Consider the following 57,305-nt stretch of genomic DNA (forward strand, 5'->3'; position numbering starts at 1 on the left):
TGGCTGCGCTGCCCATCGGCACAAAATCAGCCGCCGCGTAGAATTGAGATTCTTCACGGTCGACGAACTTCTCGAACAGAATGGTGGCCAAGAGGTTCGGTCCGGCCCATCCGCGCGGCGTGGCATGAAACGGCGCCGGCGGCTGCGAGATCGTCTCGCAATCGCGGCGGGTGAACTTCTCGCGCACCGTCTGGATCACCTTCCACCGGCGCGGGATCACCTCCAGCGTCTCGGTGATATCTTCACCCATCTTGCTTATGCGGGCCGAACCGCAGCAGCCGCAGGCCACTGGCGCCTCGACGCCGGGGTCGAGCGTCGCCGGGATCGTCACCCGGCGGCCATTGGCAAGCGCGATCTCGATATGCATGTCGACGCCTGAGGCAGCGGGGCCGGCATGCAAGCTTCGACCGCCTCGGACGAAACCGAAACCGGCACGAAGCCTTGCTGCGCCGCGGCGACAAAGATGCCGCTCCGGTATTCCTTGCGCCAGCGCGTCAGTAGCGACCGCGACAGCCCGTAACGCCGCGCCGTCGCGCAGCCCTGATGGAAGCCTTGCAGACTTTCCTCGACGATCCGGATCTTCTCTTCATCCGTCCAATCCCGCCGGCGGCCTTCGCCACCAGACGGAAGAACATCAATAGCGGTAACAACGCGAGACCATGTCATAAGGCATGACCTTAAGCCATGCTCTACAAATTGAGCCAGACGGCCCCCAGCGGAGGCATACGATGCAAAGCACCGTCCTTCTTCCCTTGTGGGAGAAGGTGGCCGCGCGACAGCGCGGACGGATGAGGGGTTGGCCCTCCGTTTAAAAGTGAAATCCACTAGAAACTCAACCCATGACGGGCTTCAAGCAAGGAGACCGTCATCTCGATCTCCTGCCGGCGTTTTTCGTCGGTCCAGCCCAGAGCGGCTCCGGTTATTGCTGCAATTTCTTCCAAACCGGATCGCGATAAAAGCCCTTCGATTGCCATCGTTGTCCGGCGCATCGCGATATCGGGGAGATGGGTGATCATCTCCGATCGCGCAATCCAGTCGATCTCGCCCTTGGTGTAGCCGGGGACATGCTCAAGCGACGCTTCGCCTTTGAAATTCCGGATGTGAGCCAGAACGCGCTCGGTCGTCGTTCCATAGCGCGCCAGCAGCCGGTCGACGAATTCCGCACTTAATCCGCTGGTGTTACTCTGTGTCTCGATCCAGTTCTTTCGGCTTGTTTCATCTGTCGGGAATGCGCGTCCGCCTCCAATCGGTTGCATCTGCGTGCTTTGGCGGCGCGGCGCGTCGAGCTGTTTGAGGAGCGTATCGGCGACTTCTTCCGCAAATCCGCGAAAGGTCGTCCATTTGCCGCCAACGAGGGAGACGATGGAAAAAGGCCGCTCTACCGTTGGAGGGAGAATGGGAGCGGAATGATCCCGGCTGATTAGCCCGGGCTGGGTGGCATCGGATGCCGGCAGGGGGCGGATGCCGCTATAGGTATAGACGATCTGACTGCGATCAAAATGCATGCGCGGCAGCAGCGATTTCAAGCTTGCGAGGAAATAATCGACTTCGTTTTCCTCGCATTTGATGTCGTCTGGATCATTCGCCTTGATATCGGTGGAGCCGACGAGGGCGAGGCCCAGATATTCGTAAACTAGGCAGATGCGGCCATCGTCTGCTTCGAAATAGATCATCCTTCCTTTCAGGCTCTCGGCCAGATCGGGATGCCTGAGGAGGATATGCGAGCCCTTCGTCCCGCCAATCAGCTTTGTCGGCTCGCCAAGGCTGGCGTTGATCCTGTCGATCCAGGGGCCACCGGCATTGACGACGATCTTTGGCCGGGCGGTAAAGCGGCGGCCCTGATCGTCCTTGAAGGTGAGCACGCCGCCATCGCGGCTTTCGAGTTCGGTATAGTTCCGGGCGTGGGACTCGGGGCTTGCTTGCAGCCCGTCGCTAATGAGTTCCCAGACCAGCCGCTCGGGCCGGGTGATCCTGGCGTCATAATAGATACCGCCTGCAACGATGCGCGGTGTTATTTCCGGCATCTCCTTGAGCGCGGCCTTGCGGAACAGGAACCGATGCTTCGGCATGACACGGTGGCGCGCGCCGTAGACATCATAGAGCCAGAGGCCGACCTTTATGAGGAGCGCGCCACGGCTGCGGGGCGCGGTGGTCGATCCGGCGAGGGTGCGCAGTGCCGCGAGCGCGCCCTTGGCATAGGAGAAAGATGGGAGGAACGTCGGAAGAGGCTCTACACAATGGGGCGCATTGCGCAGGAGCAGGTTACGTTCGAGTGTCGATTGGGCAACGAGCCCCAGCTCGCCGGTTTCGATATATTTGATCCCGCCATGGATCAGCCGGGACGGCGCGGCGCTGGTTCCGGAGCCGAAATCCGCTTTGTCGACAACAAGGCATTTGACGCCTTGCAGGCAGAGCTCCCGGAAAAGACCGGCGCCATTGATGCCGGCACCGATGATCACCACGTCATAATCGCCGGAGAAATCGGCGTCCGCGCTTTGCGCAATCTGATCGGTCATGATTTCATTCCATAGGCGGCAGGCGACGCCAGCTTCTGAAGCTTCGGCCAGACAGGCTTCATCGCTTCCGTCAGTTCAAGAAACACCTGGTATTTCGCTTCAAAAGCTGCGCGGCGCTCCGGGTCGGGTTGGTAAACCGTTTCGATTTCGCTGATATCCCGGGGATCGTCCGTAGGCGTGGCATAAACGCCGATGCCCGCGCCGGCGCACAGCGCCGCACCCCAAGCCGCTGCCTCCTCGGTTTTCGTAGCCGCGACCGGCATTCCCAGCACATCGGCAAAAAGACCGGCAACCCTAGGATTTCTGGAAATGCCACCGGTCAGCCGGGCCGTTTTGGGCGAGAAACCATCGCGCAATGCATCGACATGAATCCGGTGATTGAAGGCGATGCCCTCGATGATGGCCCTGACGATATCGCCTCGATCATGCCACGCGCTGAGGCCGAAGAGCCCGGCGCTCGACGCGCCCGCGAATGGCGAGCCGAACAGGTAGGGATGGAAGATGACGCTGGACGCTTTGTCCGCCAAGGCTGCGAGTTCCTGTGCCATCAGCGCATGGATGCTTTCGCCAGCCTCTTCGGCGGCCTTTGCCTCCTGCGCGCAGAGCCGCTCGATGAACCAGTCATAATTGGCGGTGGAGGCCGGGGATATGGACATATTGTTCCACTCACCGGGCAAAATCCCGTTCCGGCAGAACCAGCGGGCATCGATTTCAGGCTTGTTCGAAACCGTCTCGTTGATCGAATATGTTCCGGCGACAACAGCCACTACGCCTTCGCCGTAACCACCGATACCCAGGGCGGAAGCGGTGACGTCATGCAGTCCCGCGACGACCGGAGTGCCCGCGATGAGCCCTGTCTCCTGCGCCGTCGAAGCCGTCACGTGACCGACGACGTCCACCGACGATGCGATAGGAGGGCGTTTGTCCCACAACGCTTCCAGGCCGAAGAGCCCAAAGGCTGCCTCGCTATAGTCCTGCGACCGGACATCGGTGAAAGAGGTGCTCGCTTCGGTGCGGTCGGTGCCGATGGTTCCGCAAAGGCGATAGCGTAGCCAGTCCTTGGCCGCCATGAAATGGGCTATGCCTGCAAAACGGTCCGGCTCATTGTCCTTGATCCAGCGAATGATCGCCGAAGGGGCGGAAGCATGGGGGCGTTGTCCGGTCAGGGAAAGGGAATAGCCGGCGACGCCGCCGCTATTCCACCGGTCCGCGACATCGACAGCCCTGGTATCCAGCGACAGGATTGCCGGCCCGAGCGGCTGGCTTTCCCGGTCGAGAAGATAGATGCCGTCGCCATGGGCGGTTGCGGCGATTGCAATGATGTCGTCTGCGGGCCGTCCCATCGCGTCCACCGCTTCCCGGATCGCTTCGGCTGTCGCCCTCCACATGAGCTCCATGTCGCGCTCCACATGGCGCGGCCGGGGAATGATCTGCGGAATGCGGCGGCGGGCAACCGAGAGGACGCGCCCGTCAATATCGAAAATGACCGCCTTGGTGACCGTCAAGCCGCTGTCTATGCCGAGAATGCTCGCCATTCTATCTTCCTGTGTTTTGGAACCGGGCATCCGTCGGCTTATGCGCCGACTATCGGGTCAGTCCGGCTGCTTGCCGCCCGCGACGACCACATTGATCCCCTTCGAGCGCATCCGGGACAGATGCTCGATAGGCGTGTCCTCGTCGACGATGACGGCGTCAAACTCCTCGAGCGCGGCAAACCGGTGCAGCGCGCGGCGTTCGAACTTGGTGTGATCGGCAAGCAGGATCCGCTTCGCCGCGGACTCGAACATGGCCCGCTTCGTCTCGATGGTTTCCGGAGATTGGTGAAAGGCGATATCGTCGATGATCGCCGCCAGAGACAGGAAAACCGTGTCCGCGCGCAGGCGGCGAACTTCGTTGATGGTGATATGACCCATGAAGGCATTGCACCAATTATAGAACTGTCCGCCGAGACTGATCAGGTTGAGGTCACGGATACCCTTGAGTTCGTTGATAAGGATCAGCGAATTCGTGATGACCGTAAGAGGAACCTTTGAAGGCAGCAAAGCCGTCATCTGCTGGACGGTGGTGGAATCATCGAGGATTAATGCCTGCCCGGTCTCGACAAACCGCACCGCGGTCTGCGCAATCGATTTTTTCTCGTTGGCCTGCCGGGTGGCGCGGTAGAGATCGCTCGATTCGATGAGGCTGGTAGGGGTGGCCGTGACGATGCCGCGGGTTTTGCGGATGATGCCGCGGCTCACCAGGTCATCGACATCGCGATGGGCTGTCATGAGGCTGACGCCGAAGCGCTCAGTCAGGTCTTCTATTCGGATCGACCCTTCGGCAATTACCGTCTCGGCAATCAGCTGACGCCGGGTCAACTGCCTTGCATGCCTGCTGTCGCTTGGCATTTCGTCCGACAGCATTTCTTTGACGTCGACTTGCTCTTTCACGATCGCCCTCTCCACGAAAATCTGCCTGTCGGGCTTCGTAACCGGTATCTCGCAGCGGCGCAAAGGTCTCAATCGCCAATCCGGCAACCAGGAGGCGCAGGATTACGCCTCCTGGTTACCCGCATTATTTGCTCATAACGAACGGAGCGGTGTACTTGTCGACATTATCCTTGGTGATCAGGATGCAATCGAACAGCTGCTTTTCGCGGTCCACACCGGTTTTGCCGGTCTTGAGGAAGTTGTCCGCCTGCTTGACGGCGGCTTCCGAGAACACCGCCACGGGCTGAAGCACGGTATACTGAAGTTCTCCGGCCTTGATCGCCGCGACGGCGTCGGGCGAACCGTCAAACCCGCCGACCTTGACCTGGTTGAGCTTGCCGGCTTCCTTCAGCGCGGCGATTGCACCGAGAGCCATTTCGTCATTGCCGCTGATCACTCCGATGATGTCGGGGTGCGCCTGCAGCATGGACTGCATCTTGTCGTGCCCCTGGGTGCGGTCCCAGTTCGCCACTTCCTTGGCAACCTTCTCGAGGTCGGGATATTGCGTCAGTATGCTCTCGTAGCCGTTCGAGCGGGTGGCCGCATTATTGTCGGAGGGGCTGCCGAAGAGTTCGGCATATTTGCCCTTCTCGCCTACGACTTCCACCCACTTCTGTGCGCCGAGCGCCGCGCCCTGCGCATTATTCGACACGAGTTGCGCCTTGGCGAGGCCTTCCTGGTTGATTTCTGCATTGACCAGGAAAACCGGAATACCGGCTGCTACCGCCTTTTTGACCGCGCCGATCGAGCCATCGGCGTTGGCCGGGTCAAGAATGATCGCGGCGGACTTGTTAGTGATCGCCGTATCGATCAGGTTGCTTTCCGTGTTTGTGTCGCCTTTGTGTGCGCTGACGACGGCCTTGTAGCCGAGCTTTTCGGCCGTTGCCTTGGCGACCTGGCCTTCCGTGTACCAGTACGGGTTGGACGGATCATTGACGATGATCGTCATCAGCCCATCAGCCCAGGCTGCGCTGGTGAGCAATGGGACGGCGGCGATTGCCGCCAGAAGTATGCGCTTGCCTTTGTTGAACATAGTCTCACTCCCTTTCAATGAGTTGAGGTTGCGCCGGTTTCCGGCATTGTTCCCCGCGATCAGTCCCTTAAGTCGCCTCCTTGCCTCCCGCGGAAGAGCTTGGGTTCGCCGCCACATGATCAGCGGCGGCCGTATTTGATGCTGTTGAGAAGCACGGCCATGACGATCACTGCGCCGGTGAAGACGGTCTGCCAATAGGCGGAGACGCCGATGATCACGAGGCCGTCGGAGAGAAAGCCGATCACGAACGCGCCGAGCATGGTGCCGATGACAGTGCCGCGCCCGCCCGTAAGAGCCGCGCCGCCAATCACGACCGCCGCAATGGCCGTCAGCTCATATGTCGTGCCGGCTGTCGGGCCCGCCGAGGTGAGCTGCGACGACAACACGAGACCGGCGACCGCCGCGCAGATGCCCGAAAGCATATAGACGGCGATTTTTACACGCTTGACGGGCACGCCGGAGAGTTCGGCCGCGCGCTCATTGCCGCCCGAAGAATACAGCCAGCGGCCGAAGGCGGTGCGGGAGAGAAGAATGCCGCACGCGATGGCGAAAATCGCAAGCACCAGCACGCCGATGGGGACGCCGGCAAGGCGATTGAAGCCGAGCCAGTCGAAACCGGTATTGCCAAGTTCCGGGCGCCCGCTCAGATTGTTGTAGGTAAGGCCGTTGGTCATCAGCAGTGCAATACCGCGGGCGACATAGAGGACCCCGAGCGTCGCGACGAATGCGGGAACGCGCAAATAGGCGATGAGCACGCCATTGACCGCGCCGACAACAGCGCCGAGCAGGCAGGTCAGAATTACGACCACCCAGACCGGCGGATAGAGGATGACGCCGAAATGGGGCAGGGTGACGCCCTGCATGAGAAACCCGGCCACGACACCGGCTAACCCCAGGGTGGAGCCGACCGACAGGTCAATGCCGCCATTGAGGATGACCAGCAGCATCCCGATCGCCAACAGCCCGAAAATGGCGACATGGGATGCCATAATCAGGAAATTGTTGACGGTGAAGTAGTTCGGCGACATCGACGAGAAGACGACAATGATGGCGATCAGCGCGAAGAAGGCGCGGCCTTCGAACAGCAGCTCTACCAGACTCTTCTTGCGCTTACCCTTCGCACTGGGTTTGCTTGTTTCCACGGAAGTGGTGACCGACATTTCCGGCGCTCCTTCACTGGCGCTTGTTTTTACGCATGTCTTTATCCCAAAACCGATTCCCACTTTTGGGAGACATGCTTTAGTGCGTGACTACAGCCTCACCCGAGGCAGCCATGATTTGTTCTTTGGTGACGTTCGGGCCGAACTCGGCTGAAATGCGCCCGCGGCGCATGACGACGATGCGATGAGCGATGCTCAGGCATTCGCCGACTTCGGATGTCGTGTAGATGACGGCAAGTCCTTGCCTGGCGCGCTCGGCGAGCAGCTTGAAGACTTCGGCCTTGGCCCCAATGTCGATGCCGCGGCTGGGTTCGTCGAGCAAAATCACCTCCGGATCGGTCGCGAGCATCTTGCCGATGACGACCTTTTGCTGGTTGCCGCCCGACAGCGAGCCGATGGCAGCAGCGCCGCCGTCGGTCTTGATGTGGACCCGCTGGATAGCATCGCTGACAAGCTGCGCTTCCCTGGCAAAGGAGGTGAAGAAAGCGCGCGTTATCGCCCCGATGCTTGCAAGCGAAAGATTGCGGCCAACGGTCATCGTCTGGACAAGCCCGTCGCGCTGCCTGTCTTCGGGCACCAGAACGAGGCCGTCCCGAATGCATTGCGCAATGGATTGCCCTGTTACGTCCCGTCCCTTGAGGATCACTTTCCCGGATGAAGGGGGAAGCCGGCCCGCGACAGCTTCGAGCAACTCCGTCCGTCCGGCGCCCATCAGGCCATAGATGCAGACGATCTCGCCTTCACGGACAGACAGGCTCAAATCGTCAACGAGATTATACTCCGCCCCGGTAGGATCAGGCACCGTCAACCCATCGATGGATAGGGCGACATCGCCGATGGTATAGCCGGTGGGAGGAGAGCCGAGATTGAAATTCTCGCCGACCATATGGCGCACGATCCATTCCAAATCAATGTCCTTGCGCTCCGCATAGGCGGTCATCGTCCCGTCGCGCAGCACCACGGCATGATTGGTTATCTGCAGCGCCTCCTCGAGATGATGCGAGATGTAGACGATCGCCACGCCTTTGCTCGTGAGGTCGCGGATGACCTTGAACAGCACTTCGACTTCAGAGGCGCTGAGCGCCGAGGTCGGCTCGTCCATGATAAGGATGCGCGAGTTGACGGAGAGCGCCCGCGCGATTTCGACGATCTGCTGCTGCCCGAGACGCAGTTCTTCGACCGGCGTGAGCGGATCTATGTCCTCCTCAAGCTCGGCCATCAGCGCGCGGGCCTGGCGCTCTTCTTCCGCGAAATCCACGCCCGTTGCCGTCCGGATCTCGCGTCCCATGAAGATGTTGTCGCGCACATTCATGTTCGGCGCGAGACTAAGCTCCTGATGGATAATGGAAATGCCCCGTTCCCGCGCATCCGTGGAAGAGGAAAAGGTGACAGGCTGCCCATCGAGCACGATCTCGCCCGATGTTGGTTTGACGACGCCGGAAAGGATTTTCATCAGCGTGGATTTGCCCGCGCCGTTCTCGCCGAAAAGCGTGGTTACCTGACCACTGCGAATCTCGAAGTTCACGCCTTTCAGCGCGTGGATATTGCCATAGGATTTCGCGATGTTGCGCGCGGCGAGCACGACCTCGCCCGCCTGTCCGGGGGGTTGGTTGCCGCTCATTTTACCTCAAGCCTCACCGGAGTAACGATCCAGTTCTTGGGATTGACCAGCTTGAAGACCCCCACCACGGAGATCGTCTTGCCGGAAAGGGCATTGGGATCGATGTTTGCGAGAACGGTCTTCTTGACCTGGTTGTTGATGGCCGTGCCGGCGTCCTGATACTCGATCTGGTTGGTGAACTGATCGAAATGAATTTCGCCGGTCGAATCCCTCAAATCCGTTCCCGTCAGGGCCGGGCCGGTCTGCACGCGCACGGTGATCTCCGGCGGCAGGCCTTCAATCGCGACGGTGCTGAAGTTGGATTTGCGTTCGCCCGCAACGCCGGTGAACGACACGGGAAGCACCGGGCCGGTGGAGGTCGCCACGCCGTATTTCTGGCCGGCTGCCTGCTTGTCCGACTGGATTGCCTTTGCCAGCTCGACGGCATCGACAGCGCGCTTCTCGACGCTTTCCTGGATTTTCGGGAATTCCTGCGCGCCGAAAGCTTCCGGAGAGAATTTCTGCTCACGCACGTCATGCTGGGAGCCGATCACGACGACTTTGGTGTTGAAGGCCATGGCGCCCACCAAGGCAATAGCGGCTACGCCTAATATCCACATATGCCGTTTCGACGGTTTGGCGGTATTTCGTCTGGTGCGTTCGGTCATGGGTGTGCCTCGGCAATTCCCCGAAGGGAGCGCTGGTGTCTGTCTGGTGTCAAGGATTGGAGCGTCGGTTTTCCGTGGCGGCGTGAGCATGAACTAGCAGCGGTTCCAACCAGAAAAGCCGATTACGGGCTTCCGCCTCATGGCGGTAAATTGTGTTTGCCACGATTTCCTCCCATCGAAATGCCCGGTGGAGGTCTCCCTACTCCGCCCGGCCCAGCGCTCTCCACGATCACTGCGTTATGGTCGTGTTAATTAATGCAATTGGTATGTTAAGTTTATGGGCGCTGTCAACGGGTCATGTTTCACATTGTGGGTGAAACGATTCCGATCTTATCGGAGCTTCACGCCGCAATCCGTCCTCAATCCTTCTTTATCCGGCGTGCTGTGCATCTTCTGAAAGCACAAAATAATTGGGCGCGGCAAGACATGGTCTCTAGATAAGTCTCTGATATATTTGCACAAATAGCACGAGCGTGCACGGGCGGCCCCGCGCGGCAGGATATTTTCGGTTTGTCGTTGCACGCGCAGGCTTTGTCCGGCAACGAGGACTCCGGCTATCGGCGAGAGTGAGCGTCTCGGATTATTGTATATGAAAAAAAATTCTTGTAGAGAAAAAAAATACAAAGCCTATGTTATGTTTGTGGTATATATGCCTTAAGTGGTCATTGTCGGCTTTGCAGCGTGGTTCGTATTCCGGGCGGAGTGGATGCCTGAAGCGCCTTTGTGCGGCTGTGCAGGGAGGAGTGAGATGGATTTGATCGGTTTAGCGCCTCCGTCGGGCGCAAATGTGATGCACCGCGAGGCTGGTCATGGCTGAAACGCAGGATCTCATCATCGGGATCGATGCAGGCACTTCGGTCATGAAGGCGGTTGCCTTCACGCTTGCCGGGCAGCAGATCGCGTCCGCAACCGTCCGTAACACCTATAGCGCCAAAGCCGATGGCTCGGTGACGCAGTCGCTTTCCAGCACATGGGCGGATTGTGTGAAGGCGCTGCGCGGCCTTTCCGAGAAAGTCGAACATCTTTCCCAAAGGGTGGCGGTCATTGCCGTCACCGGACAGGGGGACGGCACCTGGCTGGTGGGCAAGGACAATCGGCCTGTTGCCGATGCGTGGTTATGGCTCGATGCGCGCGCTGCGCCGACAGTGGTGCGCCTTTCGGCGCTTGAAGCCGATCGTGCCCGCTTCGAGGCGACGGGAACCGGCCTCAATACATGCCAGCAGGGCAGCCAGATGGCGCATATGGACCGCCATAATCCGGAATTGCTCGATCATGCCGAAGCCGCCATGCATTGCAAGGACTGGCTTTATCTCAACCTGACGGGCGTACGGGCGACCGATCCGTCCGAAGTGAGCTTCACCTTCGGCAATTTCAGAACCCGTAATTATGATCCGGTGGTTCTCGAAGCTCTCGGTCTCAGCCATCGGCGCAATCTCTTGCCCGATGTTCTGGAGGGAACGCAGACGACCCATCCGCTGAGCGCCGAAGCTGCGTCGGCCTGCGGCCTGGCGGCGGGTACGCCCGTATGTCTTGGCTATGTGGATATGGTGATGACGGCGCTTGGTGCCGGGGTGCGAAGCGGTGGCCAAAATGCCGCCTGTTCCGCCATCGGCTCCACCGGAGTCCACTTGCGCGCCAAGGCGGTTGCCGATGTCACCCTGAACCAGGAGAAGACGGGCTATGTGATCGCCTTGCCGATCCCCGGCATCGTGACGCAGGTGCAGACGAATATGGGCGCAACCATCAATCTCGACTGGTTGCTGCAGGTGGGCGCAGACCTGTTGGCGGATTTCGGGATCGAGGTGACGCTGGAGAATCTCATCGCTCGGGTGGATCATTGGTTCGCCTCGAGTAACCCGGGCGACATCGTCTATCATCCTTATATATCCGAGGCGGGCGAGCGCGGCCCCTTCGTCAATGCTGAGGCTCGCGCCAATTTCAGCGGGCTCTCCAGCCGGCATCGCTATCCCGATCTGGTTCGCGCTGTGATTGAAGGACTGGGGATGGCGACCCGCGACTGTTACGCGGCAATGGGCACCTTGCCGCCGGAAATCCGCATCAGCGGGGGCGCAGCCCGCTCCAACGCCCTGCGCCAAACGCTTGCCGCCGCTCTCGATGCGCCCGTGCGCGTCAGTTCGCGGGAGGAGGCCGGCGCTGCGGGCGCGGCCATGATGGGGGCGGTCGCCATTGGCGCCTACCGGAACATGGACGATTGCATCGCCGATTGGGTGGCGCCGTATCTGGGAAAGGCGGAGACCGCAGACAAGGCGGCCACAGAGCGGATGCAGCGGCTCTTCGCGGCCTACCAGACCATTCGAATGGGCGTGACCCCTGCCTGGAGCATCCTGGCGGGCCATTGAAGTTAACCGAGTGTGCAATATGCGGCGCGAAGTGATCGTGTCTACGGCGCGCCGAGGGAGTTGGCAGGAATGACGGAACCCGAAACATACGACCTCTTCGTGATCGGTGGAGGCATCAATGGTGCCGGCATTGCCCGGGATGCCGCAGGGCGCGGATTGTCGGTCCTCATGTGCGAGAAGGACGATCTTGCCGAAGGCACCTCTTCACGTTCCGGCAAGCTCGTCCATGGCGGATTGAGATATCTCGAATATTATGAATTCCGCCTCGTCCGCGAAGCGCTAATCGAGCGGGAAGTGCTGCTGAACTCCGCCAGCCACATCATCTGGCCGATGCGCTTCGTCTTGCCCCACAGCCCGAATGACCGCCCGGCATGGCTGGTCCGTCTCGGCCTTTTCCTTTACGACCATCTGGGCGGACGCAAGAAGCTGCCCGGCACCCGCACCATCGACCTGCGCCGCGATCCCGAGGGCGCCGCGATAGAGGATCAATATACCAAGGCGTTCGAATATTCCGACTGCTGGGTGGATGATGCCCGCCTCGTTATCCTCAACGCCATGGATGCCGCCGGAAAAGGCGCGAAGATATTGACGCGCACGGCGTGCGCCAGCATTCGCCGCGAAAAGGGAATGTGGATTGCGCAGCTTCGCGACATCAATAGCGGCGCTGTCACCAGCATTCGCGCCCGCGCCGTCGTCAACGCCGCCGGTCCCTGGGTCAACGATGTGATCGGCAGGATCGCCGGCGCCAACAGCCGCCGTTCGGTACGCCTCGTCAAGGGAAGCCATATCATCGTGCCGAAGTTCTGGAGCGGGCAGAATGCCTATCTGGTTCAGAACAGCGACAAGCGTGTGATCTTCATCAATCCTTACGAGGGCGACAAGGCCCTGATCGGCACCACCGACATCCCCTATGAAGGGGCACCTGAAACGGTCGCTGCCGACGAGGCGGAAATCGATTATCTGATCAAGGTGGTTAATCGCTATTTCAAGGAGAAGCTGCGCCGGTCCGATGTGATCGAAAGCTTCTCCGGCGTGCGCCCGCTTTTCGACGATGGCCAGGGCAATCCTTCAGCCGTCACCCGGGACTATGTCTTCGATCTCGACGAGACGGATGGCGCGCCGCTACTCAACGTGTTCGGCGGTAAGATCACGACATTCCGCAAGCTCTCCGAGCATGCTTTGCAAAAATTGGAGAAATATTTCCCGAAAATGGGAGGGGACTGGACAGCCAAGGCCACACTGCCGGGCGGCGATATCCCCAACGCCGATTACGTAGCGTTCTTCGAGACCTTGCGTGCGGATTATCCGTGGATGCCGCGCCATCTCATCGATCATTATGGCCGGCTTTATGGAACGCGGTTGCGTGAAATCATCGGCCATGCGGCCTCGCTGGATGGGCTTGGGCGTCATTTCGGCGGCAATCTCTATGAGGCGGAGGTTCGTTATCTGGTTAAAAAGGAATGGGCACAGACCGCTGAGGATGTGGTGTGGCGGCGGACCAAGGAGAGCCTGCGCATGACGCCGCAGCAGAAGGCTGATTTTGCCGCGTGGTTCCGGTCGGAATTGGCGAACGCCGCGTGACTTCATCCCGAATTTATCGAGATCCAGATATGCCCCTCACTCTGTCGCTGAACACAAATCCGCTCGTCAACCGCTTCGCTGACCCAGACGATCTTATCGATACGGTCGCGCAGCAGTTGAAGATCAGGGACTTGCAGCTGACCCACGAATTCATCAATCCGAGCTGGCACGCACCGGTAATCAGCCGGCTAATCCGCCAGATGAGGGGAGCCTTGCAGCGCACGGGTGTCCGCATCACCTCAGGCATGACGGGTCCCTATGGCCGCCTCAATCATTTCGGCCACCCGGACCGGGATGTGCGCTGCTATTATGTCGACTGGTTCAAGACATTTTCCGATATCACAGGGGAACTTGGCGGCACGTCCGTCGGCACGCAGTTCGCCATTTTCACCTATCGCGATTACGACGATCCCGCTCGCCGGGAAGAGCTCATCGACATAGCAATCGATTGCTGGGCTGAAGTTGCCGAGCATGCCCGTGCGGCGGGCCTCTCCTATGTGTTCTGGGAGCCGATGAGCATCGGGCGTGAGTTCGGTGAGACGATCGAGGCCTGCATGGCGTTGCAGGATCGAATCGCCGCGGCGAAAATGGCTATCCCCATGTGGATGATGGCCGATATCGACCATGGCGACGTCACCTCCGATAATCCTGATGATTACGATCCCTATGCATGGGCGCGCGCGGTGCCGCCTGTCTCGCCGATCATCCACATCAAGCAGAGCCTTATGGATAAGGGTGGGCACCGTCCGTTCACCGCGGAGTTCAACGCCAAAGGTCGGATACAGCCCGAACCGCTGCTTGAAGCTTTTCGCCAGGGCGGTGCGGCGGATAATGAAATCTGCCTTGAATTGTCCTTCAAGGAACGGGAGCCGAACGACCGGCTGGTCATTCCGCAGATTGCCGAAAGCATTGCATTCTGGGCGCCGTATATCGACACCGGCGCATCGGAGCTTAATATCGGCTGAAGCCCTATGGGGCGGGAGTCGCGGAGACAGTAGCATTCGTCATGTCGGATTATGAAAACTCGCTGGCTGTAAGGGCTGCCTGGCTGCATTATGTCGGCGGGTTGACGCAAGCTGCCGTGGCGAAAAGGCTCGGCATTCCATCCGTGAAGGCCCACCGGCTGATTGCGCGCGCTGTTGCCGAAGGCGTGGTCAAGGTGAGCATTGACGGCGAGATTGCCGAATGCGCCGATCTGGAAACGAGACTGTGTCAGCGTTTCGGCCTCGATTACTGCGAGGTCGCGCCTGACATTGACGGAGACGATGGCCTCGCTCTCACAACGCTCAGCCATGCCGGCAGCCGTTTCCTGAGGCAGGAGATCGAAATGGGAGAGAGCAAGGTCATCGGTTTCGGCCATGGCCGGACCCTTTCCGCTGCGGTAAGCCAGATGCCGCGCATATCGGCCAGCGGCAAGACGTTCGTCTCCCTCTTGGGTGGCCTCACCCGCAACTACGCCGCCAATCCGCACGATGTCATGCATCGGCTGGCTGAGAAGACCGGGACGCAGGCCTATGTCATGCCCGTGCCCTTCTTCGCCAATTCCGAGGAGGACAGGGACGTCTTCCTTGCCCAGCGGGGGGTGCGGGAGATTTTTCAGCTGGCAAGCAGCGCCGATCTCAAGATCGTCGGTATCGGTACCGTGGATGCCGACGCGCATCTCTTCAAGTCCGGGATGCTGGAAAAGCAGGAGATTGAGGAAATTGCCGCTCTAGGCGGTGTCGGCGAACTGTTGGGGCATTTTTTCGACAACAGAGGCCGGATCCTGCAGACCTCCGTCACGGCTCGCACATTGGCGGCGCCGCTCCCCGATACCGGCAAAGACCGGCTCGTGGCGATTGCGGGCGGATCCATGAAGATTGCCGCGATCAACGCTGTTCTACATAGCAACAAGCTTCACGGTCTTATCACGGATGAGGCGACGGCCACGGCGCTGCTCGGATAAGGCAATCGAAATCACAAAAATTATGTGACTTTGTTAAAGTACGGTGTTATTTCTAAAACGAGCGCTCCCACGGTAGAAAGCTGGTTAATGAAACGCGAAGAACGCAGGCAGGAAATCATAAACCTTCTGGTTGAAAACCGGGCGGTCGACCTTGATAACCTGGCCGAGCGCTTTGCGGTATCGAAAATGACCATTCACCGGGATCTCGACGATCTCGAATCTGCGGGCGTCCTTCGCAAGATTCGTGGCGGCGCGACCATCGATGCCGGTACGCAATTCGAAAGCGATTTCCGCATCCGGCAGATGCAGGAGGCCGAAGTCAAGCAGGCGATCGTCCGTGTCGCGGTCGATCTCGTGGAGCCGGGGATGACTGTCATCGTCAATGATGGGTCGATGGCCGCGGTCTTCGGTGAACTGCTTCTGGAAAAACGCCCGCTGACCATCATGACGAACAATGCGGCGATCATGGAAAGGGTCAAGGGCGAAAGCGGCATCCGCTTGATTGCCCTCGGCGGCGTCTATTCGCCGAAGTTCAATGCTTATCTCGGAATTATGACGGAAGAATCCCTGTCACGGCTGCGCGCGGACATTGCCTTCGTGTCCACGCCGGCGGCGTCGGGCCGGTTTGCCTATCACATGGATGAAGATGTCGTGCGGACGAAGCGTGCGATGATGAAATCCAGCCGGCAGACCTGCCTGCTCATCAACAGCAGGCGTTTTGGCCACACGGCGCTGCATGTGCTGGGCGAGCTTTCCGAATTCAACACAATCATATCGGACAAGCCGCTGCCGGAAGATATTTCCGCTGAGCTTGTCCGTGCCGGTACGACAATCAAGATCGCGAGACGGGAGGAAGACAATTGAGCCAGGAACGGCGCTATTGGGTCGGCACCAGCTGGAAGATGAACAAGACGCTGGCGGAGGCCTTGGCTTTTGCGGCGGGCTTGAAGGAGGCCGACGCTAATCGGCACCCCCGGATACAGCAATTTGTCATCCCGCCTTTCACCGCGGTGCGGCAGGTAAAGGAGGCCTTGGGCGATACATCCGTCAAGGTCGGCGCGCAGAATATGCACTGGGCGGACCAGGGCGCGTGGACCGGCGAGATTTCTCCCCTCATGCTGAGGGATTGCGGCCTCGATATCGTCGAACTCGGCCATTCCGAACGCCGCGAATATTTTGGCGAAACCGACGAGACGGTTGGACTGAAAACGGAAGCCGCCGTCCGCCACGGCCTGATACCGCTGATCTGCATCGGCGAGACCCTTGACGACCGGGAAAGCGGCAGGGCCTCGGAGGTGCTGGCCCGGCAGGTGAGGGGGGCTTTGTCGCGTCTGGCAGGCGAGCAGAAGCAGGCGGAAGTTCTTCTTGCCTATGAGCCGGTCTGGGCCATCGGCGAAAAGGGCATCCCGGCCACCGCCGATTATGCCGATGCCCGCCATGCGGAGATTGCCGCTTTTGCCGAGGAGATCATGAGGCGGAAGATTCCCTGCCTCTATGGCGGCTCGGTTAACCCCGAGAATTGTCAGGAACTCATCTCTTGCCCGCATATCGACGGGCTCTTCATCGGCCGCTCGGCCTGGCAAGTCGAAGGCTATCTCGACATCCTGGCGCGCTGCGCCGCAACCATCTGAGGAGACGCAAATGAAACTTGCAATTGCCGGAGACAGCGCAGGCGAGGGACTCGCCAAGATTCTCGCCGATTACCTTAGGGATCGCCATGAGGTCGCGGAAATTTCCCGTACCTCGCAAGGTCCTGATACCTACTACGCCAATCTCTCGGACCGGGTGGCATCCGCCGTTCTGGCGGGAGAATATGACCGCGCCATTCTTGTTTGTGGTACCGGCATTGGCGTCTCTATCGCTGCGAACAAAGTCCCGGGCATCCGGGCAGCTCTGACCCATGACACTTATTCCGCCGAGCGAGCGGCCCTGTCCAACAATGCGCAGATCATCACGATGGGCGCCCGGGTGATCGGTCCGGAGCTCGCGAAGGCGATCGCGGATGCCTATCTCGCGCAGACCTTCGACGAGAACGGCCGTTCCGCAGGCAATGTGAACGCCATCAATGAGGTCGATGCCAAGTACAATGCGAAGAAGGGCTGACTGCCCTAGCTAGATATCCCTTCGCGGATCAAGGTGAGTTCGGTGACAAGTCAGCGAACTCACCTATATGAAGGAAGCTGCTGCCGTTATTGAGTCGTACGGTCCCAACTGCGGTCTATTCTTTTTTATAAAGCGTGCGCGAACGCTCCAAATGACGACGCATGGCGGCTTCGGAGCGGTTTGCATCGGCGGCGGCAAGGCAATCCAATATTTCCTCATGCTCCACCAGAGTATATTTTTCCTTGCCGGTCCAGATGAGCATATGCGTGTGGTATTCCTTCAGCCACGCCAGCATCGCCTCACTGACGGCAGTCATGATCGGGTTGCCGCAAATTTTGGCAATGCGGATGTGGAAATCCATATCGGCAGCGATGAAGGCATCGGCATCACCGAGCGATTTACGCTGCCGCTCGATTATCTCCTTCAGCTCGGTCACGTCCTGACTGGATATCTTGTGAACGGCCTCGCGCACGATACCGCTTTCGAAGAAAATACGCGCGCTCTTCAGGTGCTCCAGCGTGTCCATCGACTGGGCGAGCATGATTTTCGCTGTCGGATCCACCTGTTGAAAAATCGACCGGGCGGTTAACCGGAGAACTTTCGCGCGCTCGCCGTGAGAAATGCTGATCAGTCCCATCTTGGCGAGCGATTGCATTGCCTCGCGAATCGCGGGGCGTCCCACGCCAAAACGTTCCATGAGCACGCGTTCGGACGGCATTTCGTCCCCCGGCTGCAACTCGCCGGACGTGATCATGCTTTCGAGCCTGTCAAAAACTTCGTCGGATAATTTGCGACGGACGATAGGTTCGAATTGTTGGGTCATTGCTTCTCACCACTCACGTGCCTTGTGTCCTTATGCCTTTTCGGCTGTCCCGAGAAAAGGTGTTTACCCATCGAGCGAGGCTCCCTCACCATTTTTCGCTTGCGTGATTGGAATACTCATTATACCAGATAATGCATGTACGCTAAGCGATTATCGCGGCGCGACGGACGCATAGTTTTGAAATCGCCATGCACATCAGCCTGACCTATCGCATCGAGACCACCGGCAGCATTGAAAAGATGGCTGCCAAGATCGCAAGTGATCAGTCGACCGGCACTTTTGTCGCTGTTCCCGGAGAAACCGAAGAACTGAAGGCACGCGTCGCAGCGCGTGTGCTGGAAATCCGCCCTCTGGAGGACGCAACTACTCCCGCATGGCCCGAACTTGAACCCGGGCATGGCCCGATCAATCGCGCCGATGTCGACATCGCTTTTCCGCTCGAGGCCATCGGCACCGATCTGGCTGCATTGATGACGATTGCGGTGGGTGGCGTTTACTCGATCAAGGGCATGACCGGGATCCGCGTCATCGATATGAAGCTGCCTGAGGCTTTCCGCAGCGCGCATCCCGGCCCGCAATTCGGCATTGCCGGAAGCCGCCGCCTGACCGGTGTCGAAAAGCGCCCGATCATCGGCACCATCGTCAAGCCCGCCCTTGGCCTGCGCCCGGAAGAAACAGCGGAGCTTGTGGGTGAGTTGATCGCATCCGGGGTCGATTTCATCAAGGATGATGAAAAGCTGATGAGCCCGGCCTATTCGCCGCTGGAAGCGCGCGTCAAGGCAATCATGCCGCGCATTCTCGATCATGAGCAGAAGACTGGAAAGAAGGTGATGTATGCCTTCGGCATTTCACATGCCGATCCGGATCAAATGATGCGCAACCATGATCTGGTGCTCAAAGCCGGTGGCAATTGCGCCGTCATCAACATCAATTCCATCGGTTTTGGCGGCATGAGCTTTCTGCGCAGGCGCTCCGGCCTCGTGCTGCATGCGCACCGCAACGGCTGGGACGTCCTCACCCGCAATCCGGGTGCGGGCATGGATTTCCGCGTATACCAGCAGTTCTGGCGCCTGCTCGGCGTGGACCAGTTCCAGATCAACGGCATTCGCGTCAAATATTGGGAGCCGGACGAAAGTTTCGTCAATTCGTTCAAGGCTGTCAGCACGCCGCTGTTTACGCCTGCTGACTGTCCGCTTCCGGTTGCGGGTTCAGGCCAGTGGGGCGGACAAGCGCCCGAGACCTATGAGCGCACGGGCCGCACGACGGACCTGCTTTATCTGTGCGGCGGCGGCATTGTCAGCCATCCGGGCGGTCCTGCTGCCGGCGTTCGCGCCGTCCAACAGGCGTGGGAAGCAGCCGTCGCCGGCATCCCGCTTGAAACCTATGCGCTCGACCACCTCGAACTTGCAGCGTCGCTCGCCAAATTCGGCAAGGGAGGCGAATGAATGACACGGGCTGCCGAGCGCTTGCTGCTGTCCTATTATGGGGACGACCTCACCGGATCGACCGATGTGATGGAGGCTCTGGCGTCCAATGGCGTCGATACGGTTCTGTTCATGAACGTGCCGGATACCGCATTGCTCAGCCGCTTCTCGCATTGCAGTGCCATCGGCCTAGCGGGAACCAGCCGGAGCGAAACGCCGGAATGGATGGACGAACACCTCACGCCGGCATTCAACTGGCTGAGAAGCCTCGACGCAGCGATCTGCCATTACAAGGTATGCTCGACCTTCGATTCCGCGCCGCATGTCGGAAATATCGGCAAGGCAATCGAAATCGGCAAAGCCGTTTACCAGCAAGCCTATGTGCCGCTGATCGTCGGAGCGCCGCAACTCAAACGTTATACGTCTTTCGGCAATCTATTCGCCGCGTATCAGGGCGACGTCTATCGCATCGACCGGCATCCGGTGATGAGCCGGCATCCGGTTACGCCCATGCGCGAAGCGGACCTTCGCCTGCATCTGGCCGCACAGACCTCGCTCAAAACCGCGCTCGCCGATCTCGCGACGCTTGCGGCAAGCGACGCCGATGAGCGCGTCGGCGCAATCGCCAGGGGTACGGACGGTATCCTGTTGTTCGATGTGGATAGCCACGAAAGTCAGTCGCAGGCCGGCGAACAGGTCTGGCGCCTGCGGACTGAGACAGGCTGGTTCGTTGCCGGGTCGTCTGGCGTGGAATATGCGCTTCTTGTCGCCTGGGCGAAGGCGGGGCTGATCGGCGCTCAAAAGCATTTCCCGCTCCCCGGCAGAACTGACCGTATCGCGGTTGTTTCGGGAAGCGTATCGCCGACCACTGAACGCCAGATCCGCCATGCAACGGCATCGGGCTTTACGGGCATCAACCTCGATCCGCTCGGTCTCCTCGGCGAGAACGGCAGCCAAGCTATCGAGAACGCCATTGCCGAGGGCCAGAAGGCGCTTCAGCAGGGCAACAGCGTCATTCTCAACACAGCGCTTGGCCCATCCGCGGACCGCGGTGCGGAAATTGACCGTATCGCAGGCAGCCGCCACCGGCTTGGCCGCATTCTGGGCCACATCCTCCGCAATCTGGTTGAACGCGAGGGGCTGACGCGTGTGGTCGTTGCGGGTGGAGACACATCCAGCCACGCATTGCGTGAATTGCATGTCGATGCGCTGACAACGCTTCTGCCTCTGCCACAAACCCCAGGCTCTCCGCTTTGCACCGCGCACGGCGCTTACCCCGCCACCAATGGCCTGCAGGTAGCGCTTAAGGGCGGCCAGGTCGGCTCGGACGGCTATTTCACCCAGATTCGCGACGGAATTGCCGCTTAAATCTGGAATGCTCATTGACTGGTTATACCAGTTAAGCTAACAAACACACGGGAAGGGAAATACGATCATGACAGCTATCGCTTTGTTCGGAGCGGGCGGCAAGATGGGCTACCGTCTGGCCAAGAACCTGAAGGGGTCGCGCTTCGACGTCCGTCACATTGAAGTCAGCGATGCTGGCAAGGCGCGCTTGAAAAACGACCTTGGCATTGAGACGGTCGACGCGGACGCCGGTCTAGAAGGGGCGGAAGTCGTCATCCTCGCGGTGCCGGATACCGTCATCGGAAAAGTTGCGGCTGATATCGCCGACAAGCTGAAGCCGGGCACGATGGTTATTGCCCTGGATGCGGCTGCTCCATTCGCCGGCCACCTGCCGGAGCGCGCCGATCTTACTTATTTCGTGACCCACCCCTGTCACCCGCCGATCTTCAACGACGAGACGGACATGCAGGCAAAGAAGGATCACTTCGGCGGCCTGTTCGCAAAACAGCATATCGTTTCGGCTCTCATGCAGGGTCCGGAAAACGCCTATGCGCTCGGCGAAGAAATCGCCAAGATCATCTGGGCGCCGGTCATGCGCTCACACCGCGTAACCGTCGAGCAACTCGCAATTCTCGAGCCTGGCCTTTCCGAAACCGTCTGCGCTTCGCTTCTGGTCGTTATGAAGCAGGCCATGGATGAATGTGTCCGCCGCGGTGTGCCGGAAGAAGCCGCCCGCGATTTCTTGCTCGGTCACATGAATGTTCTGGGCGCGGTCATCTTCGGCGAAGTGGAAGGCGTGTTCTCCGACGCCTGTAATAAGGCGATCGAATTCGGCATTCCCGCGCTGATGCGCGACGACTGGAAGAATGTCTTCGAACCGGAGGAAATCGCGGCAAGCATCCGTCGCATTACGTGACGCATATGGGAGGGCGCGAGCCCTCCCGTCTTACTGCCCTTTAGGGAAATGGGGCTTAATCTGGGAGGAAATCATGAAGTTTACACGCAGGAAAATTGCGCGCGGTTTTGCGATAGCAGCCGTTGCGGCAACATTGGCTGGCGGTGTTGCGATGCCCGCCTGGGCCGCCGATCTTATCGCGATCATCACGCCATCGCACGACAATCCGTTCTATAAGGCCGAAGCCATTGGTGCAGAGGCCAAGGCCAAGGAACTTGGCTATGATACGCTGATCCTCCAGCATGACGACGATGCGACCAAGCAGTCGCAGCTCATCGATACTGCCATCGGTCGCGGCGCCAAGGCGATCATTCTCGACAATGCAGGATCGGAAGCATCGATTGCCGCCGTGCAGAAGGCCAAGGATGCGAAGATCCCTTCCTTCCTGATCGACCGTGAAATTAATGCCTCCGGCGTCGCGGTGTCGCAGATCGTCTCCAACAACTATCAGGGCGCTCAGCTCGGCGCTGAGGAATTCGTCAGGCTGATGGGCGAAGAAGGCAATTATGTCGAACTGCTCGGGCGTGAATCCGACCTTAACGCTGGCACCCGCTCCAAGGGCTATCATGACGTCATCGATGACTACCCGGACATGAAAATGGTGGCGCAGCAGTCGGCCAATTGGAGCCAGACCGAAGCCTTCTCCAAGATGCAGAGCATTCTTCAGGCAAACCCCGACATTAAGGGCGTGATCTCCGGGAATGACACTATGGCCATGGGCGCATGGGCGGCGCTGGAAGCGGCCGGACGCAAGGACGTTATTGTCGTGGGCTTCGACGGTTCCAACGACGTCCGCGATTCCATCAAGGCCGGCGGCATCAAGGCGACCGTTCTCCAGCCGGCTTACGCACAGGCGCAGATGGCGGTCGTTCAGGCTGACCAATATATCAAGACTGGCAAGGGGCCGGCTGAAGAAAAGCAGTTGATGGATTGCGTCCTCATCACTGGCGAGAACGCCGACAAGCTCGAAACCTTCTCCCTGAAGGACTGATCCGGCGGCCGGGAGCATTCGTGCTCCCGGCAATATTCCAATGTCGAGGATATGTTCATGTCAGTGCTGAAGTCAGCTTCCATCATCCTGCTGGCCTGCGGCGTTGCACTCTCGGGCTGCAAGATCGTCAAGACGCAGTCGGCAGAAGAAGCCGCAGAGGCACGCGGCGACAATTTCAACGCTGATCGTTCGGTTGCCGATATCTGGGAAACCAAGCTCAAGCCGTACTTTGCCGGAAAGACAGCCTCCCTTGACGAGGTCATGGCCGCAGCCAGCGCAGATGCCGATGCCGCGGGCGCCAAATACGGCCATAGAGAAAACCGGGGCGATGCTCCCTGGACGTTCATGGCTAAGCTTGAAGGTACGGTGGTTGCCGCTCAAACCAAGTCGCGCGCGGCTTATGTCGATGTCGACAGCAATGGCGACGGCAGGGCGGATGCGCGTGTGCAGATCGGTCCGACGGTGCGCGGCAGCGCAATCCGCGACAGCCTTTCCTTCCTGAATTTCAATGATTTCCGCAACCAGATCGACTGGGCGCAGTTCGGCAAGGCCCTCAATGTTCGCGTCAATGAAGAGGTTTTGTCCAAGCTGCCGCGCGAAGACCTGATCGGAATGAAGATAGAGGCTCAAGGCGCTTTCCCGCTGCCGTCGAAAGGTCAACTTCCGCTTGTTACCCCGGTTTCCGTTTCTTTGGAGAAATAGGCCATGGAAACGGAAGCAAATCGGAAAGACGATATTGTCCTCAGGCTCGAGGACGTCTCCAAGGTCTATTCGGGCATTGTGGCCGTCAAGCGCGCCAATCTCGAATTGCGCCGTGGTTCGGTCAATGTGCTTGTCGGCGAAAATGGTGCGGGCAAGTCGACATTGATGAAAATCATTGCCGGCGTCGAACGGCCGACCATGGGGAAGATCATTCTCGACGGCGAAGAAGTGTTCTTCGACAGCCCCGCCGATGCGCAACGGCGCGGCATTGCGATGATCTTTCAGGAACTGAATCTGTTTTCCAACATGTCGGTCGCGGAAAACATCTTCGCCACCCGTGAAATCACACGCGGCTTGCGCGGCATCGATCACAAGGCGCAAGTCGCGAAGGCCAGCGAATATCTTGACCGTCTCGATGCGGGCATTAACGCCAATACGCTTGTCGCCGATCTTCCCATCGGCCAGCAACAGCTCGTCGAAATCGCAAAAGCCATTTCGCTCGATGCGCGTATCGTCATCATGGACGAACCTACATCGGCGCTGTCCGCCGCCGAAGTCGATATCCTGTTCAAGGTGATTGCCGAACTGAAAAGCCAGGGCGTGGCAATCGTCTATATTTCGCATCGCCTGGAAGAGCTGATGCGGATCGGCGATTTCATCACGGTTCTGCGGGACGGAAAGATCACCGGCCAGGAAGAAATCAGGAATATCGATACGCAGTGGATCGTGCGCTCGATGATCGGTTCCGAGGCAAAGGATTTCGCCAAGCTCGGCACCCATGCGATGGGCGCGGAAAGGTTTCGCGCGGAAAACATCACCTTGCCCCGTCCCACGGGCGGGCTCGCGGTTGACGATGTATCGCTGTCGGTTCTCGCGGGCGAGATCCTCGGCATTTACGGCCTCATGGGTGCTGGACGCTCGGAATTCTTCGAATGCGTCATGGGACAGCACGGCCATTCCACCGGCCGCATCTATATCGATGGCGAGGAGGTGAAGGAGCGCGATACGACGCGGCGCATCCGCCGCGGCCTTGCGCTGATACCGGAAGACCGCCAGCGTGAAGGCCTGGTGCAGATATTGTCCATCGCCAGCAATCTGACGCTGGCGAGTCTTGAGCGGCTGGCGCAGTTCTTCCACATTATGCCGAAGCGTGAAAAGCAGGCCATTCAGCAGGCGATCGAGGATCTTTCGATCAAGGCGCCAAACCCGCAATTCGAAGTAACTTCGATGTCTGGCGGCAATCAGCAAAAGGTCGTCATCGGCAAGGCGCTGATGACCAATCCAAAAGTTCTCCTGATGGACGAGCCATCGCGCGGCATAGATGTGGGGGCCAAGGCGGATGTCTTCCGAACCATGCGCCGGCTTGCCGCCGGAGGGCTTTCGATCCTGTTCTCGACCTCCGATCTGGAAGAAGTCATGGCGCTTTCCGATCGCATCGCGGTGCTCAGCAACGGCAAGCTGATCGCCATCTTCGACCGCGACGAAGCAACGGAAGCCGACATCGTTGCCGCCTCAGCCAAGGGCCACGGGCATGCGTCAGGGCAAGTGCGGGACAACGACCATAACAGACAAACAAGGGAACGCGTGTGATGACAGCCAACACTTCCGCGGCGGCCGCTGACTCCACCATCAATGCCGGTTCGGCCCTGCTGACCCTCATGAAATTGAGAACCTTCATCGCGCTTTTCGCGGTGTTCATCTTCTTCTCGTTCGCAGCGCCGAACTTCCTGTCCGCCGCCAACCTCATCCTCATGTCGAAGCATGTGGCCCTCAATGCGTTCCTTGCGATGGGCATGACCTTCGTCATCATCACCGGGGGCATCGACCTTTCGGTCGGCTCCATCGTCGGACTTTGCGGCATGGTGGCGGGTGGTCTTCTGATCTACGGCATCGACCTTGGCATCGGCTATACGATCTACTTCAACATCATCGAGATATCGCTGATTACGCTCGCCGTTGGGGTCGGGGTCGGCTTCATAAACGGGCTATTGATAACCAAGCTGAATGTGGCGCCTTTCATCGCAACGCTCGGCACGCTCTATGTGGCGCGCGGCCTCGCTCTCCTTTCGTCCGACGGTCAGACCTTTCCAAATCTCGTTGGCCGTGAGGAGCTTGGCACCACCGGGTTCGGCTTCCTCGGTTCGGGCAGCATCCTGGGCCTGCCGGTTTCGATCTGGATACTGATCGCTGTGGCATTGATCGCAGCCTATGTCGCCCGCTACACACCGCTTGGTCGCCAGATTTTCGCGGTCGGCGGCAACGAGCGCGCGGCCCGGATGTCGGGTATCCGCGTAGATCGCGTAAAGATGTTCGTTTACATGTTTTCCGGCTTCTGCGCGGCGATTGCAGGCCTTATCATCTCCTCCGAGCTGATGTCGTCGCATCCGGCGACGGGCAATTCCTTCGAACTCAACGCCATCGCGGCAGCCGTTCTCGGCGGCACTTCCATGTCGGGCGGGCGCGGCACCATTGGGGGCACGATCATCGGCGCGTTCGTGATCGGCATTCTCTCGGACGGTTTGGTGATGATGGGCGTCTCGTCCTTCTGGCAGATGGTCATCAAGGGTCTCGTCATCATCATCGCCGTGGTGGTCGACCAGGCACAACGCCGCCTGCAGCAGCGCGTGACGCTGATGCAGATGGCGAAAGCAGGATAAAGGGGAGACCAAATGGCAGAATTGAACGGCGCCCTGATTGGCTGCGGTTTCTTCGCGATCAATCAGATGCATGCATGGAATGATGTTTCAGGCGCCAAAATCGTGGCGATCTGCGACCGTGATCCCGAACGGCTGAGAATTGTCGCGGACCAGTTCGGCATCGAGCGCCGCTATACGGATGCGCAGGCGCTCTTCGCTGACGGCGGCTTCGATTTTGTCGATATCGCCACCACCGTTTCAAGCCATCGCCCCTTGGTGGAACTTGCCGCCGCATATAAGATACCGACGATTTGCCAGAAGCCTTTCGCCGAGACTCTCGACGACGCAAAGGCGATGGTGAAAGCCTGCCGCGAGGCGGGCGTTCCGCTTATGGTGCACGAAAACTTCCGCTGGCAAACGCCCATTCAGGCCGTTCGGCACGCGCTCGACAGCGGCGCAATCGGCACCCCCTTCTGGGGTCGTTTCTCGTTCCGCTCCGGCTTCGATGTCTTCTCCGGCCAGCCCTATCTTGCGGAAGGCGAGCGCTTCATTATCGAAGACCTTGGTATCCATACGCTCGATATTGCACGCTTCATTTTGGGGGACGTCACGAGCCTCGTCGCACGCACCAGGCGCGTCAATCCGAAAATCAAGGGCGAAGACGTAGCGACCATTCTCATGGATCACGAAAACGGCGCGACTTCAGTCGTCGATGTGAGCTATGCGTCAAAATTGGAAAACGATCCCTTCCCCGAAACTCTGATAGAGCTCGATGGCACGGAAGGCTCGATCCGGCTTCGTCAGGGCTACCGTCTTGAATTGATCACATCCGCCAAAACCGTAGTTTTGGACGTTCCTCCGAAGCTGCTGCCCTGGGCTTCGCAACCCTGGCACAATATTCAGGAAAGCGTTTATGCCATCCAGCAGCATTGGGTGGACAGGCTCCGCTCCGGTGAAGAAACGTCCACTTCCGGTATCGACAATCTCAAAACTTTTGCCCTCGTCGAAGCGGCCTATGAAAGCGCCGCCACCGGCGAGCGCGTCGATGTTACGGCTTTACTCAAATGAACAGCGACGATCCCTTCCTGCTCTATGGAACCCGCGAAGCGGAAGCCCGCCCCCGGAATCTCAAGGCCGGGCTGCTTACAGTCGATCTCAGCGGCGGTAATCTTCGTACCATAACCTATGACAGCGTCGAGGTCCTGCGTGGCATCTCGTATCTCGTGCGCGACAGGGATTGGGGTACTTACAGTCTTCAAATCCATGATCTAAAAGTGGAAACCAGCGAGAGCGGTTTCGCTGTGACCTATCGGGCATGCTGCCATGGCCCTGACGATACGCAACTGATGATCGATGCGCACATCGAGGCGGACGTCAGCGGAACGCTGGTCTTCGACACCTTGGCCCAGACACCCAGCGGCTTCGAAACGAACCGTTGCGGCTTCTGCATTCTGCATCCGATTGTAGGGCTGGCCGGATCACCCGTAACCGTCGAGCATATCGACGGAAAGCGTATAGATACTCGCTTGCCCGACCTGATCGAGCCGTGGCAGCCTTTCATGAACATGCGTGCCATCACCCACGAAGTCGTTCCAGGCGTCCTGGCGGAATGCCGGATGGAAGGCGATACGTTCGAGATGGAAGACCAGCGCAATTGGTCGGATGCGTCTTATAAGATCTATGTGCGCCCGCTCGCGTTGCCATGGCCGTACTGGATGGAAGCCGGTACGCCGGTTCATCAACGCATCGTGCTCAATATCCGCGACACACGACAAACGAAGCCTGCGCGCAGAGCGGGGACTGCAGAGCCGATAAACATCACGCTCGGTGAAGCTACCGGTGTGATGCCCAATATCGGCATCATTGTCACACCGGAAGAAGCCAAAGCGACCCTTGCAGCAATCGAGCTGCTGGAGGAGATCGCCCCTCAGGATCTGCTGTTCCATTATGACCCGCTGGAAGGCCATAACGGGGGCGCCTTCGCAGAATTCGCGGCCCTGGCAGCCAGGCACAAGGGACGCGTCTCGCTTGAAATCGCCTTGCCTTGCGAAAGCGCGCTTATCGACGAGACGATGGCGATCGCCAACGACATGAAAGCCGCCGGCTTCATGCCGGACGCAATCATTGTTTCGCCTTCCATCGACCGGCAATCCACCCCTCCCGGCAGTGAATGGCCGCCCTGTCCGCCGCTGAAAGATGTCTATGCCGCGACGCGAGCGGCTTTTCCGAATGCTCGTCTTGGCGGCGGGATGCTGAGTTATTTTACCGAACTTAACCGCAAGCGCGTTCCGGGCCATCTGATCGATTTCGTCACCCATTGCACCAACCCGATCGTGCATGCAGCCGACGATCTGAGCGTGATGCAGACGCTTGAAGCGCTGCCATTCATCACGCGCTCGGTGCGCGCCATTTATGGCGCCAAGCCTTATCGCATCGGGCCTTCCACCATCGCCATGCGCCAGAATCCCTATGGCAGCCGGACGATGGATAATCCGGACGGCAAGCGCATCGCCATGGCCAACCGCGATCCTCGCCATAACGGAAAATTCGCGGCAGCCTTTGCGATGGGCTATGCAAGATCCGTATTGGACGCAGGTCTCGACAGTCTCACGCTTTCGGCGCTAACCGGCCAGTTCGGGCTCATTGCGGGCGAACGCGAGCCTTCATCGGCGGGAGGGAAGCGGCCAATTTTCGAAACAGTGAAGACGCTCGCTGCCATGGCTGGTCGAAACTGGCGGGAGTGTGTCTCGTCGAAGCCATCGCAAGTTGTTGGATTTGCCGTGGACGACACGGTTCACCTCGTCAATTTGTCCGCGATGGAACTGACAGTTTTCGTTTTGAAGAAAAAAGTCACGCTGCCGCCTTACGCAACCGAAATAGCGGCAATGTAAAGACGCCGCCGGAGCGAACTGTTTTGGCGAAGATGAGAACGCCTGCCCAGCGCTGCGTGTAACTTATAGCGTGTCCTGTTTTTGTGGCAGGGTACGCATTTCGCGGATGAGCCATTTCTCCAGTGCCAATATATCTGGCTGCCTTGCCTTATGCGGCGCGATCCAGAGCACCATACGGCGCGGCCCTGGGCGAAAGCCGAAAGGTGCTACAAGCCGCCTCGAGGCAATATGTTCAGCCACCAGCATATGCGGGACCGCTGCCACGCCCAGTCCACACAACATCGCCTGTATCAGCAGATAGAAATGATGAAATGTGGATTTCGGCTCTGGAGACTGAAAATCCATATCGGCTGCTTTCTTCCAGTCTGCAAAGGCCTCCGGACGCGTTTGGGTGGCAAGCACCGTCGCCTCTGTAACATCGCCGGGATCTGCCAGCGGACATTGCGCAAGATAGGATGGCGCGCAGATCAGGCCGATTTCCTCCGACCCCAGATCCCTCGTAATCGCGCCTGCGGGCGGCTCGATAACGCTGGAGCGGATCGCTATGCTGATTTTATCTCGCATGAAATCGATGCGGTCATAGTTCATGTTGAACTGCAACTCGATGTTCGGGTAGCGATGATGAAAGCGGCCGATACGTGGAATGATCCATTCCATCATGATTGAAGAAGAGCATGACAAAGTCAGGGGCCCCGGCTCGATGCGCTCGATGCTGCCTTCGATGATTGAAAATGCGCTGGCCAGACCTTCGGCCAGCCGCGCGCCCTCCGGTGTGGGATCACTTAATCGCGCGTTGCGTGTAAGAAGTATGACGCCGAGCGTTTCTTCCAGGGATCTGATCTGACGGCTGACCGCACCATGCGTGACGCATAGTTCCTCTGCTGCCTTTGTCATTGAGCGGTGACGTGCAACCGCCTCAAAGGTTTTCAGTGCATTTAACGATGGCAGCGGGCGCATGATTACTCCGATAGCATATGAGTATACCTGTGAGATTATATCACGGAGAGGGGACAATAAATCGATTGTGGGGAAATGCCGCATTCTTTAGCACCTTCCTGCATTTAGGGAGCGATAGCGCCGCTGAATCGAACAATACGTATTCAGCAGTTCTCTTCGCTCTTGTCACATGCGCACACAGGGAGGAACTGTAATGCAGCAAAAATCTCACGACTTGGCGGTCGTTGAAAAGTCAGCCATATCAAAAATTTCAATCCGGTTAGTTCCGTTCATCGCGCTGATGTTCTTCATCAATTTCCTGGACCGCACCGCAATTTCCTTTGCTGGACCAAGCGGGATGACGGCCGATCTCGCGCTGTCAGCGGCACAGTTCGGCTTCGCGGCCGGTATCTTCTTTGTGGGCTATATTATCCTCGAAATTCCCAGCAACCTCGCATTGCACAAGTTTGGCGCACGCAAATGGTTAGCCCGCATCATGGTCACGTGGGGCATCGTCGCAATCCTGTTTACCTGGGTTTCCAGCGCGACCGAGCTCTACATCCTGCGCTTCCTGCTGGGAGTTGCCGAAGCGGGGTTCTTTCCCGGCGCAATTCTCTTTCTTTCGACCTGGGTTCCTTCGCGTCACCGCAACAAGATCCTTGCGCTGTTCTATCTTGCCCAGCCGCTAACGACCGTGATCGGCGCGCCTCTCGCCGCACAGCTTATCGAAATGCATGGCGCCTTCGGCCTTGAAGGCTGGCGCATCATGTTTTTCGGAGTCGCGGTGCCTGCAATCATCGTAGGCATCATCACGTGGTTCTACTTGCCGGACACGCCGAACGACGCCAATTGGCTTACTCAGGACGAACGCGACTGGCTCAATGGCGAGCTCGCGCAAGAGGAGAAGATCAAGGAGAAGGCGCGTGATAGCCACAAAACTGGCCTCGCTCTTGCGGACAAGCGCGTCTGGCTTCTGTCCATTATCTATTTCGGATTGATCTACGGCCTCTATGCGCTGGCTTTCTTCCTGCCCACGATCATTGGTGGCTTCGAGCAACAGTTCAACAGCAAGTTCGGTATGCTTGAGAAAGGCCTCATCACCGCGATCCCCTATCTACCGGCGGCCATCGCTCTCCATTTCTGGAGCCGCGATGCAGCCAGGCGCGGCGTTCGTCCGTGGCATATCGGGATCCCGGCACTCGTGGGCGCCGTGGCGATCCCGACGGCCCTCTTCATGCCGACGCCCGCGACAACGATCCTCATGATCACCTTGACCGCCTGCGCCATTTTCTCGGCGCTGCCGAACTTCTGGGCCATACCGTCCCGTTTCCTGACTGGTTCTGCGGCGGCGGCAGGCATTGCGCTCATCAATACGATTGGCAATATTGCAGGCTTCGCAGCTCCATACATTACCGGGCTCGTCAAGGAGTGGACCGGTCTTTATGAGATGCCGATGTTCATCGTTGGCGTGGCTATGCTGATTTCGTCGCTGTTGGCCTTCTCGCTGACGGGCCGTTTCAAAGACCAGTCAGAACTCCAGCAGGCGAAATAGGCCGCTTCGAAGAAAAGCCGCGTCGGATAGCGGCGCGGCTTTTCTCGCTTGTCCGTCGATGATCGTCATCTACCGCCCCTTCACCTTGCGCCACTCGGCAAATTCCTTCCGGGGTGCATCGCTTGTGGCGGGATAGAGGCCGATGATGGTTGCGCCGGCCAGCACCTTTTCTGTGACGAAATCCTCATAGGCCGTCATCTCCACCGTCTCGTCGGCGATCTCATCGGCCAGATGCGCGGGGATGGCGATAACGCCTTCATCATCGCCGACGATCACATCGCCAGGCCAGACCGGAACGTCGCCGCAGCCGATGGGAACATTGATGTCGAGCGCCTGGTGCAGCGTCAGATTGGTCGGGGCGGAAGGCCGGTTGTGATAGGCGCGGATGTCGAGCGCGGCGATTTCCGGTGTATCGCGGAAGCCGCCATCGGTGACGACGCCCGCCACTCCGCGCACCATCAGGCGGGAGACGAGGATGGAACCCGCAGAAGCGGCCCGCGCGTCCTTGCGGCTATCCATGACAAGCACCGCGCCGGGCGGGCATTGCTCCACGGCGGCGCGCTGCGGGTGATCCGGATTCTTGAAGACCTCGAGGCTATTCAGGTCCTCGCGCGCGGGGATGTAGCGCAAGGTGAAGGCCTGTCCCACCATGTTCCGCTTCTTGGGGCTAAGCGGATGCACATTCTGAATGAACTGGTTGCGCAGGCCGCGTTTGTAAAGCGCCGTCGCGATGGTGGGAGTGGCGACGCCCATCAGCTTCTGCCGCGTGGCTTCGCTCAAGATATAGCCGGTCATACTCATTTCCTTCTTGGTCAGTAAATGTCGGGTTCGCCCGGGGCGGGGCCGAAGCCTGTTTCCAGGAAGTCGAAATCGCAGCCGGTATCGGCCTGTCCGACATGGCGGGCGAACATCCAGCCATAGCCGCGGCCGATCTTTTCCTCCGGCTTCGCCCATTCGGCGCGGCGGCGTTCCAGTTCTTCGTCATCCACCAGCATGTCGATGCGGCGGGCTGCGAGGTCGAGGCGGACGATGTCGCCGTTTTTCAAAAGCGCCAGCGGGCCGCCGACATGGGATTCCGGCGCGACATGCAGGATGCAGGCGCCATAGCTGGTACCGCTCATGCGCGCGTCCGATATGCGCAGCATGTCGCGATGGCCCTGTTTCAAGAGCGCCTTGGGTATCGGCAGCATGCCCCATTCCGGCATTCCCGGCCCTCCTTGCGGGCCGGCGCCGCGCAAGACCATGACATGCTCGGGCGTGATGTCGAGGTTCTCGTCATCCACCGCCGCCTTCATCTCCGGATAGCTGTCGAAGACGAGGGCAGGGCCTTCATGCTTGTGAAAGCGCGGGTCGCAGGCGGCGGGCTTGATGACGGCGCCGTCGGGGGCGAGGTTACCCTTCAGCACGGCGAGCGAGCCCTCATGATACACGGGGTTGTCGAGCGAGCGGATGACATCGTCATTGAAGCACTCCGCGCCCTCCAGCGTCTCGCCCAGCGTTTTGCTTGAGACGGTCATTGCCGAGAGGTCGAGGAGGTCGCCCAGCTTCGCCATCAGGGCACGCAGGCCGCCGGCATAGTAGAAATCCTCCATCAGATAGGTCTTGCCGGTGGGGCGGATATTGGCGAGGACAGGCGTTTTGCGGCCCGCCCGGTCGAGATCATCGAGCGTGAGACTAACCCCGGCGCGTCTTGCCATGGCGAGCAGATGCACCACGGCATTGGTGGAGCAGCCCGTCGCCATGGCCACCGTGACGGCGTTATGCACCGAGGCGGGAGTGATGATCTGCGAGGGAACCAGATCCTCCCACACCATCTCGACGATGCGGCGGCCGACGGCGGAAGACATGCGGATATGGTTGGAATCTGCCGCTGGGATGGAGCTTGCGCCGGGCAGGGTGAGGCCCAGCGCCTCGGCGATGGCCGTCATGGTGCTGGCCGTGCCCATGGTCATGCAATGGCCGTAGGAACGGGCGATGCCGGCTTCCGCTTCCACCCATTCGCGCTCGCTCATCAGACCGGCTCGGCGTTCGTCCCAGAACTTCCAGGCGTCGGACCCGGAGCCAAGCGGCTGGCCGCGGTAATTGCCGCGCAGCATCGGCCCGGCGGGCAGGTAGATCATCGGCAGCCCCATGCTGATGCCGCCCATGACGAGGCCCGGCGTGGTCTTGTCGCAGCCGCCCATCAGCACCGCGCCATCGACCGGATGGGAGCGCAGCAACTCCTCCGCCTCCATGGCGAGCATGTTGCGGTAGAGCATCGTCGTCGGCTTTACATAGCTCTCGGAGAGCGACAGCGCCGGAAGCTCCAGCGGGAAGCCGCCCGCTTGCAAAATGCCGCGCTTCACATCCTCGACCCGGTGCTTGAAATGGGCGTGGCAGGGATTGGCATCCGACCAGGTGTTGAGGATGGCGATAATTGGCTTGCCTATCCACTCTTCCAGCGCATAGCCCATCTGCATGGTGCGGGAGCGGTGGCCGGAACTTCTCAAATCGTCGGGCGCAAACCAGCGCGCGCTGCGCAGCGCCTCGGCAGTCTTTTTCTTTTGCATGATGTCAGCCTTATGCGTGGAGATGAAACCGGGACCGGCTCATTCCTTCATTCCCCATTTCTGGATCGTGTGGCGCTCGATCGTCTGGAACACGAGATTCTCGACGATGAGGCCGATGATGATGACGGTGAGCAGCCCGGCGAACACGGCAGGAATGTCGAGGAGATTGCGGTTTTCGAAGATGAACCAGCCAAGCCCGCCCTGGCCTGATGACACGCCGAAGACGAGTTCGGCGGCGATGAGCGTGCGCCACGCAAAGGCCCAGCCGATCTTGAGGCCGGTCAGAATGGAGGGGAATGCCGCCGGAACGAGGATTTTCAGGACGTATGACAACCCGGTCAGCCCGTAATTCGCGCCGACCATGCGCAGCGTCCGCGACACGCCGAGAAAGCCGGAGTGAGTATTGAGCGCCACTGCCCAGAGCACCGAATGGATCAGTACGAAGACGAGGCTTGACGCGCCGAGGCCGAACCAGATCAGCGCCAGCGGCAGGAGCGAGATGGCGGGGAGGGGATTGAACATTGCCGTCATCGTCTCGAGGAAATCCGTGCCGATGCGCGTGTTGATGGCGATGATCGTCAACAGCGCCGCCAGCACCGTTCCGGCGAAATAGCCCATGGAAAGCACTTGCAAAGTGGTCCAGATGCGGTTGGGCAGTGTGCCGTCGATGAAGCGGTCGTAGAGCGTTTTGAGCGTGTCGCTTAAGGTGGGGAAGAGCAGCGGATTATCGAGATACGTGGCATAGACCTGCCAAAGAACCGCCAGCACAAGAATGATGACCGTCTTGCGGACCGCGCCAATCCCCCAGATTGTCTCGAGGGGCCCAAGCTTCTGCTCGACCGCATTGATATTATCAAGCGGCTGGCCATGCTTCGCATCCGAAGCGAGAATGATCTGCGCTGAGGTCATCGGCTTACTCCTTGTGGCCCGGTTCGGAGGCGAAGAGAAGGTTGTGGATGTCGCGCTCCAGCGCGGCGGCGCTGCCATCATCGGGCCGCACCTTGTCCACATCCACCACTTCCGCCTTTACCCGTCCTGGATGCGGTGAGAGGAGCAGAATTCGGTTGGCGATCTTGATGGCTTCGGCGATAGAGTGGGTGACGAAGATGACCGTGAACTTTGTGTCTTCCCACAGTTGCAGAAGCTCGTCCTGCATTTGCCGCCGGGTCAACGCGTCGAGCGCGGCGAAGGGCTCGTCCATCAGCAATATATCCGGCTGCATCGCCATGCCGCGAGCGATGGCAACACGCTGTTTCATGCCGCCGGAAAGCGTGTGCGGGTAACTGTCGACCGCGCGCGTCAGCTTGACCTTGTCGATATAGCTGCGTGCGATGGCCTCAGCCTCGGATTTTGGCAGCTTGCGCGCCACGACGAGCGGGAACATCACGTTCTCCAGCACGGTCTTCCATGGCATCAGCTGATCAAATTCCTGGAACACCATCATCCGGTCCGGCCCCGGCCGCTTCACCTCCCGCCCATTGATATGGATCGAGCCTGCGGAAGGCTGCAAATAGCCGCCGATGGCCTTCAAAAGCGTGGATTTCCCGCAGCCCGATGGGCCGAGAAGCACGAATCGGTCCGATTGCGCGACACTGAAGCTCACCCCTTCCGTCGCGGTGATCAGCAGATTGGGTGTTTTGTAGCGCAGCGTGACTTGATCGACTTGAAGAAGCCGCGGCTTCGTACCCGAAAGGGATTGTGGGCTGATTGCTGCTTGCAGCATAAATCTACTCCGTGGAAATGGCAGCGGGGAGGGGACTCCCCGCTCGCTCCGGCGCGGTTCATCAGTTCCCGTTCAGATATGCGGAGTCGGGCAGGTAATAGTCGGTCCAGGCTTTCGGCATGGTCTTGAGCGTGCCGATCTTGTGGAGATGTTCCGCGAATTTCATCGTGTTCTGCGGATCGGTGCGCCACTCATCCATGTGCGGCTCTTTCAGCATGACGAGAAGATCATCGATGCTGGTCTTGTCGCCCGATACCTGCTTATAGGCTTCAAGCGCGGTTCTCGGGTCCTTCTTGATGAAGGCAATCGCCTCTTCAGTGGCGGTGCGCAGCGCCTTCACCAGTTTCGGATTGTCTTCGGCAAAGTCAGTGGTGGTGAAGAAGGTCGCCTGCGTCAGCGCGCCGCCGAGAATCTCGCGGGAATCGATCACCTTATGCACACCCGGCTGTTTCAGCTCGACATACTGAAACGGCGGGGCAGAGAAGTGATTTCTTACCTCGTGCTTCGGATTGGCGATGGCCGCCACAGCGTCTGGATGGCCCAATTGAACGGTGTTCGGGTCGAACTTCTTGGTCTCGCCGTCGCCATACATCTTCGCCGCCGCCATTTGCAGAAGGATGGCCTGCGTCGAGACGCCGACGGTCGGTACCGCGATCTTGTCGGCAGGGCCGATATCGGCCAGCGTCTTGATGCGCGGGTCGTTTGAAACCATGATAACGGGCTGCGCGGAACTGGTAATAATGCCCTTTACCTTGCCCCGGGTGCGGTCCCAGAGCAGCAGCAGATTGCCGGTGCCGGTGTTGACGATGTCGACATTGCCGGCCAGCAGTGCGTCGGTCTGCGCTCCGCCGCCGCTGAAGGTCCGCCATTCCACCTTCAAATCCGGCACGCCATCGGCGGTGGCATGCTTTTCAATCAGCTTTTGCGTCTCCATCACATGGCTCGCCAGATAAAGAATGCCCGGCTGGCGGGTGATGGATAGGCTGGTTTTTTCCTGGGCGTGGCCAGCGCCGGTAAAACCCAGGACACAAGCAAGCGCAATCGCGCCGCCGATGAGTGATCGCATGTTTTCCTCCCCTTGTTTGGCGGTCGTGTTCCAATCGGTCCGCTGCCCCCAGCTTCCTCCCGAGGCGGACTATGTACATTGAAGCACTAAAACATCAGTGCATCAATACCCATTTTGTGCTTAAGCTCAAATCAGGCAGACAACGGCAGGAGCCATCATGAACGGGATGATCAGGGATAGTCAGCTCGACCGGTCGAGGCAGGTCGCCTTACAAATCCACGAGATCTTGCGCGACCGCATCCTCAAAGTGGATCTGGCGCCGGGGACGGTGCTGTCGCGCGCGTCGCTGCAACTGGAGTTCGGTGTGAGCCAGACCCCGGTGCGCGATGCGCTGATGCGGTTGCAGGAGGAGGGGCTCGTCGATGTCTATCCGCAATATGCGACCGTTGTGGCGAAGATCGATGTCAACCATGCCCGGCAGGCGCAGTTCCTGCGTCTTTCCATCGAGCTGGAGGCCGCGCGCCGCCTGACGCTGGAATCGCCCGCCGAGACAGCGAGGGCACTCGATACGATCCTGAGGCAGCAGAAGTCGGTAGCGTCGCCCGAAACCTTCGATATTTACGACAGTCTCGACCGGGATTTTCACCGGATGCTCTATGAGCGAACCCAAATTCCGCAGCTATGGGCGAATGTCCGGCGTCAGAGCGTGCATATCGACCGCCTTCGGCGGCTGAACCTGCCCATGCCAGGCAAGATACAGAATGTGCTCGAAGACCATCAGGCGATTGTCGACGGCATAGGCTCCGGCGATCCGGAGAAAGCCACGACGGCGCTGAGAAAGCACCTGACGGGAACGCTTTCGATCATCGACCAGATCGGCGAGAAATTCCCGGATTATATCCGCAAGGAGATGGCCTGAGGATGCTGCCGACCAGCGCCGGCGCGGGTGACAACCGCAAGATCTTTTCTATTTCAACGTCGGCAACGCGCTGGCATCTCCGCCAGCATCGATCCTGAAACCGCGCCATGGGCCGGGGCGGTCGTGCCCCTCTCGATCTACATGAACCAGATGCATCTTTTCGATAGCCAGAGCGAGCGTTCTCTGGCTTGACAGGTGCGCGCTTCGGTCATAGCACTATGATGTCAGACCAATTTACAAGACAACAGGGAACGGGTCTGGCGGGTGCATTCGCCCTTGAGGGGCGCTAGGACAGGAGTCCGAAATGGGAGAGGGCAAGCTTGCGATCGCGCCGTTGCCATCCATTGACCGGATGGGGCAGGTTACGGGAGCGCTCGCCGGCTATATCGAGACAGCGCAGCTTCAGGCCGGTGACCGCCTCCCCGCCGAGCGCGAGCTCATGAGTGCGCTGGGCGTCGGGCGCTCCACCATTCGCGAGGCGATCCGGCACTTTCAGGCGCTTGGGGTCATCGAGACACGCAAGGGCAGTGGCACCTATCTTCTGAAGCCGGTTTCAGCGGCGACTATCCATATGCCGCTTTCCTTCGATCCAGCGCGATTGCGCGACGCGCTGTTGCAGACGCTGGAGGTGCGGCGCGGCATCGAGGCCGAGGCAAGCATGGTGGCCGCGCGCAAGCGCACCGCCGAAGACCTCGGCATCATCGAGGAAAAGCTCGTCGAGATGGAGCGGGTGCATCTGGCCAAGGGCACGTCCGGTCCGCAGGACCTCGCTTTCCACCTCGCCGTTTATGACGCCACCCACAACCCGCTGTTCCGGCAATTGCTGGAGCAGATGCGCGACGCCTTTTTCCGCTTCTGGACGGAGCCGTTCGACCGGCCGGATTTCGCGCGCCGCACCTTTCCGTTCCACCGCACGCTTTTCAACGCCATCGTGGCCCAGGACACCAAGGCCGCGCGGCGGGAAACATTGAAGATCCTCGACATCGTCGAGGAAGACATCAAGGAAATGTCCAAATGATTGACGGGATGGACCCGCTCGATTTCGCCGCGCTGACGGTGGCTCATGACGAGGCGAATGCCTTCGACGCGGTGGTGCCGCCGATCGTGCAGACCTCGCTTTTCACCTTCCCGAGCTATGACGACATGGTCGCCTCCTATCGCGGCGAGAAGGTGCGGCCCATCTATACGCGTGGGCTGAACCCGACCGTGCGCGCCTTCGAGGACATGCTGGCGAAGCTGGAGGGCGGCGAGGACGCGCTGGGTTTCGCCAGTGGCATGGCGGCGATTTCGGCGAGCGTGCTGGCCTTTGTCGAGCCCGGCGACCGCATCGTCGCGGTGCGCCATGTCTATCCCGACGCGTTCCGTCTGTTCGGCACGATTTGCAAGCGCATGCGCATCGAGGTCGAATATGTCGATGGCCGCGACGAAGAGGCCGTGGCGCGGGCGCTGCCGGGCGCGAAGCTCTTCTATATGGAAAGCCCGACCAGCTGGATCATGGAAGCGCATGATGTCGGCGCGTTGGCGGCGATTGCCAAGCGTCATGGCGTCATGAGCATCATCGACAACAGCTGGGCGAGCCCGGTCTTCCAGCGACCCCTTTCGCTCGGCGTCGATCTGGTGGTGCATTCGGCCTCGAAATATCTGGGCGGCCATAGCGATGTGGTGGCCGGGGTGGTGACCGGTTCCAGGACACTCGTTGATCGTATTCGCGCAGAAACCTATCCTTATCTGGGCGGCAAGCTCTCGCCCTTCGACGCCTGGCTGCTCATCCGCGGCATGCGCACCTTGCCCACGCGCATGAAGGCGCATGAGGCCTCGGCGCTGGAGATTGCCCGGCGTCTGCAGGCGCTGGAGCAGGTGGAAACCGTCTGCCATCCGGCGCTCGCCAACCGCCTGCCGGCGGGGTTGACGGGCACATCGGGGTTGTTTTCGGTCATTTTCCGCGACGGCGTGAATATCCGGCAGCTCTGCAATCACCTGAAACTGTTCAAGCTCGGCGTGAGCTGGGGCGGCCATGAAAGCTTGATTGTCCCGGGCGAGGTGGTGCTGCAGCAGCGTGCCCAGCCCAACTCCGCCCATACATTCGGCATCGACCCGCGCTCCGTGCGCCTCCATGTCGGGCTCGAAGGCACGGAAGCACTCTGGAAGGATTTAGAGGCGGCAATCGCCGTATCGACTGCATGAAGTAGACGACTATCCAACAAACAAAAAGGGGAACGAAAACATGAAAAAACTGATCGCAACCGCATTCGCTGCCATGCTGATGAGCGGCACGGCGCTGGCCGATACCACGCTGAAGCTCGTGGAGGTCATCACCAGCCCGGAGCGCACCGAGACGCTGAAATCCATCGTCGCCAAGTTCGAGGCGGCCAATCCCGGCACCAAGGTGGAGATCATCTCGCTGCCCTGGGGCGAATCCTTTCAGAAATTCGCGACCATGGTTTCGGCGGGCGAAATCCCCGACGTGATGGAAATGCCGGATACCTGGATTTCGCTCTACGCCAATAATGGCTTGCTGGAGAGCCTGGAGCCGTATTTGAAGGACTGGCCGGCGACGGCGGACCTGACCGACCGCGCGCTGGAGCTTGGCCGCAGCGTCAAGGGCACGGCCTATACGCTGCCCTACGGTTTCTATCTGAACGCCATGTTCTACAACAAGAAGCTTCTCTCCGAGGCGGGCGTTTCCGAGCCGCCGAAGACCATGGATGAATTCGTGGAAGCTTCGAAGAAGATCGCCGCGCTGCCGGGCAAATCCGGCTATTGCCTGCGCGGCGGGCCGGGCGGGCTCAACAGCTGGGTGATCTTCGGCGCGTCGATGGCGGGCTCGAATAAGTTTTTCAACGAGGACGGCACCTCGACCATGAACAGCGGTGGCTGGAAGAAGGGCATCGCCTGGGTCGTTGATCTCTACGAACAAGGCCTTGCGCCCAAGGACAGCGTCAATTGGGGCTTCAACGAAACCGTGGCCGGCTTCTACAGCGGCACCTGCGCCTTCCTGAACCAGGACCCGGACGCGCTTATCGCGATTGCCGAGCGCATGAAGCCGGAGGATTTCGGCGTTGCCGTGATGCCGAAGGGACCTGACGGCAAGACCTTCCCGACGATCGGCTTCGCCGGCTGGTCGATGATGGCCGCCTCAGAGAACAAGGACCTCGCCTGGAAGCTGATCGCGACGCTGGAAGGCCCGGAAGGCAATATCGAGTGGAACAAGCGCGTCGGCACCCTGCCGGTGCTGAAATCCGCTGAGAACGATCCCTTCTACAAGACGCCGCAATTCAAGGGCTGGTTCGAGGAACTGGCGGACAAGGATGTCGTCCCGACCGTCATGCCGACCTATCTGGAAGAGTTCGCCTATTTCAAGGATTCGCTCGTCATAACCACCTCGCAGAAGGCCCTCCTTGGGGAGATCACGCCGGATGAGCTGGCCGATCAATGGGCGGAGTATCTGACAAAGGCGCAGCAGAAGTTTTTGGCGGGGAAGAAGTAGGCGTTTCAGCGACTCCAAGTCGCCCCCTCTGCCCGCCGGGCGACAGGTTCGCGCCCTCCTTCCCCCTTGCGGGGAAGGTGCCCGCGTAAGCGGTCGGATGGGGGTGGTGACGTTTGCGCTTGCTTCGAAGACCGTAGCGCAAACGTCACCACCCCCATCCGACCCTATCGGGCCACCCTCCCCGCAAGGGGGAAGGAGGGCGCGAACTGACCAGGCAGGGCGAGAAGACGCTGCCCCGCCGACACATCAAATAAAACCTCCAACGGGAGGCAACCATGCCCACCCCTATCCATAACCAACCCCACCGCAGTCTCCTGCAACGGCTCGCCCACGCCTCCGAGCCATATCTCTACAGCGCCCCGGCGCTCATTCTGATCGCGACCATCATGCTGGTGCCGCTGGTACTTGGCATTTCCTACGCCTTCCGGGATATCCAACTGCTCAATCCGTTCTCGGGGGGCTTCGTCGGGCTAGAACACTTTCGCACGCTGGCCAGCGACAGCACCTTTTATGGCGCGCTCAAGAACACGCTGTGGTGGACCGGCGGCTCGGTCCTCCTGCAATTCGTCTTTGGGCTGATCCTGGCGCTGCTGCTCGACAAGCCCTTTGCCGGGCGTGGGCTGGCGCAGGCGCTGGTGTTCCTGCCTTGGGCCGTGCCGACGTTTCTCTCCGGCCTCAACTGGGCCTGGCTGTTCAATCCGGTCATCGGCCCGCTGCCGCACTGGCTTCACGCGCTCGGCCTCCTCGACGCGCCGGACAATATCCTCTCCGACCCGCATCTCGCCATGTGGGGCATCATCACGGCCAGCGTCTGGTGGGGCATTCCCTTCTTCGCCATCACCATGCTCGCCGCGCTGCAGGCTATTCCGCGCGATCTCTACGAGGCAGCGGCCATCGACGGTGCGGGGCCGGTGCAGCGGTTCCTGTCGATCACCTTGCCCTATCTTGCGCCGACCATGGCGATCACCATCCTCCTGCGCACGGTCTGGATCGCCAACAGTGCCGACCTGATCGTCGTCATGACCGGGGGAGGGCCAGCCGACCGCACGCAGATCGTCGCGAGCTATATCTTCACCCAGGCCTTCAAGCGGCTCGATTTCGGCTATGCCTCGGCCATCGCGCTGGTCCTGCTCGTGCTGCTGCTCGCCTATTCGATGCTGATCGTGCTCCTGCGCCAGACATTGCTGAACAGGGATTAAGACAATGACCGCTCGCAAAATCCTTCTCACCGGGGCGCATCGCGGAGCAATCCTACTCTATATCCTGTTCGCCCTGTTTCCGCTGTTCTGGCTCCTGAAAGTCTCGGTCACGCCGAACGACCTGCTCTATAGCGAAGGCGTGCGGCTCTGGCCGTCGCGCACCACATTTGAGCATTTCAACCACGTACTGACGCATAGCTCCTTTCCGAGTTTCTTCCGCAATAGCGTCATCGTTTCCGGCGCGACGGCGATTGTGGTCACGCTCTTCGCCTCGCTTTCCGGCTATGCGCTGTCGCGCTTTGACTTTCGCGGCAAATACTGGATCGTTGCGCTGATGCTGCTGACGCAGATGTTCCCGCTCGTCATGCTGATCGCGCCGATCTACAAGATCATGGCGCCGCTGGGCCTCACCAACAGCCTCGTCGGGCTCGTCATCGTCTATTCGGCCTTCAACATGCCGTTCGCGACCTTCCTGATGCAGTCCTTCTTTGACGGGATTCCGAAGGATCTGGAGGAGGCGGCCAAGATCGACGGGGCAACCCAGTTCACTGCGTTTCGCCAGATCATCCTGCCGCTGACGCTGCCCGGCATCGCGGCGACGCTCGGCTTCGTCTTTACCGCAGCGTGGAGCGAACTGCTCTTCGCGCTGATGCTGATCTCGGGCAATGACGCCGCCACCTTCCCCGTAGGCCTCCTCACCTTCGTTTCGAAATTCTCCGTCGATTTCGGGCAGATGATGGCGGCTGGCGTCATGGCGCTCATTCCGGCCTGTTTCTTCTTCTTCCTCATTCAACGCTATCTCGTGCAGGGCCTCACCGCCGGCGCGGTCAAAGGCTGAAAGGATTTTCCATGGCGTCTATCGACATCCAGTCCGTCCGCAAGAGCTATGGCGATCTTGCCGTCCTCCATGGCGTCGATCTCACGATCCGCGATGGCGAGTTCATCGTTCTGGTTGGTCCGTCCGGCTGCGGAAAATCGACGCTGCTGCGCATGATCGCGGGGCTGGAGGAAATTTCTTCCGGTGAGGTGCGGATCGGCGGTAGGCGCGTCAATGAGCTGCAACCCAGGGATCGCGACATTGCCATGGTGTTCCAGTCCTATGCGCTCTATCCGCATATGAGCGTTGCCGGGAATATGAGCTACAGCCTTCGCCTGCGCAAAACGCCAAAGGACAGGATCGCTGCCGCCATCAAATCGACCGCGGGCAAGCTCGGCCTCGACCCGTTGCTGGAGCGCCGCCCCAAGGCGCTCTCCGGCGGCCAGCGCCAGCGCGTTGCCATGGGCCGCGCCATCGTGCGCCAGCCTAAGGCCTTCCTGTTCGACGAGCCGCTGTCCAATCTCGACGCCCGCCTGCGCGAGCAGATGCGCGCCGAAATCAAGAAACTGCATGGCGACCTAAAGGCCACCTCGATCTACGTTACCCATGACCAGATCGAGGCGATGACGCTCGCCGACCGTATCGTCGCCATGCATGGCGGCGTGGTGCAGCAAGTGGGCTCGCCGCTGGAGCTCTATGACCGCCCGGCAAATCTGTTCGTGGCCGGGTTCATCGGCTCGCCTGCCATGAATTTCCTCGACGTCACCTATCTCGAAGCGGATGGCGGCCCGCGCCTGAAGCTCGCCGATGACACGCAGATCCCGCTACCAAAGCTCATGCCGCTTGGCGAAGGCACGAAGGTGACGCTGGGCATCCGTCCCGAACATGTGGCGATCGAGAAGGAAGGGGGATTGGCGGCGCATGTCGACCTCGTCGAGCCCACCGGCTTCGGCATCATCCTGCATCTCTCCCTGCACGGCCTGCCTTTCAAGGTGTTCACGCTCGACCGCGAAGCGCTCCATGCAAAGGGCGCGGTGCAGGTAAGCTTCCCCGCGCAATATCTCCATCTGTTCGACGGGCAGGAAAACCGGGTTGAAACTTCAGGCGGGAGGTCACAATAATCTGCCAGAGAGCGAGAATTATATCCGCACCGGCCGTTTCAGGGGCTTCGCTTCCGCCACGGGCTGCGCAGCACGCTAAATATCCTACGCCTGTCGTGGCGGATATCCACCGCGCTCACGACCGAACAACATTTCGTGACATGGATTGTGTCATCCGGTTGCATTGATCCTCCTCAACAGGGCCGCGATTTGAGTCAATGCCCGTAAGTTCGGGCGTAAGAGCCAATTACCTTTGTTGGCAATGGCATATATTTATCTAGTTATTACAATATGTTGCTAGCATTCATACTCGGAATGCTTGTCTTGGCGCCGCCTGTGCGGACTGGCCAGCGGAATACAAGGGCTCTGTGGACGGATTGTCGCAGGCGGCGGGGTTCCGGTGCCGGAATTTGTCTGAATGATGGCCTGGACGATTCGCATCGTGGCTTTTTTTGGAAAGCGCATCGAACCGTCTACCCACCCAATCGGCAGGAAATGACAATGACCGACCTTCCCGGATATCCGAGCCGGCGCAGCTTTTTGAAAGCTTCCGCCGCAAGCGCGGTGCTTTCAGGGCTCCCCATCTCCGCCAAAGCGGAACCGAAGACGCCTCCCGTTCCACTCGAGCAATATGAGCGGCAATATTTCAACGATGTTGAATGGGCTTTCATCCTCGCCGCGACGGCGCGATTGATCCCGTCCGAGGGCGATGGTCCCGGCGCCATCGAGACCCGGGTTCCCATTTTCATCGATCTCCAGCTTGCAGGCGATTATGGCCGGGCGGATGATTGGTACATGGTCGGACCGCATGACCCGTCAGCGGACCCGACGCGGGGCTGGCAGACGCCGCTCAACCCTGCGCAGCTTTACCGGCAGGCCATTCCGGCCTTCAATGGCTGGTGCGAGCAGAAATATGGCGCGGTGTTCGCGGCGCTGAATGCGGAACAGCAGGATGCGGCGCTGACGGCGCTTCAGAAAGGCCAGGTCGGACTCACGCCCGAACTGCGCGACTTCTTCACCGTCCTCCTGCAGAACACCAAGGAAGGCTATTTCGCCGATCCGATGTATGGCGGCAATCACGGCATGCAGTCGTGGACCTATATCGGCTTCCCCGGCGCTCGCGCCAACTACAAGGAATGGGTCGAGCGATACAATGTCCGCTACCCGCTGGGTCCGGTTTCGATCAAGGGGGAGAGGGCATAATGGCACGCCAGGAAAAGAAGAAAGACGTCGTCGTCGTCGGCCTCGGCTGGACGGGCGCGATCCTCTCGATGGAACTCGCCCAGGAAGGGCTGGAAATCGTGGCGCTCGAACGCGGGCCCGACCAGAACACGGTTCCCGACTTCAAATACCCAAACATGATCGACGAGCTGAAATATGGCGTGCGGCTGAAGATGATGCAGCGCGCCAGCCAGCAAACAGTCACGGTGCGCCGCAACCAGGACGAGGTTGCGCTACCCTATCGCAGCTTCGGCTCCTTCCTGCCCGGCAATGGCGTCGGCGGCGCGGGCACACACTGGAACGGCCTGAACTGGCGTCCGCAGCCGGAAGAATTGCGGCTGCGCTCCTATGTGCGCGAGCGCTGGGGCGAACAGATCATTCCAGACGACATGCTGCTGGGCGATTATCCGATCACCTATGACGAGCTGGAGCCGTTCTTCGACCGATTCGAGCGCGTGGCCGGTATTTCAGGCAAGGCCGGCAATATCAAGGGCCAGATCATCGAGGGCGGCAATCCGTTCGAGGGATGGCGCTCGCGGGAGTATCCGATGCCGCCGATGCCCACGACCTGGGACGGCCGGAAGTTTGCGGATGCGGCGAAGGCCATGGGATATCATCCGTTCCCGTCGCCGGGCGGTATCGCTTCGACGGCCTATGTCAACGAGTATGGCATGCAGATGGGGCCGTGCAATCATTGCGGCTTCTGCGAGCGTTTCGGATGCTATCAATATTCGAAGTCCTCGCCGCAGACAGCGGTTCTCGATGCGCTCAAGCGCATGCCGAATTTCTCCTATCGCACGGGGGCCGAGGTGCTGCGCGTCGAGATGGCGCCTGATGGGAAGACGGCGACGGGCGTGACCTATTTCGACGAGAATAGCCAGGAAGAGGTCTTCCAGCCCGCGGATATCGTCGTCCTGGCGTCGTTCCAGCTCAACAATGTGCATCTGGCGCTGCTGTCCGGCATCGGCCAGCCCTACGACCCGGTGACGGGCGAGGGCGTGACGGGCCGCAATTATGCCTACCAGCTCACCGGCGGCGTATCGCTTTTCTACAAGAACGAAGAGTTCAATCCGTTCATCGGCACCGGCGCGAATGGCATGTGCATCGATGATTTTGGCGTCAACCAGATCGATTTCGGACGGGAAGGCTTTATCGGCGGCGCTTACTGGCGCGCGGGCCAGACCAACGGCCAGCCGATCCGCAGCATGGCGCTGCCCTCGGACACGCCGAGCTGGGGCGCCGGCTGGAAGAAGGCGATCGCCGAATGGTACGGGCATGTCATGAATATCGGAACGCACGGTTCCGTCATGTCCTACCGGACCAACCATCTCGACCTCGACCCGATCTACAAGGACCGGCACGGGCGCTCGCTCATGCGGATGACGTTCAACTGGAATCCGAACGATATCCGGATGACACAGTTCATGAAGCGCAAGGCGGAAGAACTGGCCAGGACCATGAACCCGGACCTGACGCAATCGTCGTTCAAGAAGGAAGGCGCGCAGTTCGATGTGCGGCCCTATCAGACGACGCACACCACGGGCGGCCACATCATGTCGGACAATCCGCGTGAGGGCGTGGTCAACCGCTATTCGCAGGCATGGGACAAGCACAATGTGTTCCTGACCGGCGCGGGCAATTTCGTGCAGAACACGCAGTACAATCCGACGGGGCTGCTTGGCGGGCTTGCCTATTCCACCGCGCATGCGATCCGCACGCAGTATCTTTCCAAGCCGCGACCGCTGATCTGAGGAGAATGGCGATGAAAACTTTTCTGCGCATCATCGGCGTTCTCGTCATCATCGGAATTGCCGCACTACTGGCCTTCCTGTTCATACCGGTGCAACTGACCAAGCCGACGAAGGAACTGGCCGCCGGCTGGAAACCCGCCCCCGGACAGGGCGAATATGTGATGTACGCCTCGGACTGCATGGCCTGCCACACGGCGGAGGGGGGCAAGCCCTTTGCCGGCGGGCGCCCGATCGCCAGCCCCATGGGCACGATCTGGACCACCAACATTACCCCCGACCCGGAAACCGGCATTGGCAAATGGACGCTCGATCAGTTCCGCGCCGCCCTCTATGACGGCATTCGTGCGGACGGCGCGCATCTCTATCCCGCGATGCCCTATGAGAACTATCGTAAGCTCACCGAGGAGGATGTCCGGGCGCTCTATGACTATTTCATGCACCAAGTGCCGCCGGTGAAGAACGCCGTTCAGGAAACGAAGCTCGGTTTCCCGTTCAACATGCGTTTCGGCATTCGCGCGTGGAACTGGCTGGCTTTGAGGCATGAAGCGGGCTTCACCCCGGCGGGCAAATCCGAGATGCAGGATCGCGGCCAGTATCTCGTGGAAGGACCGGCACATTGCGCGGCCTGCCACAGCCCGCGCAATCCGCTCATGATGCAGAGCGGGCTCGAGACCGGCGACAAGAACTTCCTCGCCGGCGGCATCGTCGATGGCTGGAACGCTCCCTCCTTGAGGGGACCGAATTCCGCTTCGCAGAAATGGTCCATGGAGGAGATGGCCGCCTATCTCGCGACGGGCCGCAATGCGAACTCCACCGCCAATGGTGAGATGGGGTACGTGGTCAGGGACTCGCTTCAGCACCTGACTGATGCGGACAATCTGGCGATTGCAGCCTTCCTGAAGAGCCTCGATGGCGGCGATATCGAAACGCCGCAGGGCTTCGCCGTGAAGGCCTCGACGGCGCTTCCCGCCGCCCCGGCGGATTCCGCGGGCGAAAAGACGGCAACCATGTTGACGGAGGCTTCCCCCTCTATGCCTGTGGGCGCCCGGCTTTACATCGACAATTGCTCCGCCTGCCATTTCGTGACAGGCAAGGGCGCGCCGGGCATTTTCCCCGAACTTGCCGGCAATGAGCTGGTGACCGGTTCGGAGGCGAAACCGCTGATCTCTATCATCCTCAACGGCGCCGAGGTGCCTTCGACGCAGAAGCGCCCGATGCGGCTGGTGATGCAGGGCTATGCGGACCGCCTGAGCGACGAAGAAGTCGCGGAACTGGCAAGCTTCGTTCGTTCCGCATGGGGCAATAATGCAAGCGCCGTGAAGGCCTCGGCTGTGGTGGCGGTGCGCAACAGCCAACCGCATTGATCGCAATGATAAACCGGCGGCGGAAGAAAGTTCCGCCGCCGGTTTATTGGCACTAGGCCCACTTCATCGAAATAATCGAGGACAGCCGGACGCTGTTCTGTCCATCGGAACAGAAGTGGCACGTTCGGCTGCCGGTGGTCACGCGGCCTCAACTCCTGCTCGATCTGGCGGGGCCGCCTGATGTGGTGGCATCGGCGCGGTATCCCGAACGCACCAATTCCGGAAACAGCCGAACTGATAAATCGGAAGATGGCACGCAGGCGACTGTCATTCCCTTCTCAACGAGGGCAAATGGCTCTCGCTGTTTTGTGAAAGGCAAATCGGCAAAGGCGCCGGCGTGGTTGTCAGAAACGGCGGTGCGGCAGGTTCGCTGCCAGGCTTCCGAAGGGGCCACTGAGCGAAACGACGGCCATGCTCGTTCGGCCGGAAGGCTACATCGCCGGCTTCACATGTGGCGCGGAGGAGATATACGCAACGTCGACATTCCGCAGAGCTTGCGCATGCGCGATTCTTCCTAGGCAGGAGGATTAAGAATCACAGACGAATTTCATATCGACGATACTGATATGACAGTAACGCTCGTCCAAGGTCCGTCCGATGACTTATTGAATCGATAGAATCGGTTAGCGGATTTGGCTTTGCAGGCGGATAGGTTGTGTCCCCTCGTTCCGCGACTCCGGAAAAACGCCGCGCTCGTATTTTCACTATGCGCACATGGACGATGAATTGTAGAGCTGATGGCGGGAAGTTGCCAACGCTACCCTTCGCCGGAATGCGCGAGCGCACGAAGTCCTTGAAGTCAGTTTCGGAAAATTCCTCGAGCAGACATCCACCAAAGCCAACAGTCAGCTGAATCAAGCGCCGTTCTGTAGGAAAAACATATCTGCTGGATGTAAAAACACAGATAAATATCTTGCTTCCACTGGTCGGAGTGAGAGGATTCGAACCTCCGACCCCCTCGTCCCGAACGAGGTGCGCTACCAGGCTGCGCTACACTCCGTAACCAGTGAGGCGGCTTATAGCGCCGTGTTTTTTCCGCCGCAAGACGTTTTGTCAAAAAAACGCGCGCAATAATAAGTGCGCAATCGCCGCATCGGAAGGTGATAATTTTATGTCCGTTGTTCACAAATGAACTTTAATCATATAGGTTCCGCGCAAATTCAGGCCGCCGACATGTGGCGGCAGGCGGAAAGAGAAACAGGAAACGTATGGCGAAAGAAGAAGTCCTCGAATTTCCCGGTGTCGTGACGGAGCTGCTGCCCAACGCGATGTTTCGGGTGAAGCTCGAAAACGAACATGAGATCATTGCCCACACCGCTGGCCGCATGCGCAAGAATCGCATTCGCGTTCTGGCCGGCGATAAGGTGCTTGTCGAGATGACGCCTTATGACCTGACCAAAGGGCGCATCACCTACCGCTTCAAATAATCCGTTTCGCCTGGCATTCGGCAAGGGACGCACCCATGAGCGCTCAACAAAAGCTTGTTCTTGCCTCCGGGTCGCCGCGCCGGATCGAGCTTTTGGGGCAAGCGGGCATAGAGCCGGATTTTCTTTATCCGGCCGATATCGATGAGACTCCGCTGCGTGCCGAGCACCCTCGCTCGCTGGCGCGCCGTTTGTCGCGCCTGAAGGCGGAGAAAGCCGTGGAAAATCTCCGGGGAGACGCTGGGCTGGCCGGGGCTTATATGCTTGCAGCCGACACTGTCGTCGGCGTTGGCCGGCGTATCCTGCCGAAGACCGAGTTGCAGGACGAGGCACGGGAGTGCCTGCGTCTGCTTTCCGGGCGCTCGCACAAGGTTTTCACCGGGGTTTGCCTCGTCACGCCGAAAGGCCGTGTCCGGCAGACGCTGGTTGAAAGCCGTGTGCGCTTCGAGCGGCTGACCCGCGAGCAGATCGACAGCTATCTTGCCTCGGGCGAATGGCGCGGCAAGGCGGGCGGCTATGCGATACAGGGCTTTGCAGGAAGCTTCGTCGTCAAACTCGTCGGCTCTTACACCAATGTCGTTGGTCTGCCTTTGCATGAGACGGTCGGCCTTTTGACCGGCGAGGGCTACAATGTTTATAACGCCTGGACGACGGGCAAGCACTGAAGATTCCATGAGCGGCAAGAAAGAAATATCGGCGGCGCCCGGCGCCAAGGTGACACCCCTGCGCCCAACGCGGCCTTGCCCCGAATGCGGCAAGCCTTCAAGCCGCGATTCCTATCCGTTTTGTTCGTCGCGCTGCCGCGATATCGATCTGAACCGCTGGCTTTCGGGTGCTTATGTCATCCCCGCGGTGGAAGCCGCCGAAGATAGCGACGATTCGGATAAGCGCGAGGAATAGCGCCGTCACGCGGCTGGGGCAGCTTCTGGTACGGGAGAGCGGGAAAGCACGATGCCGATGGCGCGCAGTACGGCGACACTGTCGCTGATGGGCATTGCGGGCGATTGCGTTTCGCCCGAGCGCAACGCGTCCATGAGCGCTATTGCCGGGAATTGCAACCCGCTACCCTGAAAAGGATAATGCTCGATCTGGCGCCCCCAGAGACGGCTCAGGGATGAGGGGAGGCGGGAGAGAAATTTCGCCAAAGGCCTGTCCCCTTTGGCCGATGGCCCGATGAGGGACGATTTCATCGCCGAGGGCGAATAGAGCGTCAGCTGCTTGGCGCTTGGGAACGGCCCGTCGATCCGCAGCGCGCCGGCGGTGCCCTCGATAAAGAAGTGATTTGCGCCGTCTCGGTCGAACCCGCAGGAAAGTTCGGCGTCGGCATCCGCATAGTGCAGGTTGATTTCAGTGCGTATGTCGACGCCGGTTTTGGCGCTGACCCAGCGGCCCGATACCTGGTCCGGTTCGCCAAGGAAATACATCGCCAGCGATATGGGATAGACGCCGAGGTCGAGTGCCGCGCCGCCGCCCAGCGCGCGCGAGAAGAAGCGGCTTTCCGGATCAAATTCGCGATAATGGGAAATATCTACGGTGATCTTGCGTATCTCGCCAATGCTGCCTGCCTCGATATGCGCCTTTGCTGCCTGGACAGCGGGCAGAAATCGCGTCCACATCGCTTCCATGGCAAAGGTGTTTTGCCGCGCAGCCTCTCGCTCGATCACCTCCGCTTCCGGGGCGGAAGGCGCGAGCGGCTTCTCGGTGAGCACGGCTTTGCGGCTGCGCAAGGTGCGCAAGGTCTGCGCCAAATGCAGCGAATTCGGCGTGGCGATATAGATCGCCTTGATACGTGGGTCGGACAGGAAATTATCGATGTTGGAGTAGGCCTTCCGGGCGCCGGTCTCAGCGCAGAACTGCTCGGCTTTTTCAGGATCGCGCGACAGGACGGCATGTAACGCCGCGCCGGGTGCGAATACCAGATCGGAGGCAAAGCGCCGCGCGATCTCGCCCGTCCCAACAATTCCCCACCCGATTGTCTTCACCGCCGACACCCATCCTCTTCATGCCATAAGAGAATGGGAATGGAAATGCGGGGAAACTAGTGTGATTCTAATAATTTGCGCCGCTTTTCCACTGGATTTCATGAAGCGCTTTCACAACGCCGGCTAAATTCGCAGCAACGAAAAAAATCATGAAAATTTTCTGGTTCGGGTGCTGGACAGTGCCGAATTTAGTGCTATAACCCACGCGCTTCCGGCGGATAGCCAACACCGTCACACTGCTTCGGCAGGTAAAGCAAGGGATGCCTGGGTAGCTCAGTTGGTAGAGCAGCGGATTGAAAATCCGCGTGTCGGTGGTTCGATTCCGCCCCCAGGCACCATTTTGTTTTTCAACAATATTTCGCGAAACCAAAACCCTCGGCGCGCATTCCTACAGTTCCACTGTTCGAATCGTTGCTGGACGAGGTGTTAAATTGGAAAGAGCTTTCGGAAGAATTGCGAATACGGTTGCCACTCTCGCAGGTCAGCCGTTTACCTTTCTCCTGTGCGTATTAGTCGTCATTATCTGGGGCGTAAGCGGGCCACTCTTTCAGTTTTCCGACACGTGGCAGTTGATCATCAATACCGGAACGACCATTGTAACGTTCCTGATGGTGTTCCTGATCCAGAACACGCAAAATCGCGACGGTGCGGCAATTCAAGCAAAGCTCGATGAGCTTATTCGCGTCAGCGAGGGACATAACAGCTTTATAGGCATCGAGCATCTGCCCGCCTCGGAGGTGGAAGAATTCCGCCGCAAATGCGAGGAAGCGGCGAAAATCTTCCACGAGGCAAAGCTGAAATAGCCGTTATTTTTTGTATTTGCGATGCGTAGGCTTATGTGCGGGCGTTTTTGCCGCCTGTTCCACATTTTGCCCGGCGCTCTGTGTCGCGTTCACGGCATTGGCCGTGTCCTGTCCCACACCGCGAATGGTGTTGGCGCAGGCCGAAAGGGTCAGGAGGGTAACGGCGAGGGTTGCAAGCGTCGTTGTGGTTTTCATCGAATCCATCCCATTTTTTGAAATGTACGCGGGATCAACGTTGGCGCCGCTTGAAATGTTCCCGATCCGGAATCGCGAGCCTGTACCGCGTCGCGATAAGGCATTGGGAACGAAGGGCCTTTTCCGTGCGTTTCGATCACGAAACCCATTACGGAGAGTGCTATGACGGCCGGAAAATCCATATGGCGAAGCTACAGTTACGCGTGGATAACGCTTGGCTTCTTTATCATTACGATTGTGGGGCATTGGCTCTTTGGCTGGTTCGCTTTCGTGAACGAGCAGCATAGCCGTGGCGAGGCAGCCACGTTCGGCCTGTTTTTCGTCGAGATGATGCGCGATACGCTGGAGAACTGGCAGTCAGAGTTTCTCCAACTCCTCTGGCAGGTCGGCGGCCTGGCCTTCCTGCTCTTTCTGGGGTCACCCCAGTCGAAGGAGGGCAATGACCGGCTGGAAGCGAAGGTGGATGAAATGCTTCGACAGCTTGATCCCAAACGCGGCGAAGCGATCATACGCGAAATCGACAACCGTTATTCGGGAAGGCATACGGATAAGCCGCATGCGCACCGGTGAGGATCATATTTCGCCGTCCAACTCCGGATAATGGCGGAAGAGGCCGGTTTCGTTGAAGGCCAGCCGCCTGTCGGAAGCGAGATAGCGCTTGATGTTCGGCCGCTCCTCTACCGCATCATGAATCGCGGCAAGGGCGGGATATTTGGCGGCATAATTTTTCATGGCGCGGGGAAAGGCATAGCGCAGACCTTCGATCACCTGGAAAAGGGATAGATCCACATAGCTCAGCCGGTTGCCGATGATGTGCTTGCTGCCATGGGGGTTCTGCTGCGCCACGCGCTCGAAATAGCCCAGGAATTTGGGCAGACGCTCTTTCAGGAAGGAAGCTGAATAGGCTTTGGCCGCGTCCTTCTGATCTTCGTAATAAAGCGACACCGCGATCGGATGATGGGTGTTGTGAATCTCCGCGAGGAAATCGGTGATGGTCAGTTGCAGCCCATGCGCAAAATAGCGCAATTTCGCATCCTCAGGGGAGAGGCCAAGCTTCGGTCCGAGATATTGAAGAATGTTCGCCACCTGCGAGACGATCACGTCACCATCCCTCAGAAAAGGCGGGGCGAAGGGTATGTATGGCTCATCCCGGCTTTCCATGATCTCCATCATCGCCGCGGTGCCTCCCGGCTCACGCGCGATGTCGACATAGCTGGCGTCGGCCTCTTCCAAAGCCAGCCGGATGAATTCGCCCCGGCCTTGCAAGCCGTCCCAATAGTAAAGCCGGTATGTCATGTGGAGCCTCCGTAAGCCAGGGTCTCGACCAGGATTCACGCTGCGGGAAGATATCCTGGTCGAGACGATTACAATATTTGGCGCTTAAGACCGCTTTGCAAGTCGTGCCTCATCGTCGATGAGTGTAAGGCGTGCGGGGGCCGAACCGCCCCATTCCCATAGCACCAGATTCATATCCGTTTCATTCGTGCCTGGGGCGAAACTCCGCACCAGCAATGCGCGGTAGCCTTTGGCAATCAACTGCCGGGCAAAAATTTGCGTCCTTGCTTCTCCGATTGCCTTCATCTGATCGCGCCACGTGCTGTCGGCAAGGCTTGCGGCGTCCATCCCCTCCGACCGGAGTGCCGTATCGTCACGGCTATCGAAAATGCCGTCGATTTCAGCCTCATAACAAACGAGGGTGGTGGGTTGGAGAGCTCCCACCTGGTTCGCTTCCCTGAGTGCGGTCAGGATCGATAGCGAGGTGTAGAGCGCCGGGGTTCCTTTCGGGTTGAAGCGGCCCCCATAGAGCGCTGCACCGCGTCCGGAAAGTGGCGCATGGGCATAAACCGGATTCAGCGCGCGAAAGAGCTGACCGCGATAGAGCATATGTCAGGCGTAAACGCCGGCATCGACGGCATCAATATAGTCGAGCACCTCGCTTGCGCGTCCGCTGAGCACCAGTTGCATGGCTGTCTGGCCAGAGAAGCCGGAGAGCGGCTCCGACCGGTACCAGGCATAAGCAATCAGAGCGGAACCAAAACGCGGCTCTACCTTGTTGAGGATTTCCACCATCTCGCGCAACCGCCGCTGCGTCTTGTCGGAGTAAAGACGGTCTTTCCGCTGGACCGCATCGCGCCCCAGACCGGCGGTCCGCGCCACTTCTTCGCTCGTGGTACGCAGCGTTTCGGCTATCTTGCGTGGAGCAAAGAAACCGTGGTCTGCATATTGGGCAAGCGCCATACCAACTTTTCCTCAATCAACCATCACAAATCTTGACGCAATATAGCGTCTATTATTGCGGTGATCAAGGGCCGCAGACACCTACCGCAGAGCCTTCCCCTCCTTGTTGAAGAGATGCAGCTTGGCCGGGTCGGCGGTCAGGCGCACCTTGTCGCCGCGCTTGACAGGCTGGGTGCCGGGAAGCTTGACAATCAGCGGCTCGCTGCCATGGTCCACGTCGGCATAAAGAAGCGTGACTTCGCCCAGCGCCTCGATGATCGCGATCTTGCCTTCGATGATGAATGCCTCGTCGTTGGTGATCGTCAAGTCTTCGGGCCGTACGCCGAAATGGACGTTCGCGCCTTTCTCGGACTCAGGCGTGGCTATATCGAGCGTGACGGTTACGTCTTGCGGCAGCGAGACGGTGGTCTTCGCGCCGGTGGTGACGATTGTCGCGGGGACGATGTTCATCGCGGGAGAGCCGATGAACTGGGCGACGAACAGATTGGCAGGCCGCTCGTAGAGCTCGAGCGGCGGGCCCGCCTGCTCGATGCGACCGCTCGAGAGGACGACGATGCGGTCGGCGAGCGTCATCGCCTCCACCTGATCATGCGTCACATAGATCATGGTGGTGTCCGGCATCGACTCGCTCAATTTGGCGATCTCGATGCGCGTGGCGGCGCGCAGCGCGGCGTCGAGGTTCGACAAGGGCTCGTCGAACAGGAACACTTTCGGGTCGCGGCAGATGGCCCGGCCGATGGCGACGCGCTGGCGCTGGCCGCCTGACAGCGCTTTGGGCAGGCGGTCGAGATATTCCGTCAATTGCAGGATCTCCGCCGCCGACCGCACGCGCCGGTCGATCTCCTCCTTCGATTCCTTCGCGATACGCATGCCGAAGGCCATGTTGTCGTAGACGGTCATATGCGGATAAAGCGCATAGGACTGAAACACCATGGCGATGCCGCGCTTCGACGGCGGGACGTCGTTGACGACTTCGCCGCCGATCTCCAATGTGCCGCCCGAAATATCTTCAAGCCCGGCGATCATTCGCAAAAGAGTCGACTTGCCGCATCCGGACGGGCCGACGAAGACGACGAATTCGCCTTGCTTGATTTCAAGGTCGATCCCGTGGATCACCTTGTGCGTGCCATAGAGCTTTTCGATATTCTTCAGCTTTACCGTTGTCATACGCCGTTCCCTTGGCTGTTTTTGCCGCTCGTTTGAGTCATCCGCCCTTCACCGACCCGGCCAGAAGGCCGCGAACCAGAAAACGCTGGAGCGTGAAGAAGACAATCAGCGGTACGATGATCGTGATGAAGGCTGCGGCGGTGAGGATTTCCCAATTGCTGCCGCGCGATCCCAGTAGATTGACGAGACGCCCGGTCAGTACCAGCTGGTCGTTGCCCGAGCCCAGGAAGACGAGGGCGACGAGCAGGTCGTTCCAGGTCCACAGAAACTGGAAAATCGCGAAGGAGGCGAGCGCCGGGAAGGAGAGGGGCAGCACGATCTTGACGAAGATCTCGAAATCGCTGGCGCCGTCCACCCGCGCCGATTCAATCACTTCCCGCGGCAAGCCCGCCATGTAGTTCCGCAACAGATAGATGGCGAGCGGGAGGCCGAAGCCCGTATGCGCAAGCCAGATGCCGAGATAGCCTTTTGGCGAGAGGCCAAGCGCGGCGCCGACATCGTTGTATAACCGCAGGAGCGGAATGAGCGACATCTGCAGGGGGACGACGAGCAGCCCCACCACCAGCGCAATGAAGAGCGCGCGTCCGGGGAATTTCATCCACGCCAGCGCATAGGCTGCGAACGCAGCGATGAGAATGGGAATCACGGTGGAGGGGATCGCGACTG

General features: G+C 59.6%; 53 protein-coding genes, 2 tRNA genes and 2 pseudogenes (1 of these 57 running past the window's edge). 33 read left to right on the forward strand and 24 right to left on the reverse strand.

What is annotated here, in order from left to right; all coding sequences use genetic code 11:
* The 9 genes and pseudogenes from IEX53_RS15905 to IEX53_RS15945 all read right to left on the reverse strand — a co-directional run.
* A pseudogene (locus IEX53_RS15905) lies at positions 1-301 on the reverse strand (IS66 family transposase zinc-finger binding domain-containing protein); the annotation flags it as partial.
* A gap of 26 nt (positions 302-327) precedes the next feature.
* Positions 328-666 carry a transposase gene (locus IEX53_RS15910; RefSeq protein WP_188825171.1) on the reverse strand — a complete coding sequence of 113 codons (339 nt, stop codon included), beginning with the start codon at positions 664-666 and terminating at the stop codon, positions 328-330.
* 158 nt (positions 667-824) lie between these two features.
* Positions 825-2,516 (reverse strand): glycerol-3-phosphate dehydrogenase/oxidase, encoded by a 1,692-nt coding sequence (locus tag IEX53_RS15915; protein ID WP_188825172.1) that lies wholly within the window; start codon positions 2,514-2,516, stop codon positions 825-827.
* The gene (locus IEX53_RS15920; protein WP_188825173.1) at positions 2,513-4,051 is read right to left on the reverse strand and encodes an FGGY-family carbohydrate kinase; all 1,539 of its coding nucleotides are present in this window, start codon (positions 4,049-4,051) and stop codon (positions 2,513-2,515) included. The genes IEX53_RS15915 and IEX53_RS15920 overlap by 4 nt, the downstream gene beginning before the upstream one ends.
* 57 nt (positions 4,052-4,108) lie before the next feature.
* Positions 4,109-4,906: a DeoR/GlpR family DNA-binding transcription regulator gene (locus IEX53_RS15925; RefSeq protein ID WP_188825271.1), complete on the reverse strand. Its 798-nt coding sequence runs from the start codon at positions 4,904-4,906 to the stop codon at positions 4,109-4,111.
* A gap of 166 nt (positions 4,907-5,072) precedes the next feature.
* Positions 5,073-6,020 carry a D-ribose ABC transporter substrate-binding protein gene (locus tag IEX53_RS15930; protein ID WP_188825174.1) on the reverse strand — a complete coding sequence of 316 codons (948 nt, stop codon included), beginning with the start codon at positions 6,018-6,020 and terminating at the stop codon, positions 5,073-5,075.
* A gap of 119 nt (positions 6,021-6,139) precedes the next feature.
* Positions 6,140-7,180: an ABC transporter permease gene (locus IEX53_RS15935; RefSeq protein ID WP_188825175.1), complete on the reverse strand. Its 1,041-nt coding sequence runs from the start codon at positions 7,178-7,180 to the stop codon at positions 6,140-6,142.
* A gap of 79 nt (positions 7,181-7,259) precedes the next feature.
* Positions 7,260-8,801: a sugar ABC transporter ATP-binding protein gene (locus tag IEX53_RS15940; protein WP_188825176.1), complete on the reverse strand. Its 1,542-nt coding sequence runs from the start codon at positions 8,799-8,801 to the stop codon at positions 7,260-7,262.
* Complete coding sequence (locus IEX53_RS15945) at positions 8,798-9,448, reverse strand: DUF2291 family protein (protein ID WP_188825177.1); 651 nt, start codon at positions 9,446-9,448, stop codon at positions 8,798-8,800. The genes IEX53_RS15940 and IEX53_RS15945 overlap by 4 nt, the downstream gene beginning before the upstream one ends.
* 809 nt (positions 9,449-10,257) lie before the next feature.
* On the opposite strand from IEX53_RS15945, the gene IEX53_RS15950 reads away from it, so the two are divergent.
* The 7 genes from IEX53_RS15950 (at position 10,258) to derI (ending at position 17,437) form a co-directional block, all read left to right on the forward strand.
* On the forward strand, positions 10,258-11,808 hold the full coding sequence (locus IEX53_RS15950; protein ID WP_188825178.1) for an FGGY-family carbohydrate kinase: 1,551 nt from the start codon (positions 10,258-10,260) through the stop codon (positions 11,806-11,808).
* A gap of 69 nt (positions 11,809-11,877) precedes the next feature.
* A complete protein-coding gene (locus IEX53_RS15955) occupies positions 11,878-13,389 on the forward strand; it encodes a glycerol-3-phosphate dehydrogenase (protein WP_188825179.1) in 1,512 nt (503 codons plus the stop codon).
* A 29-nt stretch (positions 13,390-13,418) separates the two neighbouring features.
* Positions 13,419-14,354 (forward strand): sugar phosphate isomerase/epimerase family protein, encoded by a 936-nt coding sequence (locus tag IEX53_RS15960; RefSeq protein ID WP_188825180.1) that lies wholly within the window; start codon positions 13,419-13,421, stop codon positions 14,352-14,354.
* Between the two features lie 41 nt (positions 14,355-14,395).
* Positions 14,396-15,334, forward strand: coding sequence for a sugar-binding transcriptional regulator (locus tag IEX53_RS15965; protein ID WP_188825181.1), 939 nt, complete (start codon positions 14,396-14,398; stop codon positions 15,332-15,334).
* A gap of 87 nt (positions 15,335-15,421) precedes the next feature.
* Positions 15,422-16,198 (forward strand): DeoR/GlpR family DNA-binding transcription regulator, encoded by a 777-nt coding sequence (locus IEX53_RS15970; protein ID WP_188825182.1) that lies wholly within the window; start codon positions 15,422-15,424, stop codon positions 16,196-16,198.
* Positions 16,195-16,965, forward strand: a complete 771-nt coding sequence (locus IEX53_RS15975) for a triose-phosphate isomerase (RefSeq protein WP_188825183.1) — start codon at positions 16,195-16,197, stop codon at positions 16,963-16,965. Before IEX53_RS15970 ends, IEX53_RS15975 begins: the two co-directional genes overlap by 4 nt.
* A 10-nt stretch (positions 16,966-16,975) precedes the next feature.
* Positions 16,976-17,437, forward strand: a complete 462-nt coding sequence (gene derI / locus IEX53_RS15980; RefSeq protein WP_188825184.1) for a D-erythrulose-4-phosphate isomerase — start codon at positions 16,976-16,978, stop codon at positions 17,435-17,437.
* Positions 17,438-17,552: 115 nt separating this feature from the next.
* On the opposite strand, the gene IEX53_RS15985 is transcribed toward derI, so the two are convergent.
* Positions 17,553-18,260 (reverse strand): transcriptional regulator NanR, encoded by a 708-nt coding sequence (locus IEX53_RS15985; RefSeq protein WP_188825185.1) that lies wholly within the window; start codon positions 18,258-18,260, stop codon positions 17,553-17,555.
* Positions 18,261-18,448: 188 nt separating this feature from the next.
* Here IEX53_RS15985 and oiaX point away from each other — a divergent pair, with 188 nt between their 5' ends.
* From oiaX to apnL, 9 genes are all read left to right on the forward strand, one after another.
* Entirely contained in the window at positions 18,449-19,705 is a 1,257-nt protein-coding gene (oiaX, locus tag IEX53_RS15990; RefSeq protein WP_188825186.1) for a 3-oxo-isoapionate-4-phosphate decarboxylase OiaX, read from the forward strand.
* Positions 19,706-21,052 carry a four-carbon acid sugar kinase family protein gene (locus IEX53_RS15995; protein ID WP_188825187.1) on the forward strand — a complete coding sequence of 449 codons (1,347 nt, stop codon included), beginning with the start codon at positions 19,706-19,708 and terminating at the stop codon, positions 21,050-21,052.
* 67 nt (positions 21,053-21,119) lie between these two features.
* Positions 21,120-21,947, forward strand: a complete 828-nt coding sequence (locus IEX53_RS16000) for a phosphogluconate dehydrogenase C-terminal domain-containing protein (RefSeq protein WP_188825188.1) — start codon at positions 21,120-21,122, stop codon at positions 21,945-21,947.
* A gap of 73 nt (positions 21,948-22,020) precedes the next feature.
* Entirely contained in the window at positions 22,021-22,977 is a 957-nt protein-coding gene (locus IEX53_RS16005) for a D-ribose ABC transporter substrate-binding protein (RefSeq protein WP_188825189.1), read from the forward strand.
* A 57-nt stretch (positions 22,978-23,034) separates the two neighbouring features.
* On the forward strand, positions 23,035-23,679 hold the full coding sequence (locus IEX53_RS16010; RefSeq protein ID WP_188825190.1) for a DUF2291 family protein: 645 nt from the start codon (positions 23,035-23,037) through the stop codon (positions 23,677-23,679).
* A gap of 3 nt (positions 23,680-23,682) precedes the next feature.
* A complete protein-coding gene (locus IEX53_RS16015; protein WP_188825191.1) occupies positions 23,683-25,269 on the forward strand; it encodes a sugar ABC transporter ATP-binding protein in 1,587 nt (528 codons plus the stop codon).
* Positions 25,269-26,336, forward strand: coding sequence for an ABC transporter permease (locus tag IEX53_RS16020; protein ID WP_188825192.1), 1,068 nt, complete (start codon positions 25,269-25,271; stop codon positions 26,334-26,336). Before IEX53_RS16015 ends, IEX53_RS16020 begins: the two co-directional genes overlap by 1 nt.
* A gap of 12 nt (positions 26,337-26,348) precedes the next feature.
* Positions 26,349-27,383, forward strand: coding sequence for a Gfo/Idh/MocA family protein (locus tag IEX53_RS16025; protein ID WP_188825193.1), 1,035 nt, complete (start codon positions 26,349-26,351; stop codon positions 27,381-27,383).
* Positions 27,380-29,206 carry a D-apionate lactonase gene (apnL, locus tag IEX53_RS16030; protein ID WP_188825194.1) on the forward strand — a complete coding sequence of 609 codons (1,827 nt, stop codon included), beginning with the start codon at positions 27,380-27,382 and terminating at the stop codon, positions 29,204-29,206. Before IEX53_RS16025 ends, apnL begins: the two co-directional genes overlap by 4 nt.
* A 63-nt stretch (positions 29,207-29,269) precedes the next feature.
* Here the strand turns inward: apnL and IEX53_RS16035 are convergent, their stop codons facing one another.
* Complete coding sequence (locus tag IEX53_RS16035) at positions 29,270-30,163, reverse strand: LysR substrate-binding domain-containing protein (protein WP_210311654.1); 894 nt, start codon at positions 30,161-30,163, stop codon at positions 29,270-29,272.
* 169 nt (positions 30,164-30,332) lie between these two features.
* Here IEX53_RS16035 and IEX53_RS16040 point away from each other — a divergent pair, with 169 nt between their 5' ends.
* On the forward strand, positions 30,333-31,694 hold the full coding sequence (locus tag IEX53_RS16040) for an MFS transporter (RefSeq protein ID WP_236016228.1): 1,362 nt from the start codon (positions 30,333-30,335) through the stop codon (positions 31,692-31,694).
* 69 nt (positions 31,695-31,763) lie between these two features.
* On the opposite strand, the gene IEX53_RS16045 is transcribed toward IEX53_RS16040, so the two are convergent.
* The 5 genes from IEX53_RS16045 to IEX53_RS16065 all read right to left on the reverse strand — a co-directional run bounded on the left by IEX53_RS16045 (position 31,764) and on the right by IEX53_RS16065 (position 37,032).
* Positions 31,764-32,489 (reverse strand): ribonuclease activity regulator RraA, encoded by a 726-nt coding sequence (locus tag IEX53_RS16045; protein WP_188825195.1) that lies wholly within the window; start codon positions 32,487-32,489, stop codon positions 31,764-31,766.
* 17 nt (positions 32,490-32,506) lie between these two features.
* The gene (gene araD / locus IEX53_RS16050; protein WP_188825196.1) at positions 32,507-34,243 is read right to left on the reverse strand and encodes an L-arabinonate dehydratase; all 1,737 of its coding nucleotides are present in this window, start codon (positions 34,241-34,243) and stop codon (positions 32,507-32,509) included.
* 39 nt (positions 34,244-34,282) lie between these two features.
* Complete coding sequence (locus IEX53_RS16055) at positions 34,283-35,152, reverse strand: ABC transporter permease (RefSeq protein ID WP_188825197.1); 870 nt, start codon at positions 35,150-35,152, stop codon at positions 34,283-34,285.
* Positions 35,153-35,156: 4 nt separating this feature from the next.
* A complete protein-coding gene (locus IEX53_RS16060) occupies positions 35,157-35,966 on the reverse strand; it encodes an ABC transporter ATP-binding protein (RefSeq protein ID WP_188825198.1) in 810 nt (269 codons plus the stop codon).
* A gap of 61 nt (positions 35,967-36,027) precedes the next feature.
* Positions 36,028-37,032 (reverse strand): ABC transporter substrate-binding protein, encoded by a 1,005-nt coding sequence (locus IEX53_RS16065; protein ID WP_188825199.1) that lies wholly within the window; start codon positions 37,030-37,032, stop codon positions 36,028-36,030.
* Positions 37,033-37,189: 157 nt separating this feature from the next.
* On the opposite strand from IEX53_RS16065, the gene IEX53_RS16070 reads away from it, so the two are divergent.
* The 10 genes from IEX53_RS16070 (at position 37,190) to IEX53_RS16115 (ending at position 48,830) form a co-directional block, all read left to right on the forward strand.
* Positions 37,190-37,891: a GntR family transcriptional regulator gene (locus tag IEX53_RS16070; RefSeq protein WP_188825200.1), complete on the forward strand. Its 702-nt coding sequence runs from the start codon at positions 37,190-37,192 to the stop codon at positions 37,889-37,891.
* A 304-nt stretch (positions 37,892-38,195) separates the two neighbouring features.
* Positions 38,196-38,909, forward strand: a complete 714-nt coding sequence (locus tag IEX53_RS16075) for a FadR/GntR family transcriptional regulator (RefSeq protein ID WP_188825201.1) — start codon at positions 38,196-38,198, stop codon at positions 38,907-38,909.
* Complete coding sequence (locus IEX53_RS16080; RefSeq protein WP_188825202.1) at positions 38,906-40,075, forward strand: PLP-dependent transferase; 1,170 nt, start codon at positions 38,906-38,908, stop codon at positions 40,073-40,075. The genes IEX53_RS16075 and IEX53_RS16080 overlap by 4 nt, the downstream gene beginning before the upstream one ends.
* A gap of 40 nt (positions 40,076-40,115) precedes the next feature.
* A complete protein-coding gene (locus IEX53_RS16085) occupies positions 40,116-41,378 on the forward strand; it encodes an ABC transporter substrate-binding protein (protein WP_188825203.1) in 1,263 nt (420 codons plus the stop codon).
* Between the two features lie 275 nt (positions 41,379-41,653).
* On the forward strand, positions 41,654-42,577 hold the full coding sequence (locus tag IEX53_RS16090; RefSeq protein WP_188825204.1) for a carbohydrate ABC transporter permease: 924 nt from the start codon (positions 41,654-41,656) through the stop codon (positions 42,575-42,577).
* A gap of 4 nt (positions 42,578-42,581) precedes the next feature.
* A complete protein-coding gene (locus IEX53_RS16095; RefSeq protein WP_188825205.1) occupies positions 42,582-43,415 on the forward strand; it encodes a carbohydrate ABC transporter permease in 834 nt (277 codons plus the stop codon).
* An 11-nt stretch (positions 43,416-43,426) separates the two neighbouring features.
* Positions 43,427-44,515, forward strand: coding sequence for an ABC transporter ATP-binding protein (locus tag IEX53_RS16100; protein ID WP_188825206.1), 1,089 nt, complete (start codon positions 43,427-43,429; stop codon positions 44,513-44,515).
* Between the two features lie 480 nt (positions 44,516-44,995).
* Complete coding sequence (locus tag IEX53_RS16105; RefSeq protein WP_188825207.1) at positions 44,996-45,697, forward strand: gluconate 2-dehydrogenase subunit 3 family protein; 702 nt, start codon at positions 44,996-44,998, stop codon at positions 45,695-45,697.
* The gene (locus IEX53_RS16110; protein WP_188825208.1) at positions 45,697-47,466 is read left to right on the forward strand and encodes a GMC family oxidoreductase; all 1,770 of its coding nucleotides are present in this window, start codon (positions 45,697-45,699) and stop codon (positions 47,464-47,466) included. The genes IEX53_RS16105 and IEX53_RS16110 overlap by 1 nt, the downstream gene beginning before the upstream one ends.
* A gap of 11 nt (positions 47,467-47,477) precedes the next feature.
* Positions 47,478-48,830, forward strand: a complete 1,353-nt coding sequence (locus IEX53_RS16115) for a cytochrome c (protein ID WP_188825209.1) — start codon at positions 47,478-47,480, stop codon at positions 48,828-48,830.
* Positions 48,831-49,753: 923 nt separating this feature from the next.
* Here the strand turns inward: IEX53_RS16115 and IEX53_RS16120 are convergent.
* Positions 49,754-49,830 (reverse strand) — tRNA-Pro (locus IEX53_RS16120).
* A gap of 208 nt (positions 49,831-50,038) precedes the next feature.
* Between IEX53_RS16120 and infA the strand changes: the two genes are divergently transcribed.
* Genes infA through yacG form a run of 3 tightly spaced genes read left to right on the forward strand, consistent with a single transcriptional unit; the run spans position 50,039 to position 51,154 of the window.
* Complete coding sequence (gene infA / locus IEX53_RS16125; RefSeq protein WP_002965531.1) at positions 50,039-50,257, forward strand: translation initiation factor IF-1; 219 nt, start codon at positions 50,039-50,041, stop codon at positions 50,255-50,257.
* Positions 50,258-50,292: 35 nt separating this feature from the next.
* Positions 50,293-50,919 carry a Maf-like protein gene (locus IEX53_RS16130; protein WP_188825210.1) on the forward strand — a complete coding sequence of 209 codons (627 nt, stop codon included), beginning with the start codon at positions 50,293-50,295 and terminating at the stop codon, positions 50,917-50,919.
* A 7-nt stretch (positions 50,920-50,926) separates the two neighbouring features.
* Positions 50,927-51,154 (forward strand): DNA gyrase inhibitor YacG, encoded by a 228-nt coding sequence (gene yacG / locus IEX53_RS16135; RefSeq protein WP_188825211.1) that lies wholly within the window; start codon positions 50,927-50,929, stop codon positions 51,152-51,154.
* A gap of 5 nt (positions 51,155-51,159) precedes the next feature.
* On the opposite strand, the gene IEX53_RS16140 is transcribed toward yacG, so the two are convergent.
* Positions 51,160-52,236 carry a Gfo/Idh/MocA family protein gene (locus IEX53_RS16140; RefSeq protein WP_236016229.1) on the reverse strand — a complete coding sequence of 359 codons (1,077 nt, stop codon included), beginning with the start codon at positions 52,234-52,236 and terminating at the stop codon, positions 51,160-51,162.
* 262 nt (positions 52,237-52,498) lie between these two features.
* On the opposite strand from IEX53_RS16140, the gene IEX53_RS16145 reads away from it, so the two are divergent.
* Together IEX53_RS16145 and IEX53_RS16150 are read left to right on the forward strand one after the other, a co-directional pair.
* Positions 52,499-52,574, forward strand: a tRNA-Phe gene (locus IEX53_RS16145).
* A 93-nt stretch (positions 52,575-52,667) separates the two neighbouring features.
* The gene (locus IEX53_RS16150) at positions 52,668-53,039 is read left to right on the forward strand and encodes a low affinity iron permease family protein (protein ID WP_188825274.1); all 372 of its coding nucleotides are present in this window, start codon (positions 52,668-52,670) and stop codon (positions 53,037-53,039) included.
* A 48-nt stretch (positions 53,040-53,087) separates the two neighbouring features.
* Here the strand turns inward: IEX53_RS16150 and IEX53_RS16155 are convergent.
* Positions 53,088-53,234, reverse strand: a pseudogene (locus IEX53_RS16155) (entericidin domain-containing protein); the annotation flags it as partial.
* A 162-nt stretch (positions 53,235-53,396) separates the two neighbouring features.
* Between IEX53_RS16155 and IEX53_RS16160 the strand changes: the two are divergent.
* Positions 53,397-53,804: a DUF6766 family protein gene (locus IEX53_RS16160; protein WP_188825214.1), complete on the forward strand. Its 408-nt coding sequence runs from the start codon at positions 53,397-53,399 to the stop codon at positions 53,802-53,804.
* A gap of 3 nt (positions 53,805-53,807) precedes the next feature.
* On the opposite strand, the gene IEX53_RS16165 is transcribed toward IEX53_RS16160, so the two are convergent.
* From IEX53_RS16165 to IEX53_RS16185, 5 genes are all read right to left on the reverse strand, one after another.
* A complete protein-coding gene (locus tag IEX53_RS16165; RefSeq protein WP_188825215.1) occupies positions 53,808-54,530 on the reverse strand; it encodes a glutathione S-transferase in 723 nt (240 codons plus the stop codon).
* Positions 54,531-54,614: 84 nt separating this feature from the next.
* Entirely contained in the window at positions 54,615-55,118 is a 504-nt protein-coding gene (locus tag IEX53_RS16170; protein ID WP_188825216.1) for an RES family NAD+ phosphorylase, read from the reverse strand.
* A gap of 3 nt (positions 55,119-55,121) precedes the next feature.
* Complete coding sequence (locus IEX53_RS16175) at positions 55,122-55,472, reverse strand: antitoxin Xre/MbcA/ParS toxin-binding domain-containing protein (RefSeq protein ID WP_188825217.1); 351 nt, start codon at positions 55,470-55,472, stop codon at positions 55,122-55,124.
* A gap of 81 nt (positions 55,473-55,553) precedes the next feature.
* The gene (locus IEX53_RS16180) at positions 55,554-56,639 is read right to left on the reverse strand and encodes an ABC transporter ATP-binding protein (RefSeq protein ID WP_188825218.1); all 1,086 of its coding nucleotides are present in this window, start codon (positions 56,637-56,639) and stop codon (positions 55,554-55,556) included.
* Between the two features lie 37 nt (positions 56,640-56,676).
* A protein-coding gene (locus tag IEX53_RS16185; protein WP_188825275.1) for a carbohydrate ABC transporter permease crosses the window boundary here: on the reverse strand, positions 56,677-57,305 show its 3' portion. Its footprint extends 517 nt past the window's final position; 629 of the gene's 1,146 nt are visible here — the last part of the coding sequence; its start codon lies beyond the right edge, outside the window; the stop codon is at positions 56,677-56,679.

This window comes from Paramesorhizobium endophyticum, assembly GCF_014640615.1.
Taxonomy (GTDB): domain Bacteria; phylum Pseudomonadota; class Alphaproteobacteria; order Rhizobiales; family Rhizobiaceae; genus Paramesorhizobium; species Paramesorhizobium endophyticum.

Coding starts and splice junctions, on each gene's coding strand:
- IEX53_RS15910 (WP_188825171.1), bottom strand. CDS start 666: ATGACATGGTCTCGCGTTGTTACCGCTATTGATGTTCTTCCGTCTGGT.
- IEX53_RS15915 (WP_188825172.1), bottom strand. CDS start 2,516: ATGACCGATCAGATTGCGCAAAGCGCGGACGCCGATTTCTCCGGCGAT.
- IEX53_RS15920 (WP_188825173.1), bottom strand. CDS start 4,051: ATGGCGAGCATTCTCGGCATAGACAGCGGCTTGACGGTCACCAAGGCG.
- IEX53_RS15925 (WP_188825271.1), bottom strand. CDS start 4,906: ATGCCAAGCGACAGCAGGCATGCAAGGCAGTTGACCCGGCGTCAGCTG.
- IEX53_RS15930 (WP_188825174.1), bottom strand. CDS start 6,020: ATGTTCAACAAAGGCAAGCGCATACTTCTGGCGGCAATCGCCGCCGTC.
- IEX53_RS15935 (WP_188825175.1), bottom strand. CDS start 7,180: ATGTCGGTCACCACTTCCGTGGAAACAAGCAAACCCAGTGCGAAGGGT.
- IEX53_RS15940 (WP_188825176.1), bottom strand. CDS start 8,801: ATGAGCGGCAACCAACCCCCCGGACAGGCGGGCGAGGTCGTGCTCGCC.
- IEX53_RS15945 (WP_188825177.1), bottom strand. CDS start 9,448: ATGACCGAACGCACCAGACGAAATACCGCCAAACCGTCGAAACGGCAT.
- IEX53_RS15950 (WP_188825178.1), top strand. CDS start 10,258: ATGGCTGAAACGCAGGATCTCATCATCGGGATCGATGCAGGCACTTCG.
- IEX53_RS15955 (WP_188825179.1), top strand. CDS start 11,878: ATGACGGAACCCGAAACATACGACCTCTTCGTGATCGGTGGAGGCATC.
- IEX53_RS15960 (WP_188825180.1), top strand. CDS start 13,419: ATGCCCCTCACTCTGTCGCTGAACACAAATCCGCTCGTCAACCGCTTC.
- IEX53_RS15965 (WP_188825181.1), top strand. CDS start 14,396: ATGTCGGATTATGAAAACTCGCTGGCTGTAAGGGCTGCCTGGCTGCAT.
- IEX53_RS15970 (WP_188825182.1), top strand. CDS start 15,422: ATGAAACGCGAAGAACGCAGGCAGGAAATCATAAACCTTCTGGTTGAA.
- derI (WP_188825184.1), top strand. CDS start 16,976: ATGAAACTTGCAATTGCCGGAGACAGCGCAGGCGAGGGACTCGCCAAG.
- IEX53_RS15985 (WP_188825185.1), bottom strand. CDS start 18,260: ATGACCCAACAATTCGAACCTATCGTCCGTCGCAAATTATCCGACGAA.
- oiaX (WP_188825186.1), top strand. CDS start 18,449: ATGCACATCAGCCTGACCTATCGCATCGAGACCACCGGCAGCATTGAA.
- IEX53_RS15995 (WP_188825187.1), top strand. CDS start 19,706: ATGACACGGGCTGCCGAGCGCTTGCTGCTGTCCTATTATGGGGACGAC.
- IEX53_RS16000 (WP_188825188.1), top strand. CDS start 21,120: ATGACAGCTATCGCTTTGTTCGGAGCGGGCGGCAAGATGGGCTACCGT.
- IEX53_RS16005 (WP_188825189.1), top strand. CDS start 22,021: ATGAAGTTTACACGCAGGAAAATTGCGCGCGGTTTTGCGATAGCAGCC.
- IEX53_RS16010 (WP_188825190.1), top strand. CDS start 23,035: ATGTCAGTGCTGAAGTCAGCTTCCATCATCCTGCTGGCCTGCGGCGTT.
- IEX53_RS16015 (WP_188825191.1), top strand. CDS start 23,683: ATGGAAACGGAAGCAAATCGGAAAGACGATATTGTCCTCAGGCTCGAG.
- IEX53_RS16020 (WP_188825192.1), top strand. CDS start 25,269: ATGACAGCCAACACTTCCGCGGCGGCCGCTGACTCCACCATCAATGCC.
- IEX53_RS16025 (WP_188825193.1), top strand. CDS start 26,349: ATGGCAGAATTGAACGGCGCCCTGATTGGCTGCGGTTTCTTCGCGATC.
- apnL (WP_188825194.1), top strand. CDS start 27,380: ATGAACAGCGACGATCCCTTCCTGCTCTATGGAACCCGCGAAGCGGAA.
- IEX53_RS16035 (WP_210311654.1), bottom strand. CDS start 30,163: ATGCGCCCGCTGCCATCGTTAAATGCACTGAAAACCTTTGAGGCGGTT.
- IEX53_RS16040 (WP_236016228.1), top strand. CDS start 30,333: ATGCGCACACAGGGAGGAACTGTAATGCAGCAAAAATCTCACGACTTG.
- IEX53_RS16045 (WP_188825195.1), bottom strand. CDS start 32,489: ATGACCGGCTATATCTTGAGCGAAGCCACGCGGCAGAAGCTGATGGGC.
- araD (WP_188825196.1), bottom strand. CDS start 34,243: ATGCAAAAGAAAAAGACTGCCGAGGCGCTGCGCAGCGCGCGCTGGTTT.
- IEX53_RS16055 (WP_188825197.1), bottom strand. CDS start 35,152: ATGACCTCAGCGCAGATCATTCTCGCTTCGGATGCGAAGCATGGCCAG.
- IEX53_RS16060 (WP_188825198.1), bottom strand. CDS start 35,966: ATGCTGCAAGCAGCAATCAGCCCACAATCCCTTTCGGGTACGAAGCCG.
- IEX53_RS16065 (WP_188825199.1), bottom strand. CDS start 37,032: ATGCGATCACTCATCGGCGGCGCGATTGCGCTTGCTTGTGTCCTGGGT.
- IEX53_RS16070 (WP_188825200.1), top strand. CDS start 37,190: ATGAACGGGATGATCAGGGATAGTCAGCTCGACCGGTCGAGGCAGGTC.
- IEX53_RS16075 (WP_188825201.1), top strand. CDS start 38,196: ATGGGAGAGGGCAAGCTTGCGATCGCGCCGTTGCCATCCATTGACCGG.
- IEX53_RS16080 (WP_188825202.1), top strand. CDS start 38,906: ATGATTGACGGGATGGACCCGCTCGATTTCGCCGCGCTGACGGTGGCT.
- IEX53_RS16085 (WP_188825203.1), top strand. CDS start 40,116: ATGAAAAAACTGATCGCAACCGCATTCGCTGCCATGCTGATGAGCGGC.
- IEX53_RS16090 (WP_188825204.1), top strand. CDS start 41,654: ATGCCCACCCCTATCCATAACCAACCCCACCGCAGTCTCCTGCAACGG.
- IEX53_RS16095 (WP_188825205.1), top strand. CDS start 42,582: ATGACCGCTCGCAAAATCCTTCTCACCGGGGCGCATCGCGGAGCAATC.
- IEX53_RS16100 (WP_188825206.1), top strand. CDS start 43,427: ATGGCGTCTATCGACATCCAGTCCGTCCGCAAGAGCTATGGCGATCTT.
- IEX53_RS16105 (WP_188825207.1), top strand. CDS start 44,996: ATGACCGACCTTCCCGGATATCCGAGCCGGCGCAGCTTTTTGAAAGCT.
- IEX53_RS16110 (WP_188825208.1), top strand. CDS start 45,697: ATGGCACGCCAGGAAAAGAAGAAAGACGTCGTCGTCGTCGGCCTCGGC.
- IEX53_RS16115 (WP_188825209.1), top strand. CDS start 47,478: ATGAAAACTTTTCTGCGCATCATCGGCGTTCTCGTCATCATCGGAATT.
- infA (WP_002965531.1), top strand. CDS start 50,039: ATGGCGAAAGAAGAAGTCCTCGAATTTCCCGGTGTCGTGACGGAGCTG.
- IEX53_RS16130 (WP_188825210.1), top strand. CDS start 50,293: ATGAGCGCTCAACAAAAGCTTGTTCTTGCCTCCGGGTCGCCGCGCCGG.
- yacG (WP_188825211.1), top strand. CDS start 50,927: ATGAGCGGCAAGAAAGAAATATCGGCGGCGCCCGGCGCCAAGGTGACA.
- IEX53_RS16160 (WP_188825214.1), top strand. CDS start 53,397: ATGACGGCCGGAAAATCCATATGGCGAAGCTACAGTTACGCGTGGATA.
- IEX53_RS16165 (WP_188825215.1), bottom strand. CDS start 54,530: ATGACATACCGGCTTTACTATTGGGACGGCTTGCAAGGCCGGGGCGAA.
- IEX53_RS16170 (WP_188825216.1), bottom strand. CDS start 55,118: ATGCTCTATCGCGGTCAGCTCTTTCGCGCGCTGAATCCGGTTTATGCC.
- IEX53_RS16175 (WP_188825217.1), bottom strand. CDS start 55,472: ATGGCGCTTGCCCAATATGCAGACCACGGTTTCTTTGCTCCACGCAAG.
- IEX53_RS16180 (WP_188825218.1), bottom strand. CDS start 56,639: ATGACAACGGTAAAGCTGAAGAATATCGAAAAGCTCTATGGCACGCAC.